Source organism: Verrucomicrobium spinosum DSM 4136 = JCM 18804 (genome assembly GCF_000172155.1).
Taxonomy (GTDB): domain Bacteria; phylum Verrucomicrobiota; class Verrucomicrobiia; order Verrucomicrobiales; family Verrucomicrobiaceae; genus Verrucomicrobium; species Verrucomicrobium spinosum.
On the sequence record NZ_ABIZ01000001.1, the window covers coordinates 7,776,794 to 7,834,464 of the forward strand.

Genomic DNA, 57,671 nt, shown 5'->3' on the forward strand with positions numbered 1-57,671 from the left:
CATAAGTTGTCACGTCACCATGGGGATTGGTCACTGTGACTGGCTGCCCTCGGACATTGCGGGTAAACTCGGTGCGCAATCCCAGTTCATCCACCTTGGCGGTGACATCTCCAGTCACAGGATCAAACTCTCTTTCCGCCACAATGACATCCACGCCATCCGCAGAATGCACCTCCTTGTTCATTTTCAGGCCGTCAGGTGTGTATTCGTACGCAATCACCGTCCCGTGACCATCGTTTTGAGTCACGACCTTTCCCTTGCTGTTATAGGTACGAGCTATTGAGTGCCCGTCATTGCTGGTGGTATGTTCTGGTCGCCCACCGTCAGTATGACTTCCGTAGTAGCTGCTTCCCCCCGCCTGGTGGTTCGTTGAACTGATTTCGCCACGTCCGTTCACCATCGTGAAGTGATGCACCGTCTTAACCGTCCCCTGCTCTCCTTCCCTGTAATGATTCTTGTCACGGTGCCAAAACACCCGGCTGTACCCGTCAAAATGGTACTCTTCCTTCGCCCCCATGGGGTCCGTCACCGTGATTCTGTAGTTCTCCCACATCACCGCACCCGGTGGTGGATATCGATCCATGCCATTGCCAATGCCATCCGCGGATTCAGTATAAAACTGCGTGACACCGCTCGGCGTGGTGATGGCACTAAGGAACAACTCATTGGTCCGGATCACAAACTGCTCGGGGTCGTTGAGATCGCGCTCGTTCACCTGCGCCGCCGTGGTGTAGGAGTACCCGTAGGCCACTCCGCCCATGTCCGTCTGACCGGTCAATCGGCCATAGCCGTCGTAGCTGAAGGTCACCTGACGACCGAACGGATCGTCGATATGGGAGACTTTCCCATTGCCACCATAAACAAAGGCCCAGGTCCCCGTTGGGCTCAGCGTCGTGACCGCCGCCGGATGGCTCACGGCTGTGATGGCCCCCTGGGCATTGTGCGTGATGGTGACCGCCGTTCCATACTTGTCCGTCATGGAGAGCAGAAGGCTGGAGGCGCTGCTGCCCCCCATGGCTGGTGGCACATCATAGAGGAACTTCGTCCCGCTGCCGTCAACCAGCTCAAAGCGATAGCTGTGACCCGTCACCTTGGTCAACGTCTTGGTGGCGTTGCGCGCATTCGAATTGTAGCCGCCGCTGCCGTCGGGGCTGAAGTTCTCGCCCTTTCCTGATCCCGTGATGACTTTCACACTCCCGCTGGGGTCCACCACCAGATACGAGGCATAGTTGAGCATCCACTTGTCACCAAATGGACGGATGGCAATGAGCGAGTCCAGGCTGTTGTAGGTCAGCCCGATCTTCACACTCTTGCCATAGGGGGCATCCCACCACAGGGGAATGTCCTTGACCACAAGATTCATGTTCATCTCGTTGATGGACCACTCCGGCATGCCGTAGCAAGAGCTGCAGCCGCCGCCCTCCTCGTCATCACAGCACTCCTCACACAGGTCATCCGGATTGCGCGGCAAGCCACAGCATCCGCCCATGGCCTCCACCGTCTCCTGGACTGATGCCAGACGCACCCCGGGCGAACTCACCTCGGAGAACACTGTAGCCAACCCTGACCACTGGGTGACAAAGCCCTTAGGGTCCATCGCCACTGTATGGCCCACACGCGTGTCATACACCTTCAACCTTCCATCCTGCTCCCGTCCGATAACGGCCACAAAGTGACGGTCACGGTAGTGAGCCACCAGCGGCAGGGGAAGATCTTTTAGTGTGGCACCGCTGGCTCGCACCGTGCGGGCCGCCATGCCGTACCGCCGGGCTGTCTGCTCCAGCTCTTGAATGGTGAATCCATGCGGACCGGCCGCATCCAACCCACGCAGTTCCCGCGCATTCGTTTCGTTTCCCATCACCTTGCATATTTCCCCAAGGGACTTTTGTCCGCAGTCCCTCAGCGCCGTCTCCTGGGCCTTCATCAAGCTCAAGGCGCGGATCCAATAGGACGCATACGTCATGCGCGCGGGATCCCCGTCATTGGCCCGGAGCCGTGCAAAGAGCTCCGACGCCTTGCTGAGTTCACCACGGTCCATCGCGACCACGCCTAGGCGCAGCAGTGCCTTCTGGTGCATCGGCTGCCCCAGATCCGACCTGGTCTGGGAGGCCTCAAACCATTTTTGAGCTTCATCGTACTTGCCAAGGTACTGGCTGGCACAGCCAAGGTGCAGTTCAGACTCCGCTGCCCAGGGACTATCGGGGTACTTGGTCAGGTGGTCCAGAAACAACAACTGCGCCTCATCATAGTCATGAAGGTTCCACTTCTGAATGGCTTTGCCGAACTCCAGATTGTCCTCTTCCTGCTTCTTGCGGGCGACAGGATCCGCAATGCCGGCAGCGTCAGCCGCCCTGGTCGGTTGCAGTTCCTCGCCGAGCTGTCCTGCCATGCGCAGATCCTTCTCCGTGGGCACCTTCGTCAGATCGAGCAACCGCAGCGTGGTTTTTTCAGTGGGACGCGCCTCCGCAGTCCAGCGCTTTTGTTCTTCAGACACCTGCCCCCAGGTCCGGCTAGGTGATGATGGGGCCTTAACGGTCGTCACCAAAGTTGCACCACTATCCGGAGAAACCTTCTCATCAGCGTTGGGTGTTCCGGTTGAATCAGAACGCGTTGCTGTCGAATGAAGTTGCGACCCCTTTTGCTGTTGCGACGGCGAGTCGGTCTTCGGAGCTACGAGATTCCATGTCACCACGCCAAGCGCTGCGAAAGCTGCCGTCACGCCAAGCAGAGTTAGCACCCACTTCTTTTTCCGTGCCTGTGTCATACGTTGTCCTCAATCTGGCCTGGTTGATCTTTGTCGTTTTCTTAAAGTGTTCCGTCTGCTCTCACGGAAGCTTCACCGCATCCCCGGGCTCCCACAGAATGATGGTGGGTGCGATCGTGTCTCCTGGATCAGGAGCGATGGGGGCATGCAGACTGCCATTGAGTGGGTAGGCATCGACGTTGTCGTTGTAGCCATCCCCATCCGTATCAGCTTTGAAGGGATCGGTACCTGCCACGATTTCGCTGGCGTTGCTGATGCCATCGCCATCATGGTCAAGATTGACAGAACTGATCACCGGTGCACCAAATCCGTCCTGATAACCATCGCCGTTGGTGTCAGCGAGGTTGGGGTCAGTTCCTGCCAGGAGTTCCTGGTAGAGGGTAAGTCCATCGCCGTCCTGATCGGCAAGCCACGATGCGGGATCGGACATGTTGGCGCCGGCGAGAGCAATGGCTTCATCAAGGTCATCAATGCCGTCGTTGTCAGTATCCGGATCTGTGGGATCCAGCCCGAAGAACAATTCCAGAAGGTTCTCCAGGCCATCACCAGCAGGAGTATCATCGTCGCCGTCGGCATTCTTGGTCAGGTTGCCGAAGAACCGCTGCTCCCAAGCGTCAGGCAGATCGTCGCTGTCAGTGTCCACAAATTCGTCCGCTCCAAGGTCAGGTGGCGAGGTGCGCGTTTCCCCATGGATGTCTTTGTCCAGTCCCACCACCGCCATACCACCTGAGGGATTAATGGCCGCACTGACTGGCAGCAGCAGCGATTCCGGGCTGAGATCGGGATCGACATTCTGCCCCCCAAATTCTCCTCCGCGAACGATGGAATTGCTCACCGTCACCGTGGCGGTGGAGGCCTTGTAGATCTGCGCCACTCCAGTGCTTAGCCCGGTGTTCCAGACAATGGAGTTTTCCAGACTCAACGTGTTGTCAGAGTCCACATTGAACACACCACCATAGGAGGCCTTGTTCTGGCTCGCCGTGATGTGCGCCAGGCTCAAGTCCCCACGATAAATGTGGGCGGCAGCTCCACCTGAGGACTTGGTGTTGCCAGTCAAGATGCAGTTGGTCACCCGGGCCAGTTCGTTGGGCTGTGCCAGGGAGACGTACACCGCTGAGCCCTGGAGCCCTGTCGCATGCCGGACCACGATGCCATCCACAGCCGAGTCCTTCTTTTGCAGGCTGATGCTTGACTGGCCCGACGTTCCGTTAAGCACGGGTGGACTGTACCCACGCTGACCCAGGATAAGCGTCGGTTTGGAGCTCACCGTCACCGCCTCACTGTAGGCACCCGCCTGCACGAGGATGATCCTGTAGCTCCCGGACTGCGCGTTCGCCGCAGTCACGGCGGCCGTGATCGTCTTTTTAACGGTCGCGGTTTCAGGATTCACCGCAGGATTCACCGTGACATCGGGAACCAACGACGCGGGACTGGAGGCGCTGTTGGCATCCCACGAGCGGTTGAATTCATAGACGTTGGGGATCCGGTCGCCGTCCTTGTCTTCCAGCGCGTCCCTCAGGTCCAGAGGATCGAGACCTTTGGCGATTTCATAGTTGTCGGGAATGCCGTCGTCATCCGTGTCGGAGTCCCACGGGTCTGTGCCCGCCCCATGCTCCGCAGAGTCATTGGTGCCGTCCCCGTCGGTGTCTACAGCCCCTGGGTTGCTTCCGTAGGTATATTCCTGGGCATTGGTCAGGCCATCACCATCAGAATCCGTGCTGCCATTGGCCGTGAGATTACCCAGGAACCGGAGTTCCCACGAGTCAGGCAACGAGTCGCCATCGCTGTCCCCGTACTCGTCTGCCCCTAGATCTGCGGGATTGGTGCGCGTTTCACCCTGGATGTCCTTGGTGACGGAGGCCAGATTGACACCGCCTGAGGGATTGATAGCAGGGCTGCCCGCGCGCAGATAGCCATAGACATCGAGCAGAGGATCCAGATTGATACCGCCATGTTCTCCGCCCAGAATCAGGTTGTTGTCAGCTTCCACCACAGTGTTGCTGCCGCCGTTAATTTGCTGCACCCCCACCGTGGTCGTGGGATTCCAGAGGATGGAGTTACGGACCCGCACCTTGGTGCCGTAGGAAAGGTATACTCCCGGGCCCTGCCCTCCTCCTCCATTCCACTGCCCGCCTTTGTTATTGAACAATGTGCAATGGTCAACAATGGCTTCCCCTTGGGCAAGGTAGATGCCGGCACCACTGGAGGCGGCATTGTCGGTGATCACGCTATCAACAATCCGCACCTGGGCCAGATATCCACTGACAGAGATATACGCGCCATAATTGCTAAGGTGAGGTGGAGAGGTGTGTTTGAGAACGATTCCGTCAAGAACCGACCCGCTCAAAGTAAGATTCACGCAAGCAGTGGTAGTGGACGATGCGATTACCGCAGGTGCGGCCGCGCGCTCGCTCATCAAAAGAATCCTCTTGGTGCTGAGGTTCAGCCCTGACTCCGGATACACCCCTTTTTTCACAATCACGATCTTCCAATCACCAGCTGCAGACTTGGCCGTACTCAGAGCTGTTCCGATCGTCCTTTTCACCGTGGCAGTCTCGGTCACCACTGCGGGGTCCACCGTCACGTCTGGCGTCAGAGTCGCAGGGCTGCTGGCACTGTTCGCGTCCCAAGAGCGATTGTATTCATAGATGTTGGGAATGCGGTCCGCGTCTTTGTCTTCCAATGCGTCACGGTAGTCCAAGGGAGCCAGAGACTTGCTGATTTCATATCCGTCCGGGATGCCATCACCATCCGTATCCGCGTCCCATGGGCTGGTTCCGGCAGTCTGCTCGGCCGCGTCATTGGCACCGTCGGCATCCGTGTCCGCCACCGTGGGATTGCTGCTGAAGAGGTATTCTTGCAGATGAGTCAGACCATCCGCATCTGGATTAGCGGAACCGTTCGAGGAAAGATTGCCGACGAACCTGGTCTCCCACCAGTCCGCCAGACCATCACTGTCGCTATCGACATATTCGTCAGCGCCCAAATCGGCGGGGCTGGTTCGCGCTTCACCATGAATGTCGGTGTTCGCCAGAGAGAAGCCACCTGAGCCCGACGCATTGATGGCTGGGCTGCCCGGCAGCAAACACGCATAGCGGTCAAGCAGCGGATCTGCGCCAGAAGCTCCGTGTTCGGCCCCGAGGATGATGCTGCTCGAAACCTGCACCGTTGCGTACGAATTGACCCAGATCTGAGTGCTCCCTGCAGGGGCCCCTGTGTTCCAGACGACGGAGTTGCGCATCCGGAGTTTGGCCGTGTTTTGCACGGCCACTGCAAGCCCATTTACCGGAGCCAACGTATAGATCCCAGCACCGGTCGGGACGTTGTTTCTGGCGAATGTGCAATGATCCACAAGACATTCTCCGCCGATCACGTTGATTCCTGCTCCATAGTCATCGTGATTCTCTTGAATGAAACAGTTGGAGATGCGCGCCCGAGCCGGTTGCGACAGGGAGAAGTATATCCCATTGGAACTTTGCTGGGGGTTCTGATGCTTGATGACAAACCCATCTACGACTGTATCGGCATAATAAATAGAAAGCGCTGTGCTGGCAGTGGTCGGAGCGATTTCCGGTGGCGTGGGCGACTTCTCACCAAGCAAGGCGATGCGCTTGCTGCTGAGTGACAGTGCCGCCGTGTATGTACCCTTCTTGACAAAGATGAGCTTCCAGTCCCCCGCCTGGGAATTGGCTGCCGAAACGGCCGCCGAGATGGTCTTCTTCACGGTCGCTGTCTCGGGATTGACCGCAGGGTCAACCGTCACATCGGGCACGAGAGCCACCGCCACAGCCGCGTCCGTACCACGGTTGTATTCATAAATATTAGGCACCCGGTCTCCATCCTTGTCTTCTAGGGTATCTCTGGGATCGATTGGGTTCAACCCCTTGGCAATCTCATAGCCATCGGGAATGGTGTCGTCGTCGGTGTCAGTATCACGTGGGTTGGAGCCAGCAGCCTGTTCAGCCCCATCATTGGCTCCGTCACCGTCTTCGTCTGCCACGGCTGGATTGGTTCCAAACAGAAATTCCCCGAGATCATTCAAACCATCACTGTCGCCATCTGCCGTGCCATCATGGCTGAGATTGCCGAAATGGAGCATCTCCCACCATTCCGGAAGACCATCAGCATCTGAATCCACATACTCATCTGCCCCAATGTCGGGAGGAGAGGTTCTAGACTCACCATGAACATCCTGCGACGGAATGGAAAAGAGCAAACCACCAGCGGGGTTGATTGCCGGACTGGTCAAGAGCAGGTGCCCGGAAGCCGTCAGCAGCGGATCACTCCCAGAGGCTCCATGCTCCGCTCCCAGGATGATCGAATTCAGCGCTTCGAATTGTGACCCGGGATCCACCTGTACCTGAGTGCTGCCGACCGGGCCCCCCGGGTTCCACACAATCGTGTTTCGCAGGCGCAATGCACCATCGTCCACATAGATGGCAAGTCCTTCGACAGGTTGAGAAGAGGAATGTCCAGTGGGAACGCCATTGCCGAAGAGAGTGCAGTGATCCAGACGGCACTCCCCGCCAGCAAGGTAGAGTCCGGCGCCGCCATATGACTGGAAGTTGGATGTGATGAACGTATTCGCCAGACGAACGGCACTCCCTTCATACAGGCTCACGTAGATACCCCGGGCACTGCTGGAAGCATCTGGATGTTTGATCACAAATCCGTCCACCACCACATCCCCAGCAGTGATGCTGACGGCACTGTAGTACATGGGGCCAACGATCTGCGGAAGATCGCTGCCCAGCTCCCCAAGCAGCAGGATGCGCTTGTCATACAGGTCGACGGCTTCGGAATAAGTTCCCTTCTTCACCAAGATCACCTGCCAGTCGCCGACGTAGTTGGCATCGGTGACGGCGTCGCCAATGGTCAGATGGGTGCCGGATCCATTCGCATCGACAGTGAAGTCCGGCACAAGCGTATCCGGCGTGCCAGCACTGGTGCTGCGGTGAAACTCATACAAGTTGGGCACACGATCGCCGTCCTTGTCATCCAGAGCATCCTTTGCGTCTCCTGGATTCAGGCCCTCGGCTATTTCATAGCCATCGGGAAGGTTGTCCCCATCCGAGTCGCTGGAGAAGGGATTGCTTCCGGCCGCGAACTCAGCCCCATCGTTGGCCCCATCGCCATCAGCATCTGCCAGCGCGGGATCTGATCCAAATCCATATTCCCCCAAGTCATTCAAACCGTCTGAGTCTCCATCAGCCGTGCCGTCATGCGACAGCCCGCCAAACACCTGCTGCTCCCAGGCATCAGGAAGATTATCCGCATCGGAATCCAGCCATTCATCAGCCCCGATGTCAGGCACCGTGGCGGTGGGGCGGGGTTCACCATGGACATCCTTGCCCGAGGTGTAGAGCGCCGCCGCCGCGTTGATGGCGGGTGAGTTGTGTTTGAGCGTGCCCTGCGGCGTCACTTGGGGATCTGACGACAAGTTGCCGGTTCCGGCATAGCCACCTCTGAAGATGGAGTTGGAAACTTCCAGCGTTGCGCCGTTTTCCAAAAGTGTCTCAAGACCTTGGCGGTTCCAGAAAATGGAGTTGTGAACCGTAATGGCACTGCTGTCGGCATGGATGCCATGGGGTGCATTCCCGACTGCCGTGCAATGCACCACCATCAGATCAGCCCCGGAAGTGTAAATCGCTCCTCCCACGGTTCCATCAGATTTGTTGTTGAGAAGGATGCAGTTGATGATCGATGGGTTTCCGCTCGTAGCGTAAACGGCTCCTCCATAGTAGTTGGAAGTGTTCTTGATGGTAAACCCCTCAACCACCGCATTGCCATAAAGTGAGATCCCGGCATTGGTCCCCTGACCATCTATGATTGTGGTGGCCGCTCCATCAGCTGAAATCAACAGGACGTCGCCATGCAGGGTAATGCCTGTGTTTTCCCATCCGGAGTAGGTGCCCGGCTGCACCAGAATGATCTCGTAGTTGTAGGCCCAGTAGCTCGGTTCATAGAGGCTGGTGTGTGTTCCACCGCCATTGGGATCCACCACGTAGTGAGGCGTGGGAATAGATCCAACCGCAAATGGATCAGAAGAATTTTTGACCTCGAAGATGTTGGGATAACGATCTCCGTCATAGTCGGCGTGAGCATCGTCCACCAGCGGATTGCATCCGGCGAAGATTTCCTCACTGTCCGTCATGCCATCGAAATCCGTGTCACCCGAGTACGGATTGGTTTCCTCCGTGGCCTCATCGGCATTGCTGACTCCGTCCGAGTCCAGATCCAGGCCTTGCATGTTCATGTCTGCCAAAGTCGTGGCAACCTGCGTTCCCGAATCTGTCCAGGTATCGTTGTCACCATCCATGTCTGCGTCAGACCAACTCGCCGGAACAAGCTCCGCGGTAACGAGCAGCAAACCTGCACCGAAAAGACACGACCAAATGCTTTTGCCATGTCGACACCTGCGGAATGGAGCGTTCATAGAATGCGGCTTCCAAATGACACGCCTGCGTCAGACCGAACGCGGCAAAGCCCGATCAGCCATTGGCGGCGTGAATGCTGTTGTTGGGAATAGGGGGGGTGTTTCCCAGTGAAAATTCCAATAGGCTGTTCCACTAGGAACTCGCCTGATCCATGGCTGACAACCATCCGGACCTGTGATACCGCCGATACTTCATGATGTATCCCTGTTTTGCAATCCTATAATGTTAAAAATTTTGTTGTTGCATTGGTAGTATTCGAAAAGAATAATTTTCGACCACCGCATTAGTCTGCCTCATTCATTCGTCACATCTTTGACATCCATCTCATAAATGAAACGACTATCCTTAAGGATAGTATTGCCAGCAACGCCGCAACTCTCGCCAGTTCTGCGATCCAGAACCAAAATAGGAATATGTTCTGCGTGATCGCGTTTATCCTTGAACCACATCTGGTTGCGCGAACGCTCTGGACAAAATGGTCAGCCCGTCAGACACCCAGGTCGTCCGCCCCCGCTGCGCACCATGAGAACAGTCAGGATAAGCACAGGCGGGCGGAGTTGCGCCGAAGTTCGCATGCCAGATGCACTTGGCCGGCACGATGATGCGCTTTCCGATAGAAGACTACTTCACCTCAGGCATCATCGTCACCCTGACCGGAAGCCATCGGCACTCAGCGCTTTGTTCGGGGCTGGGCACCGCCGCAAAGTTGGCATCCGGCCGGGTTGTGATGAAGACGAAGATGTAAACCATGGGAACAAGGGCCTCATTCCCCTCGGCTTCACCTAACCAAGCCCCGTTTTTGAGGATGACACAGGCTCCTCTCGGCAGACTTCCCGACTTGAAACAACGGCGTGATAGATCTGCCAGTCCCGGATGCTCCAGATCCAAATGGGAGTCCCCTCCGAGTGCTAATGCGTTGAAAAGCTCTGCCGTTTTTAGCGCCGCCACACCGTGCTTCGTCATCCAATCCTTAACGACAGCATTGAAACTGGTTGTTGCGTCGGCGAGAGATGTCTCTTGTTTGATCTCGTAGGTCAAATACAGCGGAGCTTCAGCCCTGATCGTGGGACAGCAGATGAGCACGGCAACGATGAGTGCAAAACGAAAAATGCAGGGGAGGATGCACGTCAGACTAACACGATACAGAGCTTAAACAGAAAGTGATTTCGTGTTTCGCGTTCTAAAAATGGAGACCCCACGCCAACGGCGTGATACGCAAGAGCCCGGGGACCATCGGAATACGCAGGAGCTCCAAGGGAGTTCAACAAACCGTCCAACCCACCCAGCGACGCCCCTCTTGCATGCAGTGGACACCTCAGGGGTGCGGTCACAGTTTGTAGAACTCACTTTGGAGTTCTGGCCCGCCGTCCAAGCACCCAGGGTGGCAGCTCGTACCTCGCCTTACCCTGGGCTACTTTGTATGACGCCCTTGGCGTCACTGCGCTCTCGTGCAACAACGGTGACACTCATAGACCCGACGTGCAGATCGGAGGGGGCTAGACACGTGGACCTCAACAGGCATCCCGTCCTCAGTCGATAATCTGCAAATCACTGTCCGCGGGTTGAAAAAACACCACGCATATTTTTGTCAGCTTCACTCCCGCATCCTTGACAGCCCGTGTCGCCATGCGCAGCAACTTGCTCACATCGCAGTCAGGTGCGGGAGACACCAGAATCATGGCTCCCGGCAGCATGACCGGCGCCCCGGTATAGCTGTCTATCGAGGCTACCGAATTCGGGACCGCCTCCAAGATCGCCTGCCGGGTGGTCGCGTGATCATCTTCATCGAACGGCTCAATTTCGTAAACGATAAGGGCATTCATACGCGATTGCGTGAACAGTTATCTGTAGCCTGGAAACGACCGAACTTCGGCGGCTTAATTTCTCCCTTCAGGGAACAAGTCCCCAGGAGAAGGAGCCTTCCTTCGTCACCTCATCGACAGTGATGCCGACGATCCTGCCCGTGCCCTCCCGTTGCGAAATACGAATCCGCCACTGCTCCACGCCGCCTTTGCCAGTGATGATCCAGCAGGTGAGGGTTTTTTCCGCCCCATTCCCTTCGATTTTGGGATCGATGAAGTATTGCTTCAGCGTGCGCTTCTCTTTGATCGCCCCCGCCATCCAGGCGTTCTGGGAGGGGTTTCGAGTCCAGAAGTCGGATGACAGATAAGTCCTCTTGGGCCCCTTATGCAGAACCGCGAGACTCCCACAGAGGCGTCCCGCATCATCCTTGTTTGTTTCTGCGTTCAAAGCTCCCAGCCTCGTCCCGAACATGCCTGATATGATCTTGAGCCCTTCCTCGCCGCTGAGGCGGATCCATCGTCCTCGTTGAATCACATAGCGGCAGCTCTCCCAGTTCCCATCATAAAAGATCACCACGTGCTGAGGCGTGTCGCCATAGTCTATCATGTTGTTTACCATCCACTGCTCCACTGGAGACTTCAAGACTGTCATGGTCTGCCGCACCACCGCCTGGGGAACATCAACCCATGCCCATTGTGGTTTGGCGGGGTCGCCAACGCGGATGGTGGAGGGCCGTTCTGCGGCAGCCCCAGACGCGGACCAACCGACAAACCCGACAATGGTCACGAGCATTGCCATCCAGAATTTCACTCGTGCGACGCGTCCCATGGCTGATTGAGTTGACGAACCTTCGGTAGCACAAAACCTGGCTTTCTTGGTGGCAGATGCCCGCCCGAAGTTCATTCAAGTACAAAGAAAAACCATGCACACCTCATACCCCGATCGAGGTCATGCATCAAGCCCGCCGCGTGAGGCGGATCGAGGTAGCGCCGAAGGTTACCTTTCTCTAACCAACGGACAGGTTTTTTTGCAAAGCGTCATAGCGAATGTCATAACCCTCGTCACCGGGGAACTTTCCGGCTTTGTCAGGCAAGAGGCATTGCATGGCCGGAAACGCCTGGGGAAGAGACCGGTAGAACCAAATCGCGTAGCCAAGATGCTCCCGATAGTGAGCAATATGGACGGGGCGAAACTCCACAGGGTATCCAGCCATATACTCAGCATCCCGACCCGGAGAAAGCACCTTTCCGGAGAGCAAGGTCTCGCCGATATGATTCAAGAGGTTGGCAGATTTCTCCACGCCCAGCCCCATGACCAGAACTTCAGGCTGTAGAAACTGATAGTAGAAGCCGATGGAAAAGGCGAACTGGGGCAAGTCTCCCTCAGGACCAATGTGCATCAGATGCCAGCCATGACGTTTGATGTCGCGAAGGACCACCTTGTCAGGTGGATCTTCCGGCTTGGGAAAGGTAAAGGGGGAGAGCCGGGGTTTCACAGGGTTGCTCTGCATCTCCAGGATTCAGCCCGCGGGCCGCTGGGTTCATTCCCTACCTTCCCACCGGCCCCAGCTCCTGCTTCACCTTCACGGGTTCTGCCGCCGGCTCGGCCGGTTTCAAGAGCTCCATGACCGCGGGCGTAAGTTCTTTGGCAAAGAGGTCATATCCCTTGGCCGTGAGGTGGATGTTGTCTGCTTGAAAGAGGCCCTCGAGGAATTTGCCGTCACGGCGGAGGAATTTGACGCCGGGGTTCAGGAAACTGACGTTGTTCCACTCCTCAAGCTGGGCAGCCAGGACGTTGAACTCCGTGGCCCGCTGGCGGTTGATGTCGGTGAGCTCGGCACCCACGGGCAGCAGCCCCACCACGAGGATCTGGCTGCTGGGAACGCTGCTGCGCAGCTTCTCCACCACGGCACGCAGGCCCGCCACCACCTCTTCACTGCTGTTCTGCCCGCTCCAGAGGTTGTTGAGGCCCACCATGAGCACGACGACCTTGGGGGCGGGGTCCTGGTCTTCCAGAAGTCCGTTTTCCAGGCGCCAGAGGAGATTGCCGGTGGTATCGCCGCCGAGGCCAAAGTTGGCTGACTTCAGCGGGACCAGGATCTTCTGCCAGGCCTCACGGCCGGTGGTGGTCCAGCCCTGGGTGAGGGAATCGCCCAGGAAGGCCACCTCGAACCCGCCCTCTTCGGCACGACGCACCTGACTCTCATGAAAGAGCTTCCAGGCCCGGGGGCGATCAGGGAAATAACCCGGCACAGCCGTCACCGGCACCTTCTTCACCTCAGCGGGTGCTCCGGGCGCCTTGGGTTCTGCGCCCGGCTTCACGACGGCGACCTTGATGCCCTCCGCCTTCAGCTTCACATCATCCAGCCAGGCCTTGCCCTGCCCCTCCACATAGAGCGCGATGGCGAGCTTGCTGGCATTCTCCGGCACCGTGATCTCCGCCTCCAGTTCCTGCCAGTCATGCGTGCCCTCCAGCGTCTTCACCGGGAAGCAGTCGTTGGTGGTGAATCGTTCATCAAAAAATTGGGCCGCGAAGTTCACCTTGCCCATGCCCTCCGTCTTCACCCAGCCGCTCAGCGTGATCTTCGAAGCGGGCTGGATGTTCACCATCTGGTGGGCGCAGGCATTGCGATTGTCCGAAAGGGTGCTGCGATCCACACAGAGGCTGGCCTTGCCCGCATGAAATACCGCCGTGTCACGCGTGACAATGCAGTCGCCAAATTTGCCCGTCCAGCCAAGCGGCACGCCCTCTCCACCTTCCATGCCTGGATTCTGCAGGCGCAGCTTCGGAGCCTTGTCTTTGTCCTCCTTCTGCTCCTTTTCCGCCGCACCCAAGGCAAACGGGAAGAGCAAACCCAGAGCAATGGTGCAGAGTTTCATGGGGCAGGGCGGGAAACATCATGTAGGCGACGACGCGGCGCTCGCATCGGATTCGTGGGAATCAGTTGACTGGTTGTCAGATTTTTTTCCACTGTGCAACCAGTTCAGCAGCCAGCCTTCAGCGATGACCAGGACGAGCAACCCCGTGAAGCGCTTGTGCAACCAAATCGGCTCACCCAGCTTCATGAGCAGGGCCATGACCAGCGTCCAGCCGCCCACGGCCAGAATCACCAGGCCCACAGCCTGCCAAAGCCCCTTTTTCTGCACCTGCCTCTTGGCCCGGGCCGCCAGCAGACCACCCCAGATCAAGAGAACGTAGCCAAGGGCAAAGGTGATCTTGCCGCCCAGGATCACGGATTTTTCATCCACATCCAGCCCCTTCATCAGCCAGCCAATGTATTGAAACAGCAGCCCAAAGGCGAGGCACTGGGAAATTTTGAGCTTGTGGGCGTACTCCATGGCGAGTCCCGATACTGGCTCATCTGGAGCAAATCTCAAGCGAGCAATCCAACGGGCTGGGGGGTGAACACGGGGAACACCTCCTGCGGGCGATCCAGGCCCATCGCCCCCTTCAACACCTCGCCGAAGACACTGCGGTAGTCATGGCCAATCTTCATGCCCCCTGGGCCGGTGAGCGTCTCCTCCACCACGCAGGGCCAGCCCCCCAGGATCTGGCCGCCCCGCAACCGGTCGCTCAGCACCAGCGTGGCGAAGCCCCGGCCGTGATCGGTGCCCAGGGAGCTGTTCTCATAGATCCGGCGGCCAAACTCGGTCATCACCATCACGGTCACGTTCTGGCGATGCTCCTTGAGGTCGGCATCAAACGCCGCCAGACCGTCTCCCAACACCTTGGCCCGCTGGGCCTGGAGCCCCTCTGCCGCCCCCTGGATGAAGTGCGTGTCCCACCCACCCAGGTCCAGGCACGCCACCTCCAGCCCCACCCGGGCCTTGATGAGCCGGGCCACCTCCCGCAGGCCGTTGCCAAAGCCCTCCTTCGGATACTGCGCCCCATGCGCGGGAGCGTAGTCGTTGGTCTGAAGCTGGCGGACCCGCTCAAACAAATCGAGCGTCTCCCGCCCCTGCTGCCCCAGTAGCGTGACATCCGCACCATACAGCTTTGCAAGCGCCTGAGCCGCGGCCTCCGTCTCGCCGGAGGGCGTCTTCAATGCAATCTCCTGGAGCGACTGGATGACACTCACCACGGGTGCCCCGCGCAATGACTCCGGGAGTGTGGTCCCGATGGCGACCGCGCTCAGCGGCCCCGTGGCGGGATTCGCCCGTGCCCGAAGAAACCGTCCCAGCCACCCTCCTCCCGCCGGGGTGCCTCCCATGGAGTCGCCATGCTCCATCTGGTCCTGACATTCAAAATGCGAACCGCTGGTGTTGTCTGTCCCCACCCCCTGGATGATCGCCAATCGACCCTCGGCAAACTTTTCCTGAAGCGGCTGCAACATGGGATGCAGCCCATAACGATCGTCCAGACGAACGGCGGACGCACTCCCGCCCCCTGGCGGCTTGATGCCGATGGTCGGCCGGGCCCGGTAGTACACATCGTCCGCATACGGCACCACGAGGTTCATCGTGTCTGCCCCGCCCCGGAGGAAAATGCACACCAGAGTGTGCTTGCCGGCCTCATCCACCACAGGGGATGAAGAAACGGCCAGGTTGGTGAGGAGGCGCATGGGGAATGAAGTTCTTAGTTCTTGGTGCTTCGTGCTTGGTTAACGGGACGGCACCTCAATCCCTTTTAGCACCTCTGAAAAGCCGGGGAGGCCAGGACGGCACCGAGCAGTTCACCGGGATCCGTCAGGTGCGTCAGCGCCTCCTGCTCCGCTGCCACAGGGCGGCGGCCGCAGGCGTGGGCGAAGAGGTTGTCGGCAAACTTTGCCGAAGGCGGGTCCTTGAGTTTGGCACCGGGTTCGAGGACACGACGCAACGCGCGGCCATCGATCTCAACCGTCGGCACCTTGCCACCCGCGAGCCCGAAGGCGAAGTTCCAGCGCCAGAGCAGCGTGCCCAGCCAGGGTGCCTCTTCGTCCGGATAGCCATCCGGGGTCGGGTGCTGGAAGAGCCCCTGCCCCATCCGGTGCAGATAATCCAGGAGCGGTTTGTGAGCATGGGTATCCGCCGCCACCGCCCGCAAGGCGGAGACCACAAAGCGGAACGGCCGTTTGAAAAGGGCGCTACGTGACTCCGCGAACTCCTGGCTGTTCAGGATCACCCGCAGGAGACTCTTGATGTCTCCCGAGGTGCGGGTGAACTCCGCCGCCACCCGGTCCACCAGCTGAGAAACGGGCGCGTGGCTGACAAAACGGTGGCAAAGCTTGCCCGCCAGATAACGCGCCGTGGCGGGGTGGTTGCAGACAATGTCCACCAGCCGCTCCAGATCCGCCTCGCCGCCTCCGGCGGGAATCCTCTGCCCCAGCACCGTCTTGGCCCCATCATCATGCCAGTCTGGCTTGAAGTAAGTGACGCCACGGGCAGGGGCGAAGAAATTTAGATCCTTCAGCATGCCGCGTTTCAGATCCACCGTCCACCCGGTGAGACAGCGCGCCGCCTCGTGCACATCCTCCTGCGAGTAGCCGCCTGCCACGCCCAACGTGTGCAACTCCATGAGCTCCCGGGCATAGTTCTCATTGGGGGCATCCTTGGGGAAATGCTTCCGCACCTTGTTGTCCCGCCCGTCCAGGTAGGTGAGCATGGCCGGCGATTTCGCCGAGGCGAGGATGAGCTCGCGAAAGTTGCCCAGAGCGTGCCGGCGCACCACCCGGAGGTCATCGCTGGGTTTCAGGTAAATGCAGTCCCCTTTTTCGAGGTCGATGTTCAGGTGATCCGTCCAGAACTCCACCATCACCTCAAAGAGCTGCCGACGGCTGTACACCGCCCGCAGAAATGCATGCCGGGTGATCTCGTCACGCAATACCTCCTTGCGGAACTCCCACGCATTGCCCGGCTCGAAATGGAGCGACTCAAACGCCCCGGTGCGCAGGTCACAGAGGGTGTCATCCAGAGACTCCGGTTGGAGTTGTTCCTCGATCCACGCCTCCCGCCCCATGGCCCGGAGCCGCTCCACCTCGCCCGGCCAGGGGCCAAAGGTGGCCCGGCTCAGCAGGTGAAAGCCCGGATCCACCTCCACCGCATCGCACACCGTCAGGGAGTCCGGCAGGCGCTGCCCCGCCTCATGGCTCAGCAGGCTGGTGGCCCGCTCGCAGGAGGCCAGCATGCCCACACCGCCCGCCAGCGCGGAGGATACGAGGAAATCACGTCGGCTCGTTTTCATGTCAGGACCCCGCTGTCACACGTGGACGACTGGCGCATTCAAAGCCGGATCATGCCTGCGGCAGACTGGGCGGCCCCGGCACCAGCGCAGACGGCAGGGGCGGAGCGGCGACAGGCTGCGGTAGAGGGGCCTGCCTGCGCCCGAACCACGAACGCACCTGGATGCCCGCACCCAGCACCGGCATCATCAGCAGCAGGAAGAACCAGCCGATGAAGGGTATCAGTAAACAACCCACCACGACGAGCCCGCCTTTCCATGTCGCCCGCCACGCCTCATCCCCGGTTTTGAATTGGGGCCACAGCACCTCCCCCACATGGGTGGCCAGGCCCGCCAGTCCGGCCAATGCCCATAGAAGCGTCCCACCGGCCAGCAGCACGTTCGCGATCTGGAACACGGGCTTGCCACCGGTGCTCAGCCCCTTGGCCGCCAGAAGGACAACCGCCACCACGGGCAGCCCCACCAGCAGACTGACCAGCAGCCGTCGGGTGGAAGCGTTCCGATTGCGTTCCACCATCGCAGGCCACCTGGCCCGGGTGAAAAGCCACAACGCCGGCAGTCCCACGGCCGTACCCAGCCCCATCAGAAGGTAGAAGAATGTTTGGGAGAATAGCATGGTGATACAACGCATGACGCCGTATCAGCCCGCTGGTTACACGCGAATTCAGCCCAAGTGATCCAGAGTTGAAAATGCATCACCGTCTGAAACGGCGTCTCCGCCTCACACCGCCACCCGGGAGACACGCCAGGCGCCGCTTTGGTCGCGATGCATCGCCAGCGCCCCCAGATAGTCCGTTCGCGACGCCCCCTTCTCATACAGGGCAAAGAGGAAACCCTCTGAGGGGGCAACCACCTCGGTCAGAATCCTCCGTTCCTGCGGAGGTTTGGCCACGGCCTTGGCAATCGATGCTGACCAATCAGCACCGGCAGGCAGAGGCACCCCTTCGTTCCCCCAGGCATCAGAGATCAAAAAGCTCCGGCCCGCTGCATTCAGCAACGAGAGCTCTTCCCAAGCCGCGATCTCCAAGACTGGAATCACCGCACCGGGAGGGAGCAGCGTGGGATCCATGATCCACGAGCCCGGCAGCATGCCGCCCAGCACCTGCACGTGATTGCGCCGCAACGGCTGCTCCCAGTCAGCCTGGAATGGCTGCAGGTGCAGCAGCGCAGGCCAGAGCGGGGCATTGGCCAGGGCTGGCATCGCCACCTGCGGCGGCAGGGTTCGAGGAGCATCGGGCTGCACGCGGTGCCATGCGTCCAACACCACACCGACGAGAGCATCCGGAATGACCGCTGGCTGCAAGCTCCAGCCCCCTGCATGCGCACCGAGCGCGAGTGCAAAGATGCCTTCGCCAGCGAGGGCGATTTCCGGGTTCTCTGACAAGCCCTCCAGCATCGGCGAAAGGACCGGCCAGGGGTTCTCCGCGCGCAGCCTTTCCAGCTCGCTCGCACTTGCGGAGAGGAACCGGTCCAGCAAATGGCCCACAGAGGTCAGATCCTTGTGCCGAGCCCGTCCCAGGTGAACGGGAGCCGATGGTGCGAACGCCCCCAGTTGGGAAAGGTCTTGAAGTGCGGCGTGTGCGGGAAGGGCCTCAAAGAACATTGGGAAAGTACTCGTCAAAAGAGATGATGGGGTGGGTCGAGCGTAAGCGAACGCTAGTTCCGTTTCTGGCACACAGGGCACCAGCAGGCAGTACGCCCACGCAGAGATTCCCTCACCAGTTCTGCCTGACAACGCGGACAAACGTGACCGTCTTCCCACCGGTAGCGGAAGAGCCAGTCTTGCGGAGGATCGCTCCAGTCCACCCCCACCGTGTCCATGGCCCCTTTGCACACCTTCTTCACGGTACGGTGTAGGGCAGTGACCTGCTTGCCGGTCAGGCTTCCAGAGGGGGTGGCAGGAGGCAACTTCATCTGCCACATGATTTCGTCCGCCATCCAGTTCCCGACGCCGGGAAAATAGCGCTGATCGAGAAGGAGCATCTTGAGCGGCACCCGGGCATGACGTTGCAGCACCCCAGTAAGCAGCGCAGTGGTGAAGGCATCACTCCCGATTTCGGGTGGCAGCGCCTGCCAGAACTCCGGCAGAGCGTTCCCCTGGTGGTACTGCACCAGGCCAAACTGGCGTGGATCCGTGAAAATCAGCGCTCGATCGCGCAGGTGGAGCACGAGGTGGTCATGCTTGGCGGCTTCATAGGGCTGCGGTGCCACCCGCGTCTCCCCGGTCATGCCCAGGTGCACCGCCAGCCATTGCCCCCGGCTGAACTTGAACAACATCTGCTTCCCGTGGGTCAGTATCTCCTTGAGCGCCGCTCCGTTCAGCCCCTCCTCCAGCTCCCCGGTGTCACAGCCGCGAAAGACACGCGATTTTGCGTGCAGTTCCACCCTGCTGACCGGCTTGCCCTTCCCAGCCGCCCACTGCTTCGCGTAATAATAGACTTCTGCCAGTTCCGGCATGTTGACCTCCCGTTGCAAGCCCAGCTTCCACTTTGGGCTCAAGCCTCACCTTGACACGGGTCCCCTGAAGCACAAGCGCCCAGTCCCAGTCCCGCTCCTGCGCGGGTGGGCACGAAACATTCCCCCTGCCGGGAACGTTCTCCTCTGAAGCCCTTTTTGATCCGCCCCCGGCATGCCGTTCCGTCTGCTCCAAGCCCTGCCCTCCGCGCTTGCCCTTGCACCTCTGCTGGGTTGCGGCGCGCTTGTGGCTGGAGAGATCTCCTACACGAATGACGTGCAAGCGGTGATCGCCAAGGCGGGCTGCAATCTGGGCACCTGCCACGGCAACGCCACAGGAAAGGGCGGCTTCAAGATGTCGCTCCGGGGCGATGATTTGGACTACGACTACGCCGCGCTCATCCAGGACGTGAGCGGTCGGCGGGTGAACCTCTTTGACCCTGATCGCAGCCTGCTGCTGCTCAAGGCCACCCAGGCCCTCGCGCACGAGGGCGGCAAACGCTTTGCCAAAGACTCCTGGGAATACCGCACCCTCCGCGACTGGATTGCCCAAGGGGCCACTCGGAATCAACCCGGCGAACGCAAGCTCATCAAGCTGGACGTCACGCCGCAGGAGCAGATCCTGGTGGAGCCCGCTGCCGAAGTGCAGCTCAAGGCGACCGCCACCTTCTCTGACGGGTCGCAAGAGGACGTCACTTCTCAAGCCGTGTATGAGCCTGCCCAAGTGGGCCTGATTCAGATCACACCCGGAGGCAAAATCACCAAACTGCAGAATGGCGAGCCCACCCTCATCGTCCGCTATCTGAACAAGCAGCAACCGGTACGGCTGGCCTTTGTGGCCGCCAGACCGGACTTTGAGTGGACGCCGACGCAGCAGAACAACTACGTGGACCGCCACGTTTTTGCCAAACTGGAGTCCCTGCGCATGACCCCTTCCCCTCTGGGATCGGACGAAGTCTTTGTGCGTCGCGCCTACCTGGATCTTTGCGGTATCCCACCCACAGGAGAAGAGGCACGTCGCTTTGTGGCGGATCAGGCACCCGACAAGCGCGAGCGCTTGGTGGACCGGCTCATGGCGAGCCAGGAGTTCGCCGATTTTTGGACGCTGAAATGGGCCGACTCCCTCCGCGTCGAGTCCCGCACGATGGACAAGCGCGGCATGACCGCCTTCCACCAGTGGATTCGGCACGCCGTGGCCACCAACGTCCCCGTAAACCAGTTTGCGCGAACCATTCTGGTCGCCCAAGGCAGCACCTATGACGTGCCGGAGGCAAACTTCTACCGTGCCATGCGCGAGCCCAATGCCCGGGCAGAAGGCATCGCCCGCGTCTTTCTGGGCACCCGGCTGCAGTGCGCCCAGTGTCACAACCACCCCTTTGACCGCTGGACACAGGATGACTACTTCCAGTGGAGTGCCGTCTTTGGTCGCGTGGACTACAAGGTGCTGGAGAACAAGGGCGTGGACAAGAATGACAAACACGCCTTCAACGGTGAGCAGGTCGTGGAGCTGATGAAGGAGGTGAAGTTCACCAACCCTCGCACTGGGGAGAAACTGAAGCCGAAGCTGCTGGGCGCCGCTGAACTCGATGCCCAGACGCTCTCGGCCAAGAACGACCTCAAAGCCGCGGCGGACTGGATCACGAATCCCGCCAATGCCCTCTTCGCCGAAGCCCAGGTGAACCGCATCTGGGCCCATCTCATGGGGCGGGGCCTCGTGGACCCCGTCGATGACTTCCGCGCCACGAACCCGCCCACCCATCCCGAGCTGCTCAAGCAGCTTGCCCGTGAGTTCGTGGACTCAGGCTATGATCTTCGTCAGATCGTCCGGCGGATCATGACCTCCCGCACCTATCAGCTCACCAGCGAGCCCAACGCCACCAACAAAGACGACCAGCAGAACTATTCGCACGCGCTGGTGCGCCGTCTCGGTGCCGAGCAGTTGTTTGACTCCTTGCACCAATTCGCAGGCATCACACCGGAGTTCCGCGGCTGGGGGCCGGAGATCACCCGCGCCGTGCAGCGTCCCGGCCCCACCAACGGTCGCAAACGCGACACCGTGGGCGGCGACAGCGAGCAGCTCCTCGCCCAGTTCGGCCAGCCTCCACGCCTGCTGGCCTGTGAGTGCGAGCGGACCGATGAAACCACCATGGGCCAGGCATTCACCCTCATCAGCGGGCCCAAGGTGAATGAACTGCTCAAACGCCGCGGCAACGCCCTCAGCCGCCTGATGGACAGCAAGGCCCCACCGGAGGAGCAGGTGGACACTCTCTTCTGGAACGCCCTTTCCCGCGCCCCCTCCCCTGAAGAACACACCACCCTCGCCAAACTCCTTTCCCAGTCCTCCGACAAACGCGCCACCCTCGAAGACCTCGCCTGGACGCTCGTCAACGCGAAGGAATTCGTGCTCAGGCGATGAGTTTGCGGAAGATGAGATTCAGACAGAATTAACGGAATTAACAAAATTTAGAACTCATGTGAGACCCGCGTGAAGCCAAGTACGCCCCAGCAGAACTCCAATTCAATTCCGTAAATTCCGTAAATTCTGTTAATCCTGTCTAAAAAACCTCCTCTGTTTTGCCTCCATGAACCCTCCCTCCCACGCCTGCACAAACTTCGCCGCCACCCGGCTGCTGAGCCGGCGCTCGATCCTGCGTGTGGGCGGCATGGGCCTCTTTGGCATGAGCCTGCCGAAGCTCATCTTTGCCGAGGAAGCAGCGCGCAACCCCAAGCTCGTGGCCAAGGCGAAGTCGGTGATCTTCCTTTTCCAATGGGGTGGCCCGAGTCATCTGGAGACCTTTGACATGAAGCCGGACGCCCCCAGCGGCATCCGCGGCTTTCACAAACCGATGTCTTCCAATGTGGACGGCATCCAGGTGAACTCACTGCTGCCCAAGACGGCCAAGGTCATGGACAAGGTCACGCTCATCCGCAGCGTGCACCACAACATGAAGAACCACAACTCCGCCGGCTACTATGCGCTGACGGGACATGCGCCGCCCAGTGATGACCAGCGGCTCAAGGACACTCCGGATCTCTTTCCTGCCTACACCAGCGTCGTGGATCGCATGAGCCCTGCGATGGGAGAGGTTCCCACCTCCGTACATCTGCCCTATGTGGTCAGCGATGGCACCCAAACGCCGGGACAGTTTGCCAGCTTCCTCGGCAAGGGCCGCGACCCCTTCCTCGTCACCCAGGATCCCAACCAGCCCAAATTCGCCCTGCCGGAGCTGAGCCTCCCTGAGGGCATCAGCTACGAGCGCCTGCGTTCCCGCCGGGAGATGCAGAAGCTCGTGGACTCCCAGAGCCGCCTGCTGGAATTCTCCGCCGCCGCCCAGGGTCTGGACGGCTACTATGAAAAAGCGCTGGGCATGCTGGAGAGCACCCAGCTCCGCGAGGCGTTTGACCTCAGCAAGGAGCCAGACAAGGTTCGAGACGCCTACGGTCGCACCACCTACGGCCAGAGCTGCCTGCTCGCCCGCCGCCTCGTTGAGGCCGGGGTGAAGTTTGTCACCGTCACGTTCTCAGAGAGCATTGGCGGACGCACCACCACCGATGGCGGCTGGGACACGCACGGGTTCGACAACACCCGCATGTTCCCCATCATCGAGCAGCGTCACCTGCCCATAACAGAGCAGACACTGCCCACCCTGCTGACCGATCTGGATGAGCGTGGGTTATTGGATGAAACCCTCGTGATCTGGGTCGGCGAATTCGGCCGCACGCCCAGGGTGAACAAGGCCCTGAGCCGCGACCACTGGCCCTTCTGCTACACCGCCTTGTTGGCGGGTGGCGGCACCAAGCGCGGCTTCGTGTACGGGGCATCCGACAAGACCGGGGAGCACCCTGCCGACAAACCGGTAACGCCCGATGATCTGGCCGCCACCATGTATCAGCTCATGGGCATCGATCCCCACACCGAGGTGCGCGACGTGGCCAACCGGCCCGTGCCGCTGAGCTATGGCAACGCGATTGAAGGCGTGATGGCCACCCAAGGTTGACTCGCTTAAGGCTCGACCAACCATTGGGCCGTGCTACGGCCCCCATACTGGGATCAACTTCGGTCTGAGGCGGGCACCTCAAGGTCCCATTCCAGCCTGCTTGCTCGCGCCGGCAGCAGGGCGTCGCGGTAAGCACTGTCCGAAAAAGGTCCGCGCCAGGGTTGGAGTACCGCTTTTAAGCGGAATCAGGAGACACATGGTCCACGATGTCGCATGGGATGATCTCATCCGACCAACTGGCGACAAATGAATGTCATGGGACACACGTGGGGTGATTCCGCTTAAAAGCGGTACTCCAACCCTGCTGTAGAACGAAAATGCTGATTGGGCTGGGTAATTCGGGAAGGCGTCGTATAAATGGCAGCAATAGCCCGTCTCCTCGCAAGGGCGTCGGTCTGAGTCGATACCAGTATGGGATCTGTAGCACAGCCCAGTGGTTGGACGAGTCAACGTTGGGTACGCCCGCGGAGGAGGATCAAGTGGGAAGGCCGACAGTATCCGCTGTTTCCCCACCGCGCCCCCCCACGTCAGCCCCCCGGGCTCCTTGGCAGGCACTCGCTGAAGCGTCTGCAAGCTACGTCCTCACGCGGTGAGTCACCAAGCTTCGACAGACGCTTATTCTCCGCGATCAAGACGTGGAAATAACCTCACGACCTCAGCCTGCTAAAGACACCGTCATACAGGAACGCCCCATATGACGGATCTCAGATTGACACCCCCATCAATCAAACCGGATCGTGATGTCCTGCTGCACCGGCATCACGGCCGCGGGGGGTGGCGTTGCGGCAGCCGGAGCCGCGCCACGGGAGGGTGCTGCTGGCGCAGGGGCGGGGGCTGAGCCACCAGGCCCTGGAGGAGTGAAGTTGGCAATCGGCGTATTACCTTGAACCGGAGCGGGAGCGGGAGCTGTCGGCTGGGCTGCGGGACGAGGGGCCTGGGCCTGGGGTTGGGCACCACCTCCACGGGAATCACCCCAGCTGAAGACAAACGTGTTGGCATCCACCTGCCTCATCCCGGAATGGCCACCAGAACTGGCTGGGGCCTGAGGGGCGGAGGGGGCGGGGGCGGAAGCCGCTACTTGAGGCGGGGCTGCGGGCGTTGGGGTGGAGGCAGGTGTCGGGCTCTCGTTGGGCGCGATTTCGGATCCCGCCCCTGCCCAGGCTGCCCCACTGCTGCTTGATCCTGCGGGCTGGCTCTGGGCCTGCACATAGGCCGCCTGCACTTCCGCCGGAGCCGGGAGCTTCCAGGTACCACCGAGGTCCGCCGTCACTGGAAAAACCAGACGCAACTTCTGCCCGCCTTCCGAGAGGATGTTGAACGTGATGGCAGAGTTAAAGGTGACCAGAAGTTCACGTGGATACTCAATGGACTTCAGGGAGATTTCATCCACACGCCCACCCGGCGTCTGTTTCTGCACCAGTTCACGCAGCTGTTTGGCCTTGCGGGTGAGATCGTCTTCCAAACGGGAGGCGATGGCATCCATGTCGAACTTGGCCGGAGCATCGGACGTGGAAGTTTGCTTCCGCGCGGCAGCCAGCTGGTCTTCCAGTTCCGCATTGCGCGCCTTGAGCCGGGCGACCTCATCGGATGAAGCGGAAGCCCCGCTCATGCGCTGCATTTTCTCCTTCAGTTCATTGAGCTGGGACTGGGTTTGTTCCAGCTCGCGATTGCGCTGTTCCATGGCAGCTCGGGTCTCAATGATTTGTGACTGCAGAGCATCATCCTCCCTCGCGCAGGAGCTCAAAGACACCATGCCGAGCACTGCCAGCAGGCTGCTTGCGTTTCGCAAGGGGTTGGAAAATCGGGTCGGGGTGTACCTTGTTTTCATAAAGTTTGGCTTGCTTTGCTGCTGGCAAAAACCTTAGTTCGAACGCTATTTTACATCACCCCGCGCCATTCGCCAGCCATGATGCTTCGATTTCGCCCCCTTCTTCTCGGATGCCTCGTTCTTCCATTCGCCCTCACCCAACCCGCTCCTGCCCAGGAAAAGGCCGGTTTTGACCCCAGCAAGGCAGAGATTGCCCCGCTGGGTCTGCCCAGCCCCTATGACAAGTTCCTTGGTCTGGACCAGGTGCTCAGCCTGAACTTCGACGACTGGAAAAAGGTTTATGGCGACATCGCCACAGACGTGGTGGTGGACAAGTTCACCAACGAGTCCGACGTGGCCCTCGCGCTCGGCGTCAAAATCGCCGACGGCGTCATGGCCATCAAGGCGCGCAACGTCCAGGGCCTTAATGATTGCTCCAAGCAGATCGAAGACCTGGCCAAAAAACTGGGCGTGAAAGACGAGGAGATGAGCCGTGCGAAGACCGTGCGTGCCCATGCCAACAAGGGAGAATGGCTCCAGGTTTTCATGGAACTCGGGTTCCTGCAGACGGACATCATGAAGTCCCTCCGCGCCCAGGGCAATACGAAGCGCCGCTCCCTCATCATCACCGCCGGGTGGATGCAGGGCCTGCAGTACACGGCCTATGTGGTAAAGAACCACTACTCCGCAGCAGCCTCCAACTACCTGCGTGAACCAGTGCTGGTGAAGGCCATGCAGGCTGATCTCAACAACCTTCCGGAGGACATCAAGACCTCCCCCAAGGTTGCCGCCATCATCTCGGCACTGCCCGAAATCCTCCAGGGTGTGAACATCCCGCTCGATGGCTCGATCTCCAAAGACGGTGTTGAAAAATTGAATAGCTCGGCAAAAGGCATTGTGGAAAAAATTACTGGGGATTGAAAAAGTTTGTCACAGCGGCGTGTCCCTCCACATGCATGCAGCAACCCCTTAAACCATCTTGCCAAACAACTACAATACCATGAAACACCGTGTTAAGTCCCTGATCGTTGGCGCTCTCATGCTCGCCTCCACCACCGCCCTCAAGGCTGACCCCCGTGAGGCCGAAGACGTAGCCTACCGCATGGCCACCAGCTATGTGGCGAAGGGCTTCTCCATGGCTCCCACCGACCACAGCGGCGTGCTGGGCGGCGGCCAGGCCGTTCGTTTCCTCATCCCCGTCACCAAGGGCCTGGACTATGTGTTCCTGTCCGGTGCGGACCGCAGCGCCCTCGACGTGGACGTGTATGTGTACGATGAAGTGGGCAACCTGATCCTGGATGACCGCCGCGGCTCCAAGCTGGCGGGTGTGCAGTTCCGCGCCGCCTACAACGGCACCGCCATGGTGTACCTGCACATGGCCCGCGCCAACGGCCTCGCCTCCTACTACGTGCTGGTCGGCCGCCGCGGTGTTGCCAAAGACAGCGGCCCCGCCGCCGTGACCGGTGAAGCCGGTGTGCAACCCAACTAAGCCAACCGGACAAGTTCGTTCTCCAACGTCTCCTTTGCCAAACTCAAACCCAGTGATCCAAATGAAAAGCATCCTCAAGCTGACCATCCTGGCCGCCGTCTCCGCCTCGCTCATGAGCTGTGCCTCTGACCCGCCGCCAGAAGTGCACAACCACTACTACCCGACCCGCACGGTCCGCCCCACCACCACCTACACGAAGTCCGCTTCCGTGAGCACCGGCGGGTACAGCAAGACGCCTGAGAGCTTCGAGGCCGTGACGCCCCCCCACAGCTACTCCCAGTAGCCCGTCACAAAAAGCCAAACATCACCTGCAGCTCTTGCGCTGCATAGTGCGCCAGCTCGGGGAGCCCGGGCTGGCGCCTTTATTTTGATCGCATCTCCCGCCGCAGCCAAAATGGCAACGGGCCTGGTTTCCAACAATTATCAGCCCCAGCACCTGATCATTTGCAAAGCGGCGCTCTTCCCCGACTATATCCCGCTTTTGCTCCCCAGCCATGTCTGACGAGAAGCCGCCTATCAACCTGGATGACATCGATTTTGGTCACACAATCCGTGGGCACCAGAAAGGCGACCGCGTCTTTGAACGATTCATCCTGCAACGCCTGCTAGGTCGTGGTGGCATGGGGGTGGTCTGGCTGGCCAAGGATGAGCGCCTCGGGCGCGAAGTGGCCCTCAAGTTCGCCCCGGAAGCCGTCCGCTATGACGACGTGGCCGTGGATGAGCTGAAAGAAGAGACGCTCAAAGGTCTCAACCTGGCCCATCCGGGCATCGTCAAAATCTACGATTTCCTGCTCGATGACGACCATGCTGCCATCAGCATGGAGTTCATTGATGGGGAAAACTTGGGCGTGCTGCGCACCCGCCAGCCCAACAAGGTGTTCGAGCCCCGCCAGATTTCCGCGTGGGTCAGCCAGTTCCTGGAGGCGCTCGACTACGCCCACCGCATCGCCAAGGTCATCCATCGCGACCTGAAGCCGGCCAACCTGATGGTGGACCGGGACGGCAACCTCCGCGTGACCGACTTTGGCATCGCCCGAAGCATTTCGGACGCGATGAACCGGGCCACCATGGCCGTGGGCAACTCCACCGGCACGCTGGCCTACATGAGCCCCCAGCAGGCCGACGGGAAGAAGCCCCACGTCAGCGATGATATCTATGCTTTCGGCAGCACGCTCTATGAACTGCTCACAGGCAAGCCTCCCTTCTTTAGCGGGAATATCATCCACCAGTTGAAGGAAGATGCCGTGCAGTCCCTCTCGGAACGGCGTCAGGAGTTCGGCCTCATCAATGCCGAGCCCATCCCCGTAGAATGGGAGCAAACCATCCTGGCCTGCCTGGAAAAAGCCCCTGAGAACCGCCCTACCAGCGCGCAAATCGTTCGCCAGCGGCTGGGTCTGGCCCCCGCCAGTGGCCCGGAAATCCCGCCGCTACCACCGACGACCGGTCATGCGACTGCTACGGGTGCCATGCCACCCGCCTTCCCCGGTCACCTCACTTCCCACGCCAGTGCCACCCAGACCTATGTCCGGGCTGGTGCCGGGATGACGGAAATGAGCGTCCCGACTCGGGGCATCGGTGCCGGAGCGGTGCGAGTGGGTCCGGGTGTCACCCCGGCCACGGCGAGCACCCACCCTTCCACCGGGACGGCTACAGGCACCAGCACGGGTGGCGCTGCCCCCAAGAAATCCAACGGCATCATCATCATGGTGGTGCTCGTCATTCTGCTCATGGGAGTCGGTGTCATGGGAGCAGGGGGTTGGTGGGCCTACAACAACCTGGCCTACTTCAAGAAAAAGCCGGTGCCGGCCGATCCGCATCTGGCATCCCATCAGGCGACGCCTCCCACTCCGAATTCCAATTCCAATTCAAATTCATATTCAAATTCAAATTCCGAACCCCACACCAGCCCCCCGGTAATCGTTAAGCACGAAACCAAGCCGGAGCCGCCTCCCATTCCGCCAACTCCCAAGACGGAGCCCACGCCGTCCAATCCGACACCTCCTCCCACTCCCCCGCAAAATCCGCCCACCCCGCCGCCTTCCACCCCCGGCAAGGTGACCACCCTCCAGGCGGCCATCAACGCCGCCAAGGCTGGGGACACCGTGACCATTCCTGCGGGCATCTATGAAGAGCAGATTCGTTTCAAGTCCGGAGTGAATCTCAAGGCTGAAGCCACTGGCAAGGTCATTGTGCAGACGGACGGAAAGGTTGGCTCTGCCTTGCTGGCCGAGAATTGCGAGGGCGGGTCCATCAAGGGCTTTATTTTCCAACACACTGGCGATGAGGTTCCTGACAAGGTCAGCTGGCCGGTCGCAATGCTGAAATCCAGCAGCCTCGTGCTGGAAGACTGCACCTTCCAATCCGGCATTGGCGACGGCCTCCTCGTCACCGGGGCGGGCAAACCTCAGATAGTTCGCTGCAGTTTTCAGAAGAACACCCGCAATGGCGTGACCCTGGAAAGCGGCGTGAACGGCAGCCTCACAGAGTGCGAATCCCGTAAAAACGGCGAAAACGGGGTGGAAATCCGCCATACCGGCACCTTCCCCGTCCTCCAGGCCTGCATCCTTGCCGAGAATGGACTGTCTGGCGTCGTCGTGAAGGATGGAGCTTCCGTCGATGTCATCGCCAAGACCCAGTGCCGATCCAACGCGGAGGCCGGACTGGCCGCCGCTGGCGACGGCACCAAGTTGACCGCCAGCGACATCGTCTGTGAGGACAATGGCGTGGGGGTGGCCGTCCAGCAAAACGCCATGGTGAAACTCGAGAACAACAAGGTGCTTCTGAGCAAGCAAGCCGGGATTCAGCTCGACTCTCCAGGTACCGGCAGCGCCATCCTCACCAATGAAGTGGAGAAGTCCAAACGTGACGGCATTCTGGCAGTTGGGGGCAACGCCGTCTCCATCAGCATCGTGGGCAACAAGGTCAAAGGCAATGCAGGCACGGGCATTGTGGTGTTCGGCCAGGGTTTCAAACCGCGTGTGGAACAGAACGAATGTTCCACAAACGGTGAATATGGGATCCTCGCTTCCGAAGGGGTGGGAGGATCCATCACGGACAACACGGCCCGGGGCAATCATTTGGCCGGAGTTTCCAACCAAGGTGGAGCCAAAGACCTCATCATTCAGGGCAACATTGCCGATCAAGGCGGCAATTGAGTTGAGCACCAAAGCCATCCGATTGTCGCACCCTCTGCGACAATTAACCACTCCCTCGCACAAGGGAGTGGATGATTGACACCCCCTGCTCCAGCCCCTAGGATCACCTTTTTCTAAAATTCTTCATGGTCAAGCCTGTCGCCATCCTCAGTCCCGAATCCAACAAGTCCCATCATGTGGCCCAAGGCGCGTTGTACACGCTGGCTGGGATCACAGTGGCCGGAGTCGTCTGGGCGCTCGGCCTGCGATCCGGAAACGAAGCCCGTCAATCGGGTGTCACTTCGGTGGGTCTCGAAACACCCAGCCAAGTGGGAGTGATCCCGCCACCTGCGCTACCTCCATCTGCGGCCACGCTCTCCACGGCGGCCCCGCTGCCCGCACCTGCGCCCGTCGGCTCCACACAGCGACCGCTCCTGCCCGCAGGTCGGGAACTGACCCAGCCGCAAATTCTGGAAGCCATGGAAGTCGGCCGCCGTGCCCGCGCCCAAGGGGACATCCAGGGCTCGCTCCAAGCCTTCCGTCAAGCCGACTTGCAACAGCCTAACCATCCTGAAATCCTGTCCGAGATGGCCATTTCTTATGAGGCCATGGGGATCATGACCAAGGCTGAAGCCCTGTGGCGCTCCATCGCTGCGATGGGCGATGCCGGAGCCGGAGGTTACGCTTCCCTGGCCAAGGCCAAACTCAGTGGGGGCACAGGCCGCCCGGAGTTGACCGCTCCAGCCTCATCCGGCAGCCCCGTCACCCTCGGTGCCTGCACGATCATCAAGGATCCCACGGTGACGAAGGGAGAACGGATCGCTGTCCGTGTGCCTCTGATTGCCACACCGGGAACCGTGATTGATCCCGCCCAGATGGACATTCACGTGTTCCTCTTCGAGAAAGTGAACGGCGAGCGGGTTGAGCAAGCCCGCGCTGCCGCCCCCACACTCAACTGGGTCTCTGCCCCGGTGAACTGGAAAGATGCCAACGAAGAACTGGTGGATGTGGTGTACGATTTGCCCCCACCCAAGCCTGAAGAAGTGCGGGACCTCGGTCGGAGAACTTTCCATGGATTCGTGGTCAAACTGTTCTACCAGAACAAACTCGCAGGGGAACAGGCCCAACCTCGGGACTTGCTCGACTTCTCGTCACAACCCAGCGCCCCCGCTGGTCTGGACAATGCTCTCTTTCCCAAGTGAACGGATCCCCCCAAGCGATGGTAGTCCTGTACGTTGACCCCAATGTCGAAGTTCGCTCCACCCGGGTGGCGAGCCTCGCAGAACAAGGGTACACCGTGCATGAGGCCGACGACGCCGAAACGGCAGTGGGCGTGGCTCAGGACCTCCCCGAGCTGAACGTCCTCATCTGCGAAGGCGTGCTCGGAGAGTTTACTGGCTTCGACCTGCGTGATGCCATCACGGAAAAGTTCCCGGCGCTGCAGACGGTCTTCACCAGCCGATATGACCTCACGGGTTTCGAGGAGGCCATCAACGGATGCCCCCTTGTTTACGATCCCGTCCCGGTCTCCAAACTGATCAGCATCATCAAGGAGGCAGCCGCCGTCTCAGGTGCAGGACAGAATGCCGTGGAGACTGCAGTGGCAGTCGCCGTCTCGCCCATTGTTCAGGCGGCCGGACCCGAGGCCACGCCAGTCGTGGCCCAAGCTATCCTCGCTACCGCCAAGGTGGCCCGCCCCTCCGCCCCTGCGCCGGTCCCTGCCCCCGCAGCGGTTCCCCACAAGAACGAACCGCCCAAGCCCGTCAAGCCGCCGGCCCAGTCTGCTCGCGCCACCGCAGTGGTCGGCGCGGGTCCGGCCAAGGTCGCACGTGCCGTCCCGGTCTCCGGCAGCGAGACCGGCGTGCTTCAGGCAGCCCTCGTCAGCGCAGACGAGGACGAGGAATACAAAAAGCCCCCGTTGCTCGCCCCGGAAACAGTACTGGGAAATTACGTCATCAAAGAGCGGCTCTATGCGGAGCCGGACACCGAGTCCTACATTGCGGTGCAAAAGGGCGTGCATCGTGAGGTGGTGCTCGTCGTCCTCAAGCCGGAAAAAATCGCCAACCCATCCGCCGTCTCTGACTTTCAGGAGCGGCAGCGGGTGAAGGCTGCGGTGGCGCATCCGCGCATTGCCCCCCTCTACGAAGGGCTGCAGATCGGTCGCTATCACTTCTACACCCGGGAAATGCCCCACGGCATGACCGTGGACAAGCTTCACGAGACGGGCGAAAAGTTCGGGGAGAAAATCCTTGCTGACATCATCGGCCACATCGCGGAAGCCATGAGCTATGCCACCCACCGTGGCTATCATTACCGCATGTTGTCCGGTCGTGACGTCTTCGTGGACAGCGAGCATCAAGCCAGCATCGTCAACGTCTTCCGTCCGGCGGGCAGCCGTACCCGTGACTTCGTCGCGGATACCAAAAAGCTGCTCTACATGCTTCGCACCGTCGCAGACGGTCCACGCGCCCGGCACTTGATTGACGATCTCGTCAAAGAGAACTTGGACTGGGAAGGGCTTCGCCAGCAGGCGATTGAGTTTCAGGAAGAATTTCGCGAGCGCAGTCTGCTGAAACGGGCCGACACCAAGGAAGCCCAAGTCATCGAGTCTGCCCGCCAGTCAAGGGTGCCCGCCTGGGCCTACGCGATTGCAGGGGTGCTCTTGATCGGTCTGGGCGCGGTCGTGGTGCAGCGCATCACGGGCAGCCCCAAACCCGCCGCCCCGGTCGAGCAGACCATGAAGCTCATCCCGGAAGGCAAGTTTCTCTTTCGCCGTGGCGAGACCAAGGAACTGCCCGCCTTCTGGATGGACACCCATGAAGTCACCATAGGTCAGTATGCGATGTTTCTGGATGCCCTGGAAAAAGATCCCTCCGCGTCCAAGGCCTACGACCACCCCGACCAGCCGAAGACCAAGAAAAATCACCGCCCTGAGCGCTGGGAGGCCTATCTGGCTGCAGCGCGCACTGGAGGCTTCTTCAACAACCAGCCCATGGACCTCAACTGTCCCATCGTGAATGTGGACTGGTGGGACGCTTTCGCCTTCGCCAAATGGCGGGGTCACCGGCTTCCCAGTGAGGAAGAATGGGAGAAAGGCGCGCGAGGCACGGACGGGCGCAGCTTTCCCTGGGGCCCCGAGCCCCTCCCCGCCGCCGCCAACTTGGGCACGGACTACGATCCCAAAGGCAAGGGGGGGGATGTGGACGGCTACAACTACTGGGCCCCTGTAAACAAAATCTCCAAAGACGTCAGCCCGGAGGGCATCGTGGGCATGGCGGGCAACGTGGAGGAGTGGACCTCCACCTGGAGCACGCATCCAGACTATCCGGACCTTCTTGTGCCGGTGGTGCGCGGCGGGCATTTCGCCCAGAAGACCCCCAGCAACGTCCTCTCCAGCCGAACTTACGCTCAATCTGCCTCTGAGGCCACCCTCGCAAGAGGCTTCCGCACCGTCAGTGACAAGGCTCCTGAGACGGATGCCAAATCAAAGTCCTGAGCTGGCGGAGCGCTGCGCTGGATTGAACATCCGGCAGCGCTCCGGTTCTCATCCACCCGCCCTCCATCTTCATCCCTCTCTGCTCCATGCCGACCCGCCTTTTCCGCCTTGTTCTTTTCGTTGCCGTGGCCATGGGCGCATGGTCCACCCACGCCCACGCCCAGTTCCTGACGAACGTCAAACTCAACAAGGCCACCTACCTGACCTATGAGGCGGTGGAGGCCACCATCACCATCAACAACCGCTCCGGCACAGACGTGGTCATGGGCGGACCCAACGGGTTGGCCTGGCTCGCCTTTGAAGTCATCAATCCCGCTGGCAACCAGGTGCCAACCATCCGGCTGAATACAGATGAGAGCATCATCTTCAAGGCTGGCGCGACCATCAGCCGCAAGGTGCTGATCTCCGACTCTTACTCCTTCTCCGAGTACGGCCAGTACACCATCGCTGCCAGCGTGTACCACCCGCCGTCGCAGCAATACTTTATCTCGAACAAGGCCAGGGCCCAGTTCGTGGATGCCAGACCACTGGACATTCCGAATCTGAACTTCGGCGTGCCTCCCGGTCTTCCCGGTGAAGGCCAGATTCGCAAGTACTCCCTCTCCGTGCTGCGGGACTTTGACCGGTCTTACCTGTATGTCCGCCTGCTTGAAGAAAAGACGGGGCTCAAACTGGCCACATTCTCTTTGGGCACTTGCATTCTGGTTTCCGCTGACCCCCAGGTCACGGTGGATCGGGAAAACAGGCTTCACATTCTTTTCATGGCGGCTCCCCACATCTACGCCCACGTGTGCGTGGACACCCAGGGCAAGATCATCCGCCGGGCTTATCATAGAGAGATCAAGTCCGATCGCCCGGAACTCGTGGTGCAGGCTGACCAGAGCATCGGCGTTGTAGGCGGTGAGACCTATGATCCCAGCGCACCGGTCGCAGACAACAAGCCCAAAGGCCGTTCTATCAAGGAGCGCCCTCCAGGATTGTAGGGCGGTTGCTGAAAGCAGTGTAGAGCTTCAGCTAGGTATGGGAGGACATGGGGAGTCCGAATGACGAGCCATGCTCTGCGCGGCTTTGCCTCCGCCCCTGACGCACTGTAGGGCGAGCGCCCCGCTTGCCACGCGCCACCCCTGATGAGGCAACCGATGCGGTCGCCCTACAACCCAAGATGGCTGGATCCGCGGTCGAAAACAGAGCACCCGAAGACCTTCGCACACCCAACCCACCCCAGACGCTGTAGGGCAAGCGCCCCGCTTGCCACGCGCCACCCCTGATGAGGCAACCGATGCGGTCGCCCTACAGACCCAGGGTGGCTGGATCCGCGGTCGAAAACAGAGCACCCGAAGACCTTCGCACACCCAACCCGCCCCAGACGCTGTAGGGCAAGCGCCCCGCTTGCCACGCGCCACCTGACTGAGGCAACCGATGCGGTCGCCCTACAACCCAAGATGGCTGGATCCGCGGTCGAAAACAGAGCACCCGAAGACCTTCGCACACCCAACCCACCCCTGACGCACTGTAGGGCAAGCGCCCCGCTTGCCACGCGCCACCCCAGACGCCACAGACCTCTTCACGCCCAAACGCCCAACATCCTACACACCTCCGCTCCCATAGCCGGTTGGCACAACCGGACTACACCGCACGCGGCTGCTTAATGCAGTCCAGAGCTTCAGCTCGGTATTGGAAGACATGGGTAGTCCGACTGACGAGCCAAGCTCTGCACGACTTTGCTCCGCCCCTGAACTCGAGTCTTGCGTCTTGCGTCTTCCAGTCTTGCGTCTCCCCCAACCCTTCCCCTCAAAGATTGATTGCGCACCCTGGCGGCCGCGCTTTTTGTCGGGGCGATGCCGATGCCCCCAATTCGAGTCATCTCAGCTCTGTTTCTTCTCACGGCTCTCCTCTTCTCTTCCTGCGCGGGAAGTGGAAGCGGAAGCGGCTCGCCATTCCAGTCTCCCCCTATGGATCGAGCGGCTTCGGCATGGAAGGTCCTCGGAAAGGAAAAACTCACGCCCTTCAGCCGTGAGGTGGCCGTGAGCCGGTATCGTGAAGCGGTCACCGACATCATCCAGAAACTCAGCACTCAACCTCCCCATCAGTGGCCAAACACCGTCACCCTGCCGGGCCGTGACGGTCCATGGAATGTCCAGATAGACCCTGGTATTGCCCGAGGGTCCGGTCACGAGGTCTGGAATCCAGCACTGATCGACAAGGTCCGCCCGCTGGCGCTGGAAACCCGGCGCACCCCGGAATATTCCCGGCTCCGGCGCAAAGGCGTGGGCGCTCCCTACCTCGCCATTCACAAACCTCGAGACGGTGAGGCAACCAGAAAGTTCACCCCAGACAAGGGACAGTACCTGCCGATGACTGCGCTAGTACAGTTCGACGGCCCCCAGCAGGCGACCCTCAAGCTGGCCGACCCTCGCGAGCTGAGCGAGGTTTTAGCCGGTGACCGCCCTTGGCCAGTTGCGGCCGATTTCTCCATGCCAGTGAGGAAGTCCCTTCAGCCAGCAACGTTTGTCCGGGCCACTGTCGGCGGCCTGATGCGGCCCGGCGACTATGTCAGCCGCAACGGTCTTTATCTCATGGAGCCCTACCGCGCAGACAAGGTGCCGATCATCTTCGTCCATGGTCTGATGGCGGACCCGCACATCTGGCAGGCTCATGCAGCCGCCTTGATGGCCGATCCCGAGTTGGGACCGCGAATCCAATGCTGGTACTATGTTTACCCGACAGGCTTGCCGGTCGTGTCGTCATCCACCTGGTTCCGCCAAGCGCTGGCGGAGCTCAAACAGCGGGTGGACCCTGAGGGCAATGACCCCGCTTTTCAGAACATCCTGGTCGTAGGCCACAGCATGGGCGGCCTGATCGCCCGCATGCAGGTCACGGAATCCAAAGATCTTTTCTGGAAGACTTGGTTCGCCAGTGCCCCTGAACACCTGAAACTCAGTGCACCGCTGCGGGACGAACTGCGGAACATGCTGATCTTCCGCGCTAATCCGGACGTTAAGCGGATCATCTTCATGAACACGCCGCACCGGGGCAGCCGCATGGCAGGGAGCTGGCTGGGGCGCTGGGGATCCTCGATGGTCCGCACCCCAGGGCAGATGGTGGATCTTGTGACCGCGGTTGCCAGGCTCGATGTGGCGCACCTCAATCCCAACCGGGGGCGGTTTGACGGGTTCGGCGTGGACGGCATCAAGTCCATGCAACCGGACCACCCGCTCATTTCGGATCTCTCCCGGCAGCCCATCCGCGCGAAGTATCACACCATCATCGGCGAATTGTTCGAGACCTCAGACCTCACCAAGTCCAGCGACGGGGTCGTACCCTATGAAAGCGCTCATTTGGACGGCGCAGAGTCAGAAATGATTGTGCCCTCGTGGCACGGCGACGTAACCAATCGACGAACCATTAACGAGATCCGCCGTATCGCACGTCTGCATGTTCTGGGCAAAGCTGCTGCTGACCGCCGGGACAGCGGACCTGATTCCGATGCAAGCCGATAGTCGCGTGGTGAACGGACAAAAAAAATCCGCCTCCCACGGAAGGGAGGCGGCAAAGTAAAAAACGCTCTGGTTACGCGATAAACTTCACGGCACCGGACTGCTTGGCCATGGCGGCGTGCTGTTCGTCGGTGCAGGAGGAGTTGATCGGAGCATCGGGTTCAGCGTCATTCTGTTCCAGCAGATGGTTCTCGAGCATCCAGCGCTCCACTTCTTCACCGCTGATGTCCGCCAGCATCGTGTCATTGATCTCCACGCAGGGGCTCAGAGGCTGGCCGCTCTTCTGTTCCATTTCCCAACGAAAGGCAGGGTTCTTGATGATGTCCTTCTCCTCGTAAGGCAGGTTGTACTTGCGGAAGATGGCGCGCACACCTTCGCTCCAGCCACAGTAGGTCTTGAGGTAGGCAGTAATTTTTGGTTGGCTCATGGAGAGGGCAGGTTTGGAATGAAATTGAGGAAAGGGTACGCCCCCAACCTAGGGTCCGGCAGGGAAAATGCAACCCGCCAAACCAGTAGGGGAGAGTGTGTACCCGCTGTCTGCTACCAGCCGCCGGCGCTTTTCGCGAGACGTTCACAGGCCTTGACGTCCAGCTTGCCGCTCGCCAGGACGGGAATCTCCTGCACGCGAACCATCTTTTTGGGGATCCAGAGCGGCGGCATGCCGCGGTCGAGCAACTTGTAGCGCAGATCGAGGATCTCCTGCTGCACATTTCCACCGGAAACAGAAGTGAGCAGCACCAGAGCTTCGCCTTTCTCCTGGTCAGGAACACCCACTACGGCAATGCGCCGGGCGAGTTCGTGCTCCAGACCGAGGGTCTTGTTGACAGAATCCTCCACCGTCTCATGCGGCACCATCTCTCCTCCGATCTTGGAGAAGCGGCTGATGCGCCCTTCAATGTAAAGGAAGCCATCGGAATCCAGGCGGCCGATGTCGCCAGTGCGAAACCATTCCTCCTTGATGACTTCCTCGGACTTCTTCGGGTTCTTGAGATAACCTTCGAAAACGTTGGCACCCTTGAACCACACCATGCCACTCTTCAAGACGGGCAGCGGCTCATCACTTTCGGGATCAGTGATCCGCAGGGCCAGACCGGGGAGCAACTGGCCGACACTCCCTTGCCGATGACTTGGGAAGACGGCGGCAGCGCTTCCCTCACCCTCAGGAGCGGGATCATGCAGGTTGACGTTGGTGGCTGGTGAGGTCTCCGTCAGGCCATAGCCTTCGAGCACCTTTTTCCCAAACCGGCCTTCGAATGCGTCCGCCACGGCTTTGGGCAGCTTTTCAGCGCCCGTCACCACCAGCTTCAGTGAGGCAAACAACTCGGGGTTGATCCCCTTGAGGTAACCGCGCAGGAAGGTTGGGGTGGCAATCTTGAGGGTGACTTTGTGCTTGTAGATCAGTTCCGCGAGCTTCTTCGTTTCAAGCGGGGTCGGGTAAGTGACCAGCGAAAGGCCCTGAATGATGGGGAACCACAGAGTCACCGTGCAGCCAAAGCTGTGAAAGAGCGGGAGGCAGCCCAAAATGCTGTCGCTGGCGTTCAGGTTCAGGCGGCTGCCAAACTGGCAGACGTTGGCCATGAGATTGCGGTGAGTGAGTACCACGCCTTTGGGTTCGCCGCTGCTGCCGCTCGTGAAGAGCAGCAGGGCCTCCTGATGGCCTCCTTTTTTCGAAATGCCCAATAACGCAGCGATGGCGCTGGCGGGAAGCAGTTTGCACAACACAAACCACTGCGAGATGGCAGCCCGCTTGAGCGGCAGAAGGCGCTCAATGAACGTGAGCTGCCGGTTGGGCGGCCAAGGGAACGTCTGTAGCTTCCGGACAAAGAGATCCGCCGTGAGATAGTGGTCCAGATCCGCCTGCTTCATGGCACTCTCCACCGACTGGCGACCTGCGGTGAAGTTGAGGTTCACCGGCGTCTTGCCAGCGAACAGGACGGCAAGGTTCGCCACCATGGCCCCAAAACCTGGGGGCAGGATGACGCCCACCCGGGACTTCTGGGTTACGGACTTCACGTGCTTGCTCAGCACGATGGCTGCAGCGAGCACTTTGTCGTAACGCCAGGCCTGATCATCTTTGCCATCAAACAGATGCGCCTTGGAACCATGCTTCTTCAGCCCTTGCAGAAGGGCATAGGCCAGGTTGCGGTCCAGCAGCGGATTCTTGGCAAAGCAGGCCTCCGCCAGCACCAGCATGGACTCCAAAAGCGCTGCGGTGTTGACCTTCTCCCCCTTCAGCACGGGGCCGAAGGCAAACACGGCATCACCCTTGGGCTTGGGAGACTCGATGGCCAGCACCACATCGTTCGTGTGCAAGATGTGCAGCGGCTGCAGTGATACCCCCAGAGAAACAAACAAATCCAGCCGGGCTCCTGGAACGGAAGAAAGGGCGGCCGGCTGGGTGGCAGTGTCTGGTGTCACGTAAACCAGAACGGACCCCTTTGCCACCTCCTCCTTCACAGACGCGGAGAGAGCAGCCACATCGGGGGCAGTCCCGTCGAACTCAATCACCCGGACGCTTTCGCCGTGCAGATGACTTTCCACAAGAGCCTCCACCCGCGCAGACTTGTCCTTCACATAAACCACCGGGCGCCCCGAAAGGAATTTTTCCAGATGCAGGAGGTCAAAATACGCCAACTGGCTGGGGATGAGAAAGACTCCCCCGGATAGCACATGCTCCTGTCCGAGTATGAGGATTTCCTTGAGCTTGGGCGGTTCGTGGAGAGTCGACATGGATGGGATTGAATGCTAGCAAGGTTTCTGCCCGATACCAAACGAGGAATTGACAAAGTACGGCCGCAAAAAACGCTGAAATTCGGTCTGGGACAAGAAGGGCCTCAAGTCAACCTTCCTCCGTTTTTTTTCGAAGGTGACGAAGTCGTTGCGGGTTGGTTTCAAAGATCCCATGTTCGGTGATCAATCCGGTGACAAGGCGCGCCGGGGTGACGTCAAACGCGTAGTTGGCCGCAGGACTCGCCGCAGGGAACAACCGTACCGTCTCCAGAGCGCCTGCAGCCGTGAGTCCTTCCATGCAGGCCACTTCATCTCCGTTCCGTTGCTCGATGGGGATTTCCTTCAGTCCGTCACCCATCGTCCAGTCCATCGTGCTGGAGGGGAGAGCCACGTAGAAAGGCACGCCGTTGTCGCGTGCAGCCAGGGCTTTCAGGTAAGTCCCGATCTTGTTGGCGACATCCCCATTTCCAGTAACCCTGTCTGCGCCAGTGATCACCAGATCCACCAAGCCGTGTTGCATGAGGTGACCTCCGGTGTTGTCGGCAATCACTGTATGGGGCACCTCCTCCTGTGCCAGCTCCCAGGCGGTGAGTCGAGCTCCCTGATTGCGCGGGCGGGTCTCATCCACCCAGACATGCACGGGCACGCCTGCGGCGTGCGCAGCGTAGATCGGAGCCGTGGCGCTGCCGTGATCCACAAACGCCAGCCAGCCGGCATTGCAATGGGTAAGGATGTTCACCGGCTCTCCCGCAGGTTTGTTCTCGTGTAGGGCACGAATGAGATGCAGCCCGTGCTGGCCGATGAGGCGACAGGCCTGGACGTCCTCTTCCGCAATCTCCTCTGCGAGAGCCTGGGCACGGGGCAGGAAGTCAGACGGCTCCGGGTGCTCCTGAAGAAGGCGGAGATGCCGGTCCACCGCGTAAGCAAGGTTCACCGCCGTCGGCCGTGTCCGCTTGAGCTGGTCCGCCCGCTGGCGGAAGGCGGCATGGAAATCAGGCTCCCCGGTTGCCTCCAGGGCGGCGAGCCACATGCCGTAGCCAGCTGTGGCACCAATGCACCCGGCCCCACGCACCCACATGTCCTTGATGGCCACAGCGACCTCTGCCACGGAACGGAGTTCGACCAGCTCAAAGGCCCACGGGAGCTTCAACTGGTCAATGATCTCGATCACATGCGGCTCACCAGGTTTGAGCTGGACGGTGCGGTGAGGGGTACCATGGATGTGCATGAGCTTGGAGCGCGGATGTGAGGCTTCTTTTCAGTGGGCAGCGGCGGTCAACAGGTGCATAGACTGGACCAGAATCCGGCAGATTTGGGACCAAACACCCGTCCGGCCGCTGCGGAAACAAAATTAACGCCACCTCCCCACTCACTCTTCATCTTCACGCCCAACATGTCTCCCGCTGCCGTTCTGACTGCAACGATGCCCGTTTACCTGACGATGCTGGCAGGAGCGCTGGCGCGAAAGTTTGGCTGGCTGAAGAAGGAGTCCGATGCGGGAATCATGACGCTGGCCATCAGGCTGCTTTTTCCGTGTCTGGCGGTCGAGCGTATTGTGGGCAACCCGGCGCTCAAGAACGGTCTGCAGGTGCTGCTGGCAGCCACCCTTGGTTTCGGGCTGGTCGTGGTGGCCATGGTCCTTTGCTACTGGATCACCCCCCTGCTCGGCCTCAAACGTGGCGAGGGAGCCCGCACCTTTGCCCTCTGCACCAGCTTTCAAAACTACGGATTCGTGGCCATCCCGGTCACGGAGGCCCTCTTTGGCAAGTCCCTGGTCGGCGTGCTCTTCACCTACACCCTTGGGGTGGAAATCGCCATGTGGACGGCTGGCGTGGGGTTGCTCACTGGCTTTGGCAAGGCTCCCTGGCGGCATGCCATCAATCCGCCCGTCCTCAGCATCCTCGTGGCACTGGGGCTTCACTATGCCGGAGTGGGCGCGTACATCCCCACCATGCTGCATACGCTGATGGGCCAGCTCGGGGCCTGTGCCGTGCCTCTGTGTGTGATTCTAATCGGCGCCAGCATCATGGACCTTATTGGCGAGGAGCGATTTGCCTGGGGTACGGCCGTCTCCAGCGCGGTGCTGCGCCAACTGGTGCTGCCCTGGACCTTTTTGCTGGCAGGAGCGCTCCTCCCCCTCGGTACGGAAATGAAACAAATCCTCTCTGTGCAGGCAGCCATGCCTGCAGCCGTGTTCACCATGGTGCTGGCCCGCCACTATGGTGGCCACCCGCCCACGGCCATGCTGGTCATTGTGGCGACCACCATCGCCAGCATCTTCACCGCCCCATTTGCCATCGGCTTTGCCCTGCGGTGGTTTGGCATCTGAGCAGGAAGGAGTCACAGGCGGTGGAACTGCACCACGAGTGCCTGTATCTGATGCGAAAGTGACTGCCTCGCAAGGGACAGGGGCTGGGCTGCGTTCTCTGCCTCTCTCAGCCAACTCCTTCTCCCCATGCCCCTCCCTGCCATTCTCCGCCCATTTTACCGGGCGCTCCCCCTGCTGGCCCTAGTCTCCTTGATCCCGCTGACCAGCCCCGCTGCGGACGAGGGTTTCACCTCTCTGTTCGACGGCTCAACCTTTGCGGGCTGGAAGGCCGAAACCGCGACCGGCTACCAGGCAGAAAAGGGCGTGCTCAGATGCACCCCCGAGGGCAAACATCTGGTGAGCGAGAAGACCTATGGCAATTTCCACCTGAAGTTTGAGTTCAAGCTCTCTGAGGGGGCCAACAACGGCATGGGCATCCGCTGCGATGACATCAAGCCCGGCAGCAAGGCCGCTCCGCACCTCAACGGGATGGAAATCCAGATCATCGACGCCAACGTGCCCAAGCACGCCACCATCAAGGACTGGCAACACCACGGCAGCATCTACGGAGTCGTCCCGGCCAGACGCGAGGGCATGAAGCCGGTCGGCGAGTGGAACACGGAGGAAATCATCGCCCAGGGCACCAGGGTGAAAGTCATTCTCAATGGCGTGACCATCGTGGACGCCGACCTGGCCACGCAAAAGCCCATCGACGGGCACGAACACCCGGGGCTGCTTAACAAAGAGGGCCATCTGGTGATCTGCGGTCACAAAGACCCCGTCGAGTTCAAGAACCTCCAGATCAAGACGCTTTAGGCTGGGATGCCCCCCCGCTTTTTGATTCAATAGCTCCAACTCTTTCCCCATGAAACCACGCTTCCTTTTCACCACCACCGCCCTGGCTGCGGGTCTGGCATTCCACTCCGCCCACGCTCAGGAAAAGCAGCCTGCTGCGACACCAGCGGCTCCCGCACCCGGGGCAGTGGCCAAGCCGAAACCCGCAGCCCAACCAAAGGGCCTGGGTCTCAAGAACGATGACCGCTTCATCTTCATCGGCGACTCCATCACCCACCAGTGCCTCTACACCCAGTTTGTGGAGAACTTCTTCTACACCCGCTATCCCAATCTGCGGCTGCACTTCCGCAATGCCGGGATCAGCGGCGACCGCGCGCAGGACGCCCTCAATCGGTTCGAGGAAGACATCGCCGCCTTCAAGCCCACCGTGGCCACCATCCTGCTGGGCATGAACGACGGCAGCTACAAGGACTTCGACAAGGCCACCTTCGACACCTATGCGAAGGGCATGACTGAGCTCATGAATCGTCTTGATGCCATCAAGTGCCGGGTCATCGTGATGAGTCCGACCATGTTTGACCACCAGGCCTGGGACGTCCGGATCAAGGAAAAACCCGACTACGCCAAGGGCCGCATCGTGGACAACTACAACGCCGTGCTGGCGTACTACGGCAAGTGGTTGCAGGAAACGGCCTGGAAGCGCGGCTACCAGTTCGTGGATCTCTTTGGCCCCCTCAACACCCTGACCGTGGACCAGCGTCGCACGGATCCAAACTTCACCCTCATCGCCGATGCCATCCACCCCGGCAACGACGGACAGTTCGTCATGGCATACTCCCTCCTCAAACAGACGGGTGAAACCGGCGGCATCCTGGGTGCCGGTGTCAAGGTGGTGAACGGGCAGTGGAAAACCCTGAACCCCGGCGTGGTGACGGAGGTAAAAGGCAACCCTGGCCGCTCCGTGAGCTACACCGTCAAGCCGCGCGCCCTGCCCTGGACCCCCTATGCGGATGCCCCCATCGGGGCCAGGCTCACGAAGGCCGGTCACACCGCCTCCCAGGAGTCCCTGGTTGTCTCCGGCCTCATCAACGGCCGCTACGACCTCCTGGTGAACGGCAAGATGGTCGGCACCTGGGATGAGCGCCAGTTCGCCGTGCATGCCGAGATCCAGGAAGACCCGGACTCCCCCACCTACCAGCAGTCCATGCAGGTGGCGGCGCTCAACAAGAAGCGCAATGACGAGGCCGTGCGCCCGCTCCGCAACCTGTGGGGCAAGCAGAAGGGCATGTTCAACAAGCGGGAAGCCGATCCCGCCGCCTATGAAACCTGGCAGGTCGAGTTCAAGGCCAAACGCGCCGAACTCGATGCCCTGGCCGCCAAATACGAGGAAGAGATCTACAAGATCAACAAGCCCCCGGTGCTGAAGGTGGACGTGCATCCCACCGTGGTACCCGCTCCCGCCGTGACCGCACCCCCCGCCAAGCCCGCAGCAAAGCCTGCGCCATCACCCGCTCCAGCAGCCCCCGCTGCGGAGCAGAAGAAGGCAGCGTAATCCCAGCACCCGCTGCGCGGCGGGACGAAAGGAGTGCTGGCTCAAAATGCGGGACCAGCACTCCTTTCAGCTGCCGCCGCGGGCGTTGTCCAGTTGTGCCAACCGGCTGTGGGAGCGGCGGGACGCAGCGCGGTGCGGCATTTGATCGTGATGAGGTCTGCTGCGTCAGGGACCGCACGTCCGACCGGGACAGGAATGTCCCTCGCTCTTTTCTTGAAGGGTCACTGGACGCGAACTGCCATACGAGAGCTCAAGTCTTCTGTCTCCCGCGCAGCGGGCGGCACGTCCGGACTACGCCCGGGGCGACGGTCTCCGTCGGGGCGGGAGCGGAGAGATTGGGCAAGCGGATGTCGATGGGTGTGAGTAACACGAGAAGATGGCCGCCTCATCGGGAAGTTGGCTTGCCGACTTTGACGATCGGGTGGTGTCCCAGCCCGGATTGCCCGATGCCGGAGGCATCAAAGCCATTAGCCGGAAGGTTGAAGGAGCGGAGCGACTGATACCTCCGGAAGATCAGATTCAGTATTGCATCCCGGAGCGGATGCCAGCGACGTCGCCTCCGGCATCTCAACTTCCCTGGAACACTGTTCCGATTTTAATCGGTTATTGACGCTGTAGGGCAAGCGCTCCGCTTGCCGCGAACGGCGCCTGATTGAGGCAACCGGAGCGGTCGCCCTACAGCCCGGGGTGGTTGGAGGTTGGGACGGGATGCAACGTCATGGGACGTTTGGGGCGGACCGGGACAGGAATGTCCCTCGCTCCTGTTGCTGACCAACCTGACCAACTCCACTGAGCATGGACTCCTTTGCGCCAGCTCAAGTCTGGTGTCTGGTGTCTGGTGTCTGGCAGTCTGGTGTCTCCCGCGCAGCGGGTCACCTTGAAGTTTGGCTTTTGCTTTTTGAAGTTTAGCATCTCCGATGCTCCATATCGTCCTCTACCAGCCAGAAATCCCTCACAACACCGGCGCAGTGGGCCGCTTGTGTCTGGCCACCGGAGCGAGACTGCACCTCATCAAGCCGCTGGGCTTCAGCATTGATGACAAGCAGCTCAAACGGGCCGGGCTGGACTACTGGAAGGACGTGGATGTCCGGGTCTGGGACCGGTTCGAGGACTTGCAGGCCGAGGCGGCCCCGAGCGGAGCCCCATTCTACTACCTCACCACGAAGACGACCCAGACCTACTGGAACGCCACCTTCCCCGCCGAGTGCTACCTCGTCTTCGGCCCTGAAACCCGCGGACTCCCTGAATCCCTCCTGGCAGAGCAGCCCGCGTCCTGCCTCCGCATCCCCATGCTGGACACCCGCAGCCTGAATCTGGCCACCGCAGTCGGCATCGTGCTCTATGAGGCAGTGCGGCAGACGGGAAGTGTTCCCAATCCGCAGGCAGTCCAGTAAATTGGCGGCTAGGAGCGCCTTCCGGGCCGGTCCGTCAGCGGGCTTCGGTTCAACTCAACTTGCGCACCAGCAAATAGCGCATACAATACGCATTAAATGCGCATTTAATACTCGCATAATATGCTGAAACGATGAAAATTGATGCGGACACTTTCCTAGGCGCAATTCAAGCGTTGGGTGACCTGCTGGAAGAGGCAGGGGGCGAGCCGCAGCATCTGGTCGTGGTGGGAGGATCTGCTCTGTTAGCTCAGGGCCTCATCTCTCGCACCACCCGCGATGTGGATATCCTGGCCATCGTGGACCCCAAGGACGAACTACAGGATCCGCGTCCTCTTTCAGAGTCGCTCAAACTTGCCGCCGCCCAAGTGGCTGCGGAGCTTCAGCTCGACCCTGACTGGTTGAATACGGGGCCTGCAGATCAGGTTTCAGCCGGTTTGCCGGAGGGCTTCTTTTCTCGCCTTACGAAAAAGGAGTTCGGCCCGGTGCTCACCATCTATCTGCCTGCCCGGTTCGACTTGATTCACCTCAAGCTATTCGCCGTGGTGGATCAGGGGCAAGGGCGTCATTCCCACGATCTCAAGATCTTGGCCCCCACAGATGAAGAGCTGCTTGCCGCCTCGCGGTGGGTTCTCACCCAAGACGCGAGCGTGGTTTTTCCCGGGCTGGTTCACAACACTCTTAAAGCTCTCGGCTATGGAAACTTGGTTGCACGACTTTAGGCAAAACTGCCTCCAAGCCTCGCTCGACCTGCTCTGGCGGCAGTGGTGCAGCTTGGGCGTGGCAGGGCACGGGCAGAAAGCCCCGCCAGACAGGATGATTGATCCTGAAGCCCTTGTCCTGGCAACCACAGTCCTCGGCCGTGAGGACCCCCGCTTGTTTGAAGAGGTGTTGGATTGGCTGGCCCAGTTTGGCACGCTTTTGAACCTTCAAAGGTTGAAGAATCTACAGTCGTCCACAGCACTGGGAGACCCGACCGTGCTGGGAGCGATGGCAGAGTGGTTGGGCAAGAACGCCGGGCAACCCAGATGGAAGGCCGTAAACGCCAAGGAATTGCACCCCGCCCCCAAGCAGCAGCTGTTTTGCCACGAACCCAGCAATCTGATTCACGATCCCGACCCGGAATTTGCAACCTACGGGGTTGACCGCCCCCGCGTTCAGTTGCGAGGCATGAGCGGCCCACCGGATCATCGTCAAATTGCCAACCTCGTCGTGACACTGCGATCCCTTATTGGGGTGAGTGCGAGAGTGGAGATCATCCTTGCACTGGCCGGAGGCTCGCCCATCCATGCGTCCGAGCTTGCCAGAATGACGGGATACGCACCGCGCACCTTACAAACTCTTTTACAGGAGATGACGCTTTCGGGTCATCTCCTGACCGCAGAGGTGCCCGTGCGATACAACAAAGTGCGCCGAGGAGCCAACCGACGGTATCAGATCCGACCGTCCGACTGGGCTTTCCTCTCGGACGGTCAGCCCATTCCCCAGTGGTTCCGGTGGGCACCTTTCTTCCAGTTGATTCAAGAAGTGCTCGCGACCATTCCTCCGGCAGGTGCCAAGCCCAAATCTCAGGTGACGATTTCATCGAAACTCCGGGAAGTGCTGGCCAAACACGGCGAGGCGTACATGGCCGACGGGCTTCTAGCCTCGCTGGATCTTCGAGTTCGCTCCGGGAGTGAAGAACTGCTCAAGAGTCTGGCCAGTCATCTCCCACCTCTCATCGCACGCCTCTAAGAGATGACCTGTCTCTTTGCCCCCCTCCCTCCCCCACCTTTCCCCTTTCCTGTTGCCGGGGATCGGTTAATCTCGCGCCATGTTGCGACGAGTCCTGCTGGCCGGCCTGGCCATGGTTTCTTTTTCCTCGATGGTTCATGCGGGTCCGGTGACGACGGTGCCGCAAGAGACTGCGTATGATCCCGTCAAGCACTGGGAGTTCGACCTCGAGACCGGGGCGCTGTGGAGCGTGGGGCACAATGCCTCCCCGCTAAACTATGTGATCCTGCCGCAGATGCTCACGTTCAAGTCCCCGGCCGTGCTGCAGGGCGGGCTGTGGGGAGGTGATCTGGTGCTGCGCAACCGCTTCAGCCTGCTGATCGAGCCGATCATTGAGGGGCCGGAAAGCTATTTCATCGGCGCGAACGCCTCGGGCATCCTGGAGTGGTGGAACCCATCCCGCAGCTTCAACCTCTTCTTCTCCGCCGGCGGTGGTCTGGGGCTCATGGACAGCAAGGGCTATGAAGTGGAAGGTGGCCAGGGGCAGGACCTGAATTTCACGTACTTCGCCTACACTGGTGCACGCCTGCGGGTGTGCGAACGCGGCAGCCTGGCTCTCGGTCTCTACTACCAGCACATCTCCAACACGGATCTGGATGACATCAACCCCGGTATCGATTCCCTGGGACCCATGCTGAGCTTTGGCTGGCATTTTTGACAGACGAGTGTGGGGATGACGTTTCCAGCGGGCGCTTGCCAAAAGGCCCGCTGCCATTCCCGTCATGAAAATTCTCCCCCTCTGGTCTCTCATTTTTGTCTTCGCGCTCTCTGCTCCTGCGATCCAAGTCGTGTGGAGTCAGGAGCCCTCCCCACCCACCTCGGCGAAGGGCGCTCAAGCGCTCCCGCAACCTTCGGAAAAGAAGGTGTACAAGGAGGTGGGAGGCCGAAAGCTGGAACTCTGGATCTGGAAGCCCGAGGGGTGGAAGGCGGAGGACCGCCGCAGCGCCATCGTCTTCTACCACGGCGGCGGATGGAAGAACGGCAGCCCCACTGCCTTCGCCCGCCAGTCAGCCAAGCTGGCAGAGCGGGGCATGGTGGCTATCTCTGTAGAATATCGGCTCACTTCCCAAGAGGGCGTGACGCTGGTGGACTGCATCAAGGATGCACGCTCGGCCTTCCGCTGGGTGCGGGGCCATGCTGCTGAGTTGGGGATCGAACCTGCCAAGATCGCCGGCGGGGGCGGCTCCGCTGGCGGACACCTGGCCGCGACGCTGACCACGCTGGATGAAATCAACGATGCAGGCGATGACCTGAAGGTTGAAACCCAGCCAGCAGCCCTGGTTTTGTTCAATCCGGCGGTAAACTTGGATATCGCCGCCGCCCGGGCCGGCATGACCCCGGAGAAACTGGCAGATTTGCTCAAGCTCAGTCCCTACCAGCACCTCAAGGCGGGAGCCCCGCCCACGATCATCTTCCACGGATCGGCCGATACGACGGTGCCTCTCAAATCTGTGCAGGACTACTCGGCGCGGGTGAAGGAGCTGGGCGGCGAGTGCGAGATCTCCGTCTTTGAGGGCAAGACGCATGCATTCTTCAACAAGGAGCCTGAAGTCTGGGAAACATTGCGCCAGGCTAAGACATTTATGGAGAAACACGGGCTACTCACCGCGAAGTAGCGATCCGCGCCGGACGGGCTCCTTCTGCTTGCCAGGCCCGGGCTGGCCCGCTTCAATTGGGCACTTTGCGATCTGTTGTCTCACCTCAACCATGAAATACTCTCTCTTCCTTGCGACCCTGCTGTCTGGCGGGTTGCTCCATGCCGACGTCAAACTTCCCGCTGTATTCTCCGATCACCTGGTGCTGCAACGCGACAAACCTGTTGCAGTATGGGGCACCGCCGATGCGGGTGAGGCGGTGACCGTCACCTTTGGCGGCCAGAGCAAGCAGGTCACAGCCGGAGCTGATGGTTCCTGGAAGGTGGCACTGGACGCCCTGAAGGCCAGTGCAGAACCCGCCGAACTGAAGGTGAAGGGGAAGAATGAGGTCGTGTTCAAAGACATCCTCGTGGGTGAGGTTTGGGTCTGCTCCGGCCAGTCCAACATGGAATGGACGGTGGACAGGGCGGTGAATCCCGAGCAGGAGATCCCTGCCGCCAATCACCCGAAGATCCGTCTCTTCAGCGTGCCCAAGGCCGTGTCGGATGTGCCGCTCAAAGACATTGAGAAGCGCCCCTCCTGGCAGGTCTGCTCACCCGAAACGGTGAAGAGCTTCTCCGCCGTGGGTTATTTCTTCGGCCGTGAGCTCAACAAGGCGCTGGACGTGCCGGTGGGGCTGATCAACACCTCCTGGGGCGGGACCCGCGCGGAAGCCTGGACCAGCAAGCCAGCCCTGGAGGCCGTACCCACCTGTGCCGCGATCATCACAGCCTGGGACGATTTCCTAAAAACCTACAACGCGCAAGAAGCCAGGGCCAAGCATGAGGCGGCCGCCGCTGCGACCAAGGAGAAGATCGAGAAGATCAAAGCCGAGAACGCCAAACCCGGTGCCACCCAACAACCCGTCCCCGGAGCTCCGCGCCCGTTTGAGAACCAGCAGACGACCCAGCATCGCCCTGCGGTGTTGTTCAACGGCATGGTGGCCCCCATCGTGCCCTACACCGTGAAGGGTGCCATCTGGTACCAGGGCGAGTCCAACCAGCCGCGCGCGGTGCAATACCAAACGCTCATGCCCACACTCATCGCCGACTGGCGCAAGCAATGGGGGGACGAGTTGAGTTTCTACATCGTGCAGCTGGCGGGATTTGGCAACGGCCGCACCTGGCCCCAGCCGGTTGGGGCCGCCGATACCTGGGCGGAGTTGCAGTGGGCCCAGCTCCAGACTGCCCTGCGGGTGAAAAAGAGCGGGCTGGCCGTGGCCAACGACATCGGTGAGGAGAAAGACATCCACCCGCGCAACAAGCAGGAAGTGGGACGCCGTCTGGCACTACAGGCCCTTGTGAAAGACTACAAGAAGAAGGACTATCAGCCCAATGGCATCAGCGGTGGCCCCATCTTTGGCGGCGCGTCCGTCACCGGGAACAAAATCGTGGTGAGCTGGAGCAACGTGGGCGGCGGTCTGACGACCCGGGACGGCGGGGAGCTCAAAGGCTTCATCATCGCTGGGGAAGACAAAGTGTGGAAGTCGGCCAAAGCCCGCATCGTGGGCAAGCAGATCCATGTCTCGAGTGAGGAAGTGAAGAACCCTGTGGCCGTGCGCTATGCCTGGACCGCCTGGTGCCCCGAGGCCAATCTGATCAACAAGGAAGGCTTCCCTGCCAGCCTCTTCCGTTCCGACAAATGGGAACTGTCCACCGAAGGGGTGGAAAGCCCTTTCGCTGCGCCAAAACCGGCGGCACCGGCCGCAGCCCCTGTCCCCGCCGTCAAACCCGCTGAGAAGGACGCTCCCAAAGCCCTGCCGAAGGCCGCTTAGTCGCTCTCGCTCAAAGTCCATCTTCATCCCGGATCTTCCACGGCGCGCCGTGTGCAGGATCCGGGATTTTTCTTTGGCTGGCGTCTTCCATTCTGGAAAGACCCACCACAAGATTCCCGGCACTTTTGACAAACTCTGGGCGATGTTGTGAAGTAGCCTTTGCCATGCGCCTTTGGGGCTTAGCCATGTTGATGTTGCTCACCAGCGGAGCCCCAAGTTGGGGAAAGCCTCCCGTGGCCACGCCTCCGGCCCAAGGGTCCATTTTGTTTCAAAACCTGTGCGTGCACTGCCATGGCACCAAAGGGGAAGGCAATGCAACGATCAAAGCCCCTCCCATCGCCGGATTGCCAGACTGGTACGTGGTGGCTCAGTTGCAGAATTTCCAACTCGACCGGCGAGGCGTGCACGCGTCTGACAGCGAAGGCCAGATGATGCGGGCCATCTCCAAGGCTCTGACCGCCCAGCAGATTCCCGAGGTGGCCGCCCACGTGACCCAGCTCCCCCGAGTGACACCACCCCCCGCCAATCCCAATGTGGATCTGGCACGGGGCAGGGAGTTGTATGAGGAACGCTGCATGGAGTGCCATCGGTACAATGGCGAGGGTGAACTCGTCTTCCGCAGCCCTCCCCTGGTGAGTCTGCCAGACTGGTATCTGACGGCTCAGTTGCGCAAGTTCCAGCGGGGGCTGCGGGGAGCGGAGATCGGTGATGAGTATGGCAAGAAGATGATCCTGTCCTCCAGCTACGTGGACGATGAAGCGCTGTTGCAATCTCTGGTAGCCTATCTCCTCACCCTGCAAACCCCCGCGGCTCCTCCAGCGAAGTCAGGCGGCTTTGGCGAGGATTAGGATGCCATGGTCTCACGCAGAATAGCCTGAAAATAAGGGACCCGTTTGGCGCAGGCTCAGGTGGTTGAGATGGCCATCTGGCTGTTGCCGCGTCGCAGCCAACACCCGGCCGGAAGTTTTCTACAACGGCTGGCCAGGGGCAATGGGGCTGAAGCGCCCGCCCGTTCGACTTGTGAGTGCGACCATGCCTTCGCCCTGCAAGCCAATGGAAGAATCCCGCCCTGGTCCACCGTTCCTCTTTCTCCATGAAGCTCCTCTCCCGACTTGCCTCGCTCACCCTGGCCGTCAGCATGCTGCACGCCAGCGGTGTCCACGCCCGAACCCTGGACATCTACTGGATCGACTCCGAGGGCGGGGGTTCCACGTTGATCGTGACTCCGGAGGGCGAATCCGTGCTGGTGGACACGGGCAATCCCGGAGGCCGGGATGCCGCCCGCATTCACAAGGTAGCCACGCAGGAAGCAGGGCTGAAGCAGATCGATCATGTCGTGATCACCCACTTCCATGTGGATCACTTCGGCGGGATGGCGGAGCTGGCCGCGCTGCTTCCCATCAAGGCCCTCTATGACAAAGGGATCCCAGAGGCAGATGTCAGCCCGGACAACAAGCCCAATGACACCCGCTGGGCTCTGGCCAGCCGTCCCTATCGCGCCGCCTCAGTAGGCAGGCGGGTAACCCTTGCAGCAGGCGACCTCGTTCCGCTCCAGCCTGCGAAGGAAGGCACCGGAGCCTCCACAACACTCCGTTGCCTGGGGGCCAACCAGAAGTTCATCCCTCCCACCGCCGAGCAGGCCAAGGTGACCAACCCACTGGCGGGCAGTGTGCCCCAGAAGCCGGTGGACACCTCGGACAACGCCAACAGCGTGGTCCTGATCCTGGAGCATGGCGGGTTCCGCTTCTTTGATGGGGGCGACCTGACCTGGAATCTGGAGGAGAAGCTGGTGGCCCCGCACAATGTGGCGGGCACGGTGGACCTGTACCAAGTGAACCACCATGGACTGGACTCCAGCAACAATCCGATCCTCATTCAATCGCTCTCACCTACGGTGTCGGTCATGAACAACGGACCGCGCAAAGGCACGAGCCCCAGCGCGATGGAGGCCCTCAAGAGTACGCCCTCCATCAAAGCCATGTACCAGATGCATGAAAACGTGCGGGATGATGGCGCAGCCAACAACACCGTGAAGAATCTCATCGCCAACCAGGGTGACCTTGCCGAGGGGTGCGTGGCCAATTTCATCAAGTGCAGCGTGGATGCCGCCAAGGGCACCTTCACCATTCAGGTACCGGCGACGAAGCACAGCCAGACCTACCCTTTCTCAGCAAAGAAGTCCTGAAGCGCGAAATGTGACGCAGTATGATACAAATGTAACTCAATACTGCACGCCCCCTTCAGTTATCGCGGCAACCGGCGTCAGTTTAGTATCATGAATGGCAAGACGCAGCAGAGAGAGGCCGTATTGACCGCTGCCCCATGCGTGTCTCTTCTGGCCTCTTTTTCGGTCTCGCCCTTCTGAGTGCTCCCCAGGTCTTTGCCGCGGCCCCCATGCCGCCAAAGCCTGCGGAGGTCATGGGCTTGCTCAAAACGCACTGCATCAGCTGCCACAGCACGTCCAAGCAGAAGGGTGGTCTCTCCCTGGAAACGCGTGAGGCTGCCCTTCACGGCGGTGATCAGGGAGCCTCCCTGGTGCCCGGCAAGGGAGCTGAAAGTGCGCTCATTCACGCACTGACGGCGGAGGGCGATGCGCACATGCCGCCCAAGAAGCAGCTTCCAGAAAAACAGATTGCCCTGCTCAAGGCCTGGGTGGATGCGGGCGCTCATTGGGATGACAAGGCGCTGGCAGCCTTCGGAGAGCCAGCCGATGCGGACAAACTGGGCGATCTCCCGCCCGGAAAGCTGCCCGTGGTGGCTCTCAGCCTCAATCCCGCAGGAACAAGGCTCGCCGCTGCCAATGGAAACGAGGTGCGCATTCATGATGTGACCCAGCCCAGCCGGCCCGTCGTCGCCACGCTCAAGGGACATCGCGACGTGGTGCAATCCCTGGCCTGGAGCCCCGATGGCTCCAAGCTGGCCGCAGGCGGCTACCGGCTGGTAAAGATCTGGAACCCTGCCGACGGAACGGAACTGGCCTCCTGGACAGCCCCGCTGCAAGGTCGCGTTTCGGCCCTGGCCTTCCTGCCGGACCAGGCCACCCTGCTGGTTGCCGACGGGGCCACTGCTCAACGGGGTGTTTTGCACCACTGGAAACTGGGCACCGACAAGCCCGAAGCCACCTGGGAGGCCCATACGGACAACATCGTCGCAATGACCCTGTCTCAGGATGGCCGGCTCTTCGCCACGGGCGGGGCGGACAACGTGGCCCGCGTGTGGGACACCGCCAGCCATAAGCCGCTGGGCAAGTTCGAGGGGCATACCGGCGCGGTCATGGGCGTGGCATTCAACAAGGACGCCAGCTGGCTGGCCACCGGAAGTGCCGACAAGGAACTCAAGGTGTGGGATGTGAAGACCAAGGAGCAGCTCGTGCAGCTGAGCCGCGCCAACACTCCCATCACGGGCCTGCAGTGGAGCGCAGACGGCCAGCGCCTGATTTCCATCAATGACGAGGGTCTGCCCCGGGTGTTCACCGAGCTCAAGGCGCACGAGGGCGCCCAGTCCCAGGCCAATTCCGCCAAGGAGACCAAGCTGGCCGTTGCAGGCACAAACCTGCAGGCCGTGACCGCAACCGCCGATGGCATGACGGTGTATGCCGGGGGAGGCGACGGCAGCATCATCGCCTGGGCACCCGATGGAAAGTTGGCCCGCCTTGAGGAAACAACGGCGACACCGGCGCCAGAAAAGCAGCACGGGCAGCCCCTGAGCTTCACACAGGACATTCTGCCCATCTTCGGCAAGGCGGGCTGCAGCATGGGCAGCTGTCATGCCAAGGCCTCAGGCCAGGCGGGCTTCAAGCTTTCGGTGTTCTCCTTTGATCCCCGTTCAGACTGGGCGGAGGTGGTGCAGGACACCCGGGGCCGACGTGTGTTCCCGGCCCTGGCCGGGGAGAGCCTGCTCCTGCGGAAGGCCACCGGCAGCGTGGCCCATGAGGGCGGGCAGCGGTTCGAAGAAACTTCAGAGTTCTACAAGACGGTCGCCAGCTGGATCCGGCAGGGCATGCCCTATGAGGTGCCCAATCAGCCCAAGCTGACAGGCATCGATGTGGATCCTCCCGACAAGACTTACCAGAAGAACGAGAGCCTGAATCTGAAGGTGACGGCTCGCTACAGCGACGGCACCAGCCGCGACGTCACCGCGCTGACGGAGTATGCCTCCAATGACGCCGGAGTGGTGACCGTGGATGAGCACGGGCATGTGCAGGCCACACCCTATAGCGGGGAGGCCGTGGTGGTGGCGCGCTACATGGGCCATGTGGGCATCTCAAAAGCGGCGATCCCTTCCGAGAAGGTCCTGCCCGCAGAGCGATACGCGGGCCTGCCGGAGAACAACGAGATTGACCGGCTGGTCTATGCCCGGCTCAAACAACTGGGCCATCTGCCCAGTGAAACCTGCACCGATGCGGAATTCATCCGCCGCGTCTCCCTGGATGGTGCCGGCCTGCTGCCCACGGTGGAGGAAACCAGGGCCTTCCTCGCCAGTTCAGATCCTCAAAAACGGGAGAAATGGATCGACCAGATCCTGCAACGCCCGGAATGGGCCGATCACTGGGCCGTAAAGTGGGGCGATCTCATTCGCCCCAACCCATCCCGTGTGGGCGTGAAGCCGGTGCTGCTGATGGACACGTGGATCCGGCAGTCGTTCCGCGACAACAAGCCCTGGGACCAGTTTGTCCGCGAACTGCTCACCGCCCAGGGCAGCAGCCATCAGGATGGGCGGGTGGCCTTTCTCAGGGACAAGCGCGAGCCCATCGATGCCGCCGCGTTCGTCGGCCAGATCTTCCTGGGGGTGCGCCTGGAGTGCGCGAAGTGCCACCAGCATCCCAGCGAGCGCTGGAACCAGAGCGACTATTACCAGCTCGCGGCGTTCTTCACCCAGATGAAGCGCAAGGGACAGGGCATCTCCGCCCCCATCAGCGGGGAGCCGGAGTACTGGTGGTTCGCCCCGGGTGAGGCGAACATCCCCCACCCAGTGACCAATGAGCCGCTCAAGCCCAAGGCACCTGCTGCGGAGCAGGTGGCGATACCCGCGAACCAGGACCCGCGTACCGTGCTGGTAGACTGGATGGTGCGGCCGGAGAATCCGCTCTTCGCCCGCGCCACGGTGAACCGGGTGTGGCAGGTGCTCATGGGCCGCGGCATTGTGGAGCCGGTGGACGACTTCCGGGCGTCCAACCCGCCGAGCAACGGCCCGCTCCTGGACTGGCTGGCCCGGGATTTCGTCGCCCACAAGTTCGATCTCAAGCACCTGATGCGCACGATCATGCGTTCCCAGGTGTACCAGCTCAGCAGCCTGCCCAATGAGACGAACCTGGCGGATACCAGAAACTACTCCCGGGCCTACCGCAAGCGCCTGCCTGCGGAGGTGCTGCTGGACGCCGTTTCGGATGTGACCCAGACCAGCGAGACCTTCACCAGCACCCCGGCAGGAACACTCGCCAAACAGACCTGGAACCACAAACTGCAAAGCGAGTTCATGGACGCCTTTGGCCGCCCCAATGCCAGCGCCGAATGCCCGTGCGAACGCGATGCCAGGCCCAGTGTGGTTCAAGCCCTGCACCTCATGAACAGCACCCGGCTGCAGGCCCGGCTCGTGGATGCGACCGGGCGCGCCGGCCGTCTGGCAGCGGGCACGTTGGCTCCTGAATCCGTGGTGGATGAGCTCTACCTGGCCACGTTCTCACGCCTGCCCCAGCCGGAGGAAAAGGCAGTGGCAGTGCAGGTGATCGCCGCTGCGGCGGCGGGAGACGCACGCAAGGCGGCGGTGGAAGATGTGCTGTGGGCCCTGCTGAACTCCGCGGAGTTTGTGTTCAATCATTAGCCGGCGTGGTGCGGGAGACACAGAACGGAAGCCGGGCGAAGCGGAATCACTCCTCATCACTGACGGCATACGCGGTCGCAGCCTCCAGGCTGAGCGAGCCGCCCTCCCGCCGGGCGGCATCGACGGCGGGCCCTTGAAAGTCCCCTCCGGCAGCCGTCAGCACAGCTCTCAACGCAGGGTGGTCTGCCGCCTGGGGCACCAGACCGCTGCGCAGACGCTGGGCCTCTGCCGCCCCCATGAGACGGGCGGCGCGGGTGTACTTCTTCTCGGCCACGGCCAGCACGGCAAAGGCATCCAGCGGATACGAGGCCCCCCAGCGGTTCCCCAGCTCAATGCCCACCTGCAGACACTCCCGCAGGTGCTCATGTGCCACCTTGAACTCCCCCAGGGCGGCGGCGTTCGCTCCCACGGCCCAGGCCATGATGATGGCCTGCCAGGTGTCACCCTCCTCCCGATACATCGCGAGGTTCCGCGCATCCAGATCATAAGCGAGGCGGAAATCGCCGGCGGCGGCCGCGAAGACGGCCTGGACATGCTGCACATGGGCCGTGAGCCGACGATCCCCGAGCGGAGCCGCCCAAGCCGCCGCCTCCTCCACGAGGGCGCTGGCATGGGTCATCTCACCCTGATCAAACGCAAGGTAACCCAGATCCGCCAGAGCCCGGGCGATGCCGGCGGGCAGGCCAAGCTCCCGGTAAATGGAGAGGGCCTCCTCCTGATATCGGCGACAGGCAGGGAGGTCATCCGCCACCCAGGCCAGACGCCCGGCCGCAGCCAGGGCTGCGGCCCGCCTCTCATCCCGCAGCGCGGTGTCGGAATGCGAAAACAGGCGCGCAAAGCTGTCGCCCGTCTCCTTGAA

General features: G+C 60.7%; 40 protein-coding genes (2 of these 40 running past the window's edge). 22 read left to right on the plus strand and 18 right to left on the minus strand.

Annotation, left to right across the window (positions count from 1 at the left end):
• The 13 genes from VSP_RS31305 to VSP_RS31365 all read right to left on the minus strand — a co-directional run.
• Positions 1-2,494, minus strand: the 5' portion of a protein-coding gene (locus VSP_RS31305) for an RHS repeat-associated core domain-containing protein (RefSeq protein WP_009965705.1). It extends 2,483 nt beyond the left edge of the window; only the first 2,494 of its 4,977 coding nucleotides appear in the window; the start codon lies at positions 2,492-2,494; its stop codon lies off the left edge, out of view.
• Positions 2,495-2,825: 331 nt separating this feature from the next.
• Complete coding sequence (locus VSP_RS31310) at positions 2,826-9,020, minus strand: choice-of-anchor Q domain-containing protein (protein WP_157211166.1); 6,195 nt, start codon at positions 9,018-9,020, stop codon at positions 2,826-2,828.
• Between the two features lie 802 nt (positions 9,021-9,822).
• Complete coding sequence (locus VSP_RS31315; protein ID WP_075089351.1) at positions 9,823-10,239, minus strand: hypothetical protein; 417 nt, start codon at positions 10,237-10,239, stop codon at positions 9,823-9,825.
• A 491-nt stretch (positions 10,240-10,730) separates the two neighbouring features.
• Complete coding sequence (locus VSP_RS31320; protein ID WP_009965709.1) at positions 10,731-11,024, minus strand: hypothetical protein; 294 nt, start codon at positions 11,022-11,024, stop codon at positions 10,731-10,733.
• A 67-nt stretch (positions 11,025-11,091) separates the two neighbouring features.
• Positions 11,092-11,832 (minus strand): hypothetical protein, encoded by a 741-nt coding sequence (locus VSP_RS31325; protein WP_044133725.1) that lies wholly within the window; start codon positions 11,830-11,832, stop codon positions 11,092-11,094.
• A 178-nt stretch (positions 11,833-12,010) separates the two neighbouring features.
• Positions 12,011-12,514 (minus strand): DUF4262 domain-containing protein, encoded by a 504-nt coding sequence (locus VSP_RS38315; RefSeq protein WP_009965711.1) that lies wholly within the window; start codon positions 12,512-12,514, stop codon positions 12,011-12,013.
• A 37-nt stretch (positions 12,515-12,551) separates the two neighbouring features.
• Positions 12,552-13,883 carry a GDSL-type esterase/lipase family protein gene (locus VSP_RS40365; protein ID WP_009965712.1) on the minus strand — a complete coding sequence of 444 codons (1,332 nt, stop codon included), beginning with the start codon at positions 13,881-13,883 and terminating at the stop codon, positions 12,552-12,554.
• Between the two features lie 18 nt (positions 13,884-13,901).
• On the minus strand, positions 13,902-14,342 hold the full coding sequence (locus VSP_RS31340) for a hypothetical protein (protein WP_009965713.1): 441 nt from the start codon (positions 14,340-14,342) through the stop codon (positions 13,902-13,904).
• A gap of 35 nt (positions 14,343-14,377) precedes the next feature.
• Positions 14,378-15,565, minus strand: a complete 1,188-nt coding sequence (locus VSP_RS31345) for a DUF1501 domain-containing protein (protein WP_009965714.1) — start codon at positions 15,563-15,565, stop codon at positions 14,378-14,380.
• Positions 15,566-15,630: 65 nt separating this feature from the next.
• Positions 15,631-17,163, minus strand: a complete 1,533-nt coding sequence (locus VSP_RS40370; protein ID WP_009965715.1) for a DUF1800 domain-containing protein — start codon at positions 17,161-17,163, stop codon at positions 15,631-15,633.
• A gap of 49 nt (positions 17,164-17,212) precedes the next feature.
• Complete coding sequence (locus tag VSP_RS31355; RefSeq protein WP_009965716.1) at positions 17,213-17,776, minus strand: hypothetical protein; 564 nt, start codon at positions 17,774-17,776, stop codon at positions 17,213-17,215.
• A gap of 105 nt (positions 17,777-17,881) precedes the next feature.
• Positions 17,882-18,763, minus strand: a complete 882-nt coding sequence (locus tag VSP_RS31360) for a hypothetical protein (RefSeq protein ID WP_009965717.1) — start codon at positions 18,761-18,763, stop codon at positions 17,882-17,884.
• A gap of 53 nt (positions 18,764-18,816) precedes the next feature.
• A complete protein-coding gene (locus tag VSP_RS31365) occupies positions 18,817-19,659 on the minus strand; it encodes an Fpg/Nei family DNA glycosylase (protein WP_157211168.1) in 843 nt (280 codons plus the stop codon).
• 130 nt (positions 19,660-19,789) lie between these two features.
• Between VSP_RS31365 and VSP_RS31370 the strand changes: the two genes are divergently transcribed.
• Together VSP_RS31370 and VSP_RS31375 are read left to right on the plus strand one after the other, a co-directional pair.
• Positions 19,790-22,030 (plus strand): DUF1549 and DUF1553 domain-containing protein, encoded by a 2,241-nt coding sequence (locus VSP_RS31370; RefSeq protein ID WP_009965719.1) that lies wholly within the window; start codon positions 19,790-19,792, stop codon positions 22,028-22,030.
• A gap of 166 nt (positions 22,031-22,196) precedes the next feature.
• Complete coding sequence (locus VSP_RS31375; protein ID WP_009965721.1) at positions 22,197-23,612, plus strand: DUF1501 domain-containing protein; 1,416 nt, start codon at positions 22,197-22,199, stop codon at positions 23,610-23,612.
• A gap of 721 nt (positions 23,613-24,333) precedes the next feature.
• Here the strand turns inward: VSP_RS31375 and VSP_RS31380 are convergent.
• A complete protein-coding gene (locus tag VSP_RS31380) occupies positions 24,334-25,401 on the minus strand; it encodes a hypothetical protein (protein WP_009965724.1) in 1,068 nt (355 codons plus the stop codon).
• 117 nt (positions 25,402-25,518) lie between these two features.
• On the opposite strand from VSP_RS31380, the gene VSP_RS31385 reads away from it, so the two are divergent.
• From VSP_RS31385 to VSP_RS31430, 8 genes are all read left to right on the plus strand, one after another.
• Positions 25,519-26,340, plus strand: coding sequence for a hypothetical protein (locus VSP_RS31385; RefSeq protein ID WP_009965725.1), 822 nt, complete (start codon positions 25,519-25,521; stop codon positions 26,338-26,340).
• 79 nt (positions 26,341-26,419) lie between these two features.
• Entirely contained in the window at positions 26,420-26,908 is a 489-nt protein-coding gene (locus VSP_RS40375) for a hypothetical protein (RefSeq protein WP_009965726.1), read from the plus strand.
• 61 nt (positions 26,909-26,969) lie between these two features.
• Positions 26,970-27,191, plus strand: a complete 222-nt coding sequence (locus VSP_RS31395) for a hypothetical protein (protein WP_009965727.1) — start codon at positions 26,970-26,972, stop codon at positions 27,189-27,191.
• Positions 27,192-27,402: 211 nt separating this feature from the next.
• Positions 27,403-30,063 (plus strand): protein kinase domain-containing protein, encoded by a 2,661-nt coding sequence (locus tag VSP_RS40380; RefSeq protein ID WP_009965729.1) that lies wholly within the window; start codon positions 27,403-27,405, stop codon positions 30,061-30,063.
• A gap of 125 nt (positions 30,064-30,188) precedes the next feature.
• On the plus strand, positions 30,189-31,244 hold the full coding sequence (locus VSP_RS31410) for a tetratricopeptide repeat protein (protein ID WP_009965731.1): 1,056 nt from the start codon (positions 30,189-30,191) through the stop codon (positions 31,242-31,244).
• 17 nt (positions 31,245-31,261) lie between these two features.
• A complete protein-coding gene (locus tag VSP_RS40385; protein ID WP_053332412.1) occupies positions 31,262-33,538 on the plus strand; it encodes an SUMF1/EgtB/PvdO family nonheme iron enzyme in 2,277 nt (758 codons plus the stop codon).
• Between the two features lie 86 nt (positions 33,539-33,624).
• Positions 33,625-34,521, plus strand: a complete 897-nt coding sequence (locus VSP_RS31425; RefSeq protein ID WP_009965733.1) for a hypothetical protein — start codon at positions 33,625-33,627, stop codon at positions 34,519-34,521.
• Between the two features lie 969 nt (positions 34,522-35,490).
• Positions 35,491-37,038: an esterase/lipase family protein gene (locus VSP_RS31430; protein ID WP_009965734.1), complete on the plus strand. Its 1,548-nt coding sequence runs from the start codon at positions 35,491-35,493 to the stop codon at positions 37,036-37,038.
• A 70-nt stretch (positions 37,039-37,108) separates the two neighbouring features.
• Here VSP_RS31430 and VSP_RS31435 read toward each other — a convergent pair whose 3' ends face one another.
• From VSP_RS31435 to mtnA, 3 genes are all read right to left on the minus strand, one after another.
• Positions 37,109-37,462, minus strand: coding sequence for a glutaredoxin family protein (locus tag VSP_RS31435; protein WP_009965735.1), 354 nt, complete (start codon positions 37,460-37,462; stop codon positions 37,109-37,111).
• Between the two features lie 113 nt (positions 37,463-37,575).
• Positions 37,576-39,765, minus strand: a complete 2,190-nt coding sequence (locus VSP_RS31440) for an AMP-binding protein (protein WP_009965736.1) — start codon at positions 39,763-39,765, stop codon at positions 37,576-37,578.
• A gap of 109 nt (positions 39,766-39,874) precedes the next feature.
• Complete coding sequence (mtnA, locus tag VSP_RS31445; RefSeq protein ID WP_009965737.1) at positions 39,875-40,993, minus strand: S-methyl-5-thioribose-1-phosphate isomerase; 1,119 nt, start codon at positions 40,991-40,993, stop codon at positions 39,875-39,877.
• Positions 40,994-41,158: 165 nt separating this feature from the next.
• Here mtnA and VSP_RS31450 point away from each other — a divergent pair, with 165 nt between their 5' ends.
• The 12 genes from VSP_RS31450 to VSP_RS40390 all read left to right on the plus strand — a co-directional run bounded on the left by VSP_RS31450 (position 41,159) and on the right by VSP_RS40390 (position 56,812).
• Entirely contained in the window at positions 41,159-42,094 is a 936-nt protein-coding gene (locus VSP_RS31450) for an AEC family transporter (protein ID WP_009965738.1), read from the plus strand.
• Between the two features lie 126 nt (positions 42,095-42,220).
• Entirely contained in the window at positions 42,221-42,889 is a 669-nt protein-coding gene (locus VSP_RS31455) for a 3-keto-disaccharide hydrolase (protein ID WP_009965740.1), read from the plus strand.
• Between the two features lie 49 nt (positions 42,890-42,938).
• Positions 42,939-44,420, plus strand: coding sequence for an SGNH/GDSL hydrolase family protein (locus VSP_RS31460; RefSeq protein WP_009965741.1), 1,482 nt, complete (start codon positions 42,939-42,941; stop codon positions 44,418-44,420).
• 917 nt (positions 44,421-45,337) lie between these two features.
• Entirely contained in the window at positions 45,338-45,814 is a 477-nt protein-coding gene (locus tag VSP_RS31465) for a tRNA (cytidine(34)-2'-O)-methyltransferase (RefSeq protein ID WP_009965742.1), read from the plus strand.
• Positions 45,815-45,945: 131 nt separating this feature from the next.
• Positions 45,946-46,533 (plus strand): DUF6036 family nucleotidyltransferase, encoded by a 588-nt coding sequence (locus tag VSP_RS31470; protein ID WP_029190908.1) that lies wholly within the window; start codon positions 45,946-45,948, stop codon positions 46,531-46,533.
• Positions 46,508-47,545, plus strand: coding sequence for a hypothetical protein (locus VSP_RS31475; protein ID WP_009965744.1), 1,038 nt, complete (start codon positions 46,508-46,510; stop codon positions 47,543-47,545). The genes VSP_RS31470 and VSP_RS31475 overlap by 26 nt, the downstream gene beginning before the upstream one ends.
• A 79-nt stretch (positions 47,546-47,624) precedes the next feature.
• Positions 47,625-48,242 (plus strand): acyloxyacyl hydrolase, encoded by a 618-nt coding sequence (locus tag VSP_RS38350; protein WP_009965745.1) that lies wholly within the window; start codon positions 47,625-47,627, stop codon positions 48,240-48,242.
• Between the two features lie 64 nt (positions 48,243-48,306).
• Positions 48,307-49,200, plus strand: a complete 894-nt coding sequence (locus VSP_RS38355) for an alpha/beta hydrolase (RefSeq protein WP_009965746.1) — start codon at positions 48,307-48,309, stop codon at positions 49,198-49,200.
• A gap of 91 nt (positions 49,201-49,291) precedes the next feature.
• Complete coding sequence (locus tag VSP_RS38360) at positions 49,292-50,992, plus strand: sialate O-acetylesterase (RefSeq protein ID WP_009965748.1); 1,701 nt, start codon at positions 49,292-49,294, stop codon at positions 50,990-50,992.
• Positions 50,993-51,177: 185 nt separating this feature from the next.
• Positions 51,178-51,840 (plus strand): c-type cytochrome, encoded by a 663-nt coding sequence (locus VSP_RS38370; RefSeq protein ID WP_198141273.1) that lies wholly within the window; start codon positions 51,178-51,180, stop codon positions 51,838-51,840.
• 245 nt (positions 51,841-52,085) lie between these two features.
• Positions 52,086-53,177, plus strand: a complete 1,092-nt coding sequence (locus tag VSP_RS31500) for a ComEC/Rec2 family competence protein (RefSeq protein ID WP_009965752.1) — start codon at positions 52,086-52,088, stop codon at positions 53,175-53,177.
• 137 nt (positions 53,178-53,314) lie between these two features.
• On the plus strand, positions 53,315-56,812 hold the full coding sequence (locus VSP_RS40390; protein ID WP_009965753.1) for a DUF1553 domain-containing protein: 3,498 nt from the start codon (positions 53,315-53,317) through the stop codon (positions 56,810-56,812).
• A gap of 46 nt (positions 56,813-56,858) precedes the next feature.
• Here the strand turns inward: VSP_RS40390 and VSP_RS31510 are convergent, their stop codons facing one another.
• On the minus strand, positions 56,859-57,671 hold the 3' portion of the coding sequence (locus tag VSP_RS31510; protein WP_009965754.1) for an ATP-binding protein. It continues 1,842 nt past the right edge of the window; only the last 813 of its 2,655 coding nucleotides appear in the window; its start codon lies off the right edge, out of view; the stop codon is at positions 56,859-56,861.

Coding starts and splice junctions, on each gene's coding strand:
- VSP_RS31310 (WP_157211166.1), bottom strand. CDS start 9,020: ATGAACATGCAAGGCCTGGATCTGGACTCGGACGGAGTCAGCAATGCC.
- VSP_RS31320 (WP_009965709.1), bottom strand. CDS start 11,024: ATGAATGCCCTTATCGTTTACGAAATTGAGCCGTTCGATGAAGATGAT.
- VSP_RS31325 (WP_044133725.1), bottom strand. CDS start 11,832: ATGGGACGCGTCGCACGAGTGAAATTCTGGATGGCAATGCTCGTGACC.
- VSP_RS38315 (WP_009965711.1), bottom strand. CDS start 12,514: ATGCAGAGCAACCCTGTGAAACCCCGGCTCTCCCCCTTTACCTTTCCC.
- VSP_RS40365 (WP_009965712.1), bottom strand. CDS start 13,883: ATGAAACTCTGCACCATTGCTCTGGGTTTGCTCTTCCCGTTTGCCTTG.
- VSP_RS31340 (WP_009965713.1), bottom strand. CDS start 14,342: ATGGAGTACGCCCACAAGCTCAAAATTTCCCAGTGCCTCGCCTTTGGG.
- VSP_RS31345 (WP_009965714.1), bottom strand. CDS start 15,565: ATGCGCCTCCTCACCAACCTGGCCGTTTCTTCATCCCCTGTGGTGGAT.
- VSP_RS40370 (WP_009965715.1), bottom strand. CDS start 17,163: ATGAAAACGAGCCGACGTGATTTCCTCGTATCCTCCGCGCTGGCGGGC.
- VSP_RS31355 (WP_009965716.1), bottom strand. CDS start 17,776: ATGCTATTCTCCCAAACATTCTTCTACCTTCTGATGGGGCTGGGTACG.
- VSP_RS31360 (WP_009965717.1), bottom strand. CDS start 18,763: ATGTTCTTTGAGGCCCTTCCCGCACACGCCGCACTTCAAGACCTTTCC.
- VSP_RS31370 (WP_009965719.1), top strand. CDS start 19,790: ATGCCGTTCCGTCTGCTCCAAGCCCTGCCCTCCGCGCTTGCCCTTGCA.
- VSP_RS31375 (WP_009965721.1), top strand. CDS start 22,197: ATGAACCCTCCCTCCCACGCCTGCACAAACTTCGCCGCCACCCGGCTG.
- VSP_RS31385 (WP_009965725.1), top strand. CDS start 25,519: ATGATGCTTCGATTTCGCCCCCTTCTTCTCGGATGCCTCGTTCTTCCA.
- VSP_RS40375 (WP_009965726.1), top strand. CDS start 26,420: ATGAAACACCGTGTTAAGTCCCTGATCGTTGGCGCTCTCATGCTCGCC.
- VSP_RS31395 (WP_009965727.1), top strand. CDS start 26,970: ATGAAAAGCATCCTCAAGCTGACCATCCTGGCCGCCGTCTCCGCCTCG.
- VSP_RS40380 (WP_009965729.1), top strand. CDS start 27,403: ATGTCTGACGAGAAGCCGCCTATCAACCTGGATGACATCGATTTTGGT.
- VSP_RS31410 (WP_009965731.1), top strand. CDS start 30,189: ATGGTCAAGCCTGTCGCCATCCTCAGTCCCGAATCCAACAAGTCCCAT.
- VSP_RS40385 (WP_053332412.1), top strand. CDS start 31,262: ATGGTAGTCCTGTACGTTGACCCCAATGTCGAAGTTCGCTCCACCCGG.
- VSP_RS31425 (WP_009965733.1), top strand. CDS start 33,625: ATGCCGACCCGCCTTTTCCGCCTTGTTCTTTTCGTTGCCGTGGCCATG.
- VSP_RS31430 (WP_009965734.1), top strand. CDS start 35,491: ATGGATCGAGCGGCTTCGGCATGGAAGGTCCTCGGAAAGGAAAAACTC.
- VSP_RS31435 (WP_009965735.1), bottom strand. CDS start 37,462: ATGAGCCAACCAAAAATTACTGCCTACCTCAAGACCTACTGTGGCTGG.
- VSP_RS31440 (WP_009965736.1), bottom strand. CDS start 39,765: ATGTCGACTCTCCACGAACCGCCCAAGCTCAAGGAAATCCTCATACTC.
- mtnA (WP_009965737.1), bottom strand. CDS start 40,993: ATGCACATCCATGGTACCCCTCACCGCACCGTCCAGCTCAAACCTGGT.
- VSP_RS31450 (WP_009965738.1), top strand. CDS start 41,159: ATGTCTCCCGCTGCCGTTCTGACTGCAACGATGCCCGTTTACCTGACG.
- VSP_RS31455 (WP_009965740.1), top strand. CDS start 42,221: ATGCCCCTCCCTGCCATTCTCCGCCCATTTTACCGGGCGCTCCCCCTG.
- VSP_RS31460 (WP_009965741.1), top strand. CDS start 42,939: ATGAAACCACGCTTCCTTTTCACCACCACCGCCCTGGCTGCGGGTCTG.
- VSP_RS31465 (WP_009965742.1), top strand. CDS start 45,338: ATGCTCCATATCGTCCTCTACCAGCCAGAAATCCCTCACAACACCGGC.
- VSP_RS31470 (WP_029190908.1), top strand. CDS start 45,946: ATGAAAATTGATGCGGACACTTTCCTAGGCGCAATTCAAGCGTTGGGT.
- VSP_RS31475 (WP_009965744.1), top strand. CDS start 46,508: ATGGAAACTTGGTTGCACGACTTTAGGCAAAACTGCCTCCAAGCCTCG.
- VSP_RS38350 (WP_009965745.1), top strand. CDS start 47,625: ATGTTGCGACGAGTCCTGCTGGCCGGCCTGGCCATGGTTTCTTTTTCC.
- VSP_RS38355 (WP_009965746.1), top strand. CDS start 48,307: ATGAAAATTCTCCCCCTCTGGTCTCTCATTTTTGTCTTCGCGCTCTCT.
- VSP_RS38360 (WP_009965748.1), top strand. CDS start 49,292: ATGAAATACTCTCTCTTCCTTGCGACCCTGCTGTCTGGCGGGTTGCTC.
- VSP_RS38370 (WP_198141273.1), top strand. CDS start 51,178: ATGTTGATGTTGCTCACCAGCGGAGCCCCAAGTTGGGGAAAGCCTCCC.
- VSP_RS31500 (WP_009965752.1), top strand. CDS start 52,086: ATGAAGCTCCTCTCCCGACTTGCCTCGCTCACCCTGGCCGTCAGCATG.
- VSP_RS40390 (WP_009965753.1), top strand. CDS start 53,315: ATGCGTGTCTCTTCTGGCCTCTTTTTCGGTCTCGCCCTTCTGAGTGCT.